The organism is Acidovorax sp. KKS102 (assembly GCF_000302535.1).
Classification (GTDB): domain Bacteria; phylum Pseudomonadota; class Gammaproteobacteria; order Burkholderiales; family Burkholderiaceae_C; genus Acidovorax.
The window spans coordinates 1,709,786-1,766,243 of record NC_018708.1 but is presented as its reverse complement, the minus strand read 5'-3'; the positions used below and the strand labels follow the sequence as shown (position 1 = coordinate 1,766,243).

Genomic DNA, 56,458 nt, shown 5'->3' with positions numbered 1-56,458 from the left:
CTACATGCACGGCCTGCACCCGCAGCAGCACACCGATGCGTGGTTTGACCGCATCGCCGTCACATCGGGCGGCGTGAACGGCCTGATGGTGGCCGTGCAGGCCCTGGTGGACGCGGGCGACGAAGTGGTGCTGGTCACGCCCGTGTGGCCCAACCTGGTGGCGCAGCCGCGCATTCTGGGCGCACAGGTGCGCACCGTGCCCCTGGTGGCCGACGCACAGGGCGCGTGGCGGCTGGACATGGATGCACTGCTCGGTGCCATCACGCCCAGCACGCGCCTGCTGGTGGTCAACGCTCCCAACAACCCCACGGGCTGGACGCTGACGCGCGAGGAACAAGCCACCATCCTGGCCCACTGCCGCCGCACGGGCACGTGGATCTTGGCGGACGAGGTGTACGAGCGCCTGTACTACGCAGGCGACACGGCCAACGGCGCCGCGCCCAGCTTTCTGGACGTGGCCGAGCCCGAGGACCGGCTGATCGTGACCCACAGCTTTTCCAAGAGTTTTTTGATGACCGGCTGGCGCCTTGGGTGGCTGGTGCTGCCGCCGTCGCTGACGCATGCCGTCGGCAAGTTGATCGAGTTCAACACTTCGTGCGCACCGGTGTTTGTGCAGCGCGGGGCGACGGTGGCGCTGCAGCGCACGGATGAGGTGACACCTGCGCTGGTGGCGCATCTGAAGACCTGCCGGGACACGCTGGTGCCGCTGCTGGCCGATGTGCCGGGGGTGTCGGTGGCCACGCCGCGTGGGGGGATGTATGCGTTTTTCCGCATCGACGGGCATGACGATTGCCTGACGCTGGCCAAGCGGCTGGTGCGGGAGGCGGGGTTGGGGTTGGCGCCGGGAAGTGCGTTTGGGGGGGAGGCGTCGGGGTGGTTGCGGTGGTGTTTTGCGAGTCGGGATGTGGGGAGGTTGGAGGAAGGGGTGGGGAGGTTGAGGGGGTGGTTGAAGGGGTGAGCGGGGGTTTTTGAGCCTTTTTGGCCGCAAGCGCTAGTGGGATATGCGCTGGTAGCTATGCTTTTTGAAGTGCCCACCATCCATGCAAAGAACTGTGTGCCCGGTTAACGGCATGCTTTGATGGAGGGCGGAGGCCGGGAGTCGCCCGGCATGCGAGTCCCTTTCTTTCGCGTCGCCGAAAGAAAGGAACCAAAGAAAGGGCGACCCCACTGGCTGCGTCCCCTGCGCTTCGCTCCGGGGCAACCTGCGGTGCTCGGGTTTGGCGGGGTCTCGCTCAACTCGCGCCGCTGCGCGTCGCTCAGACACACGCGAGCCCTGATCCGCCAAACCCTGCGCTCCTCGGCGCATCCAGAGGGGCAAAGGGGACAGAACATCCACACGGGCCTTTGCTTCGCTCGGCCCCATCTCGCCGGCGCAAGCGCCACGCGCTGCGCAACTTGAGCCGAGCGCAGCGATGGCCCGAATGGATGTCCGGCTGTTTGGATGTTCTGCTCCCACCCCTGCTGGCTGCGCCTGCGGCGGGGCGGTTGCGGGGTGAGCATGGGCGTCGAAGCGCCCATGCCTCGTGAACTGACTCGCCGTGGCTGTCCGAGCGGCGCGCCGCAGGCGCAAAGCGAGTTCCACGGCGCACCCCGCAACCGACACGACGCAGGTTTGCCCCGTAGCGAAGCGCAGGGGTCGCAGACTGGGGGTCGCCTTTTCTTTGGTGACTTTCTTTTGGCGAAGCAAGAGAAAGTTACTCGCACGCCGGGCGACTCCCGGCCTCCGCCCTCAACCGAGGCATGCGGTTCAATCAGCGCACAAAAACCAACACTACAAAATCAATAGCTACCAGCGCATATCCCACTAGCGCAAGCAGCCAAATCCGCGAAAAAAGCTACTGCGACACCGCAGCCATCTTCACCGCCGGCTGATCCCCCCACCCTCCCCCAAGCGCCCGAATCAACCCCACCGTCGCCACATACTGCGCCGTCCGCACCTGCAACTCCTGCCGCCGATTGCGCAACTCGCTGCGCCGCGCGTCCAGCAACTCCAGCTGGCTCACCAGCCCATTGCGATACCGCACATCCGACAACTGCGTCGCCCGCCGCGCAGCCGTCACCGCCCGCCCTTGCGCCTCGGCCTGGCCGGAGAGCAAACGCAGCGAGGTCAGCTGATCCTCTACATCACGGAACGCATTGAGCACCTGCCCCCGGTGGTCCGCCAGCGCAGCCTCCAGGCGCGCCTTGGCGCCTACGATCTGCGCATCGCGCTGGCCGCCGTCAAAGATCGGCAGCGACAGCAGCGCACTCACACCCCAGGCTCGGGCCGACCACTTGAACAGGTCCCCCAACTCGGGCGACGCATGACCCGCATTGCCGGTGAGCGTGACGGCCGGGAACCACGCCTTCTGCGCCACACCCACACGGGCTTGCGCGGCCAGCACAGCGGCTTGTGCGGCCGACACATCGGGGCGGCGCGCCAGCACCGTGCCGGGCACGCCGGGCGGGATCACCGGCAACGCGGCATCGCCCGTCGCGGGCGGCAGCACAAAGCCGCTGGCCACCTCGCCCGCCAGAACGGCCAGCGCGTTGGTGAGCAGGGCCTGCTGGCGCTGCAAGGCCAGGGCATCAGACTCGGTGGCCGCCACCTCGGTCTGCACACGGGCCACGTCCAGCTCGGCCACATCGCCGGCCTGCAGGCGGCGCTGCGTGAGGCGCAGGGTGTCCTGGTACGCGGCCAGGCTCTCTTGCACCAGCACCTGCTCGGCCTGCACGGCGCGCAGTTGCAGGTACGTTTGCGCCACGTCGGCCTGCACCATCAGGCGCGTGCTTTGCAACAGGGCTTCGCGCGCATGGGCGTCCAGGCGCGCGGCGTCGCTGGTCTGCGAAAGGCGGCCAAACAGGTCCAGCTCGTACGAGGCGTTGAGCCCCGCCGTACCCAGCGTGGCAGGGGCAGCGCTGCCCGTGGTGGCAGCGCCCGCCTGGCGCGTCACACCCGCCGATGCGCCCACTTGCACCGAGCGCGCGGCGTCGGCAGAGCGCAGCAGCGTACGCGCCTCGGCCAGCCGTGCTGCCGCCTGCTGGATGCTGGTGTTGGCCGTGCCCGCACGCTGCACCAGGTCGGCCAGCACCGGATCTTGAAAGCCCAGCCACCACTCGCCGCGCGGCTGCGCCTCGGCGGGGGCGGCCACGGTCCAGGGGGCGGTGGGCAGTGCATCGCCACCTGCCGTGAAATTGGTAGGCACGGGCACACCCGCATGCGGCGCGGGGGCCACGGGCTGGGTCATGCAACCGGCCAGCACCAGGGCGGCGGCCAGGGGTGCCAGCAGGCTGCGCTTGCGCACTGCGAGTGCTCCATCGGTGGAGTTTTTTGTCAAAAGCAAATCGGTCATGGTTGTTCTCCTGCCCCGGCCGCTGCGCCCGCTGCAATTGGCAGCGCGGAGCACGTGGCGAGGGCTACAAAGATGTTTGTTGTCACCGTGGTCAGAAGCATCACTCGTGCTCTTTGCGCGGTGCGGCCAGCACGGGGTGGGCCGTGCCACCGGTGCCTGGGGCGTGCGAGATGGGCGCCACATGCGCGCCATGCTCCACCAGCGGGCGGTTGCCCGCCAGCTTGCGCAGTAGCACATAGAACACGGGCGTGAGGAACAGGCCAAAGGCCGTCACCCCGATCATCCCGGCGAACACCGCCACACCCATGGCGCTGCGCATTTCGGCGCCCGCACCGGTGGACAGCACGAGGGGCAGCACACCCATCACAAACGCCAGCGAGGTCATCAGGATGGGGCGCAGCCGCAGGCGGCTGGCCTCGATGGCGGCCTGCACGGGGGTACGCCCGGCAAACTCCAGCTCACGCGCGAACTCCACGATCAGGATGGCGTTCTTGGCCGACAGCCCCACCAGCACGATGAGCCCGATCTGCGTGAACACGTTGTTGTCGCCCTTGGTGAGCCACACGCCCGTCATCGCGGCCAGGATGCCCATGGGCACGATCAGGATGATGGCGATGGGCAGCGTGAGGCTTTCGTACTGCGCGGCCAGCACCAGGAACACCAGCAGGATGGCCAGCGGGAACACCAGCACGGCAGAGTTGCCCGCCAGGATTTCCTGGTAGGTCAGCTCGGTCCATTCAAACGTGATGCCCTGGGGCAGCGTCTCTTTGGCGATGCGCTCGATGGCGGCCTGGGCCTGGCCCGATGAATAGCCGGGCGCGGGGCCGCCGTTCACGTCAGCAGCCAAGTAGCCGTTGTAGCGCATGGCGCGCTCCGGGCCAAAGCTCGGCTCCATCTTCATCAGCGCCGACAGCGGCACCATCTCGCCGGTGCTGGAGCGCACCTTGAGCAGGCCCACGTCTTCGGCCCGCGCCCGGTAGGCCGCATCGGCCTGCACGCGCACACTGTAGGTGCGGCCAAACTGGTTGAAGTCGTTGGCGTACAGGCTGCCCAGGTAGATCTGCAGCGTGTCGAAGATGTCCGTCACCGGCACGCCCAGCTGGCGCGCCTTGGTGCGGTCGATGTTGGCGTACAGCTGCGGCACGTTGACCTGCCAGCTGGTGAACAGGCCAGCGAGTTCCGGCGTCTGGTAGGCCTTGCCCATGAAGGCCTTCACGGCGTTGTCCATGGCTTCGTAACCCAGCGACGCACGGTCTTCTATCTGCAGCTTGAAGCCGCCCGTGGTGCCCAGACCCGCCACTGGGGGTGGCGGGAACATGGCAATGAACGCGTCCTGGATGCTGCCAAAGGCGTGGTTCAGCTGGCCTGCCACGGCGCCGCCGCTCTGGTCGGCGCGGGTGCGCTCGGCAAAGGGCTTGAGCGTGGCGAACACGATGCCGGAGTTGGAGCTGTTGGTGAAGCCGTTGATCGAGAGGCCCGGGAAGGCAATCGCGTCCTCGACGTTCGGGTTCTCCTTCATGATCTCGCCCATGCGGCGAATCACGTTCTCGGTGCGGTCCAGCGTGGCGCCGTCGGGCAGTTGCGCGAAGCCGATGAGGTACTGCTTGTCCTGCGCGGGCACGAAGCCGCCAGGCACGATCTTGAACAGGCCCATGGTGGCACCCACCAGCGCGAGGTAAATCACGAACATCAGCGCCTTGCGACCGATGACGCGCTTGACACCGCCGCTATACGCTTCAGAGCCGCGATGGAACATGCGGTTGAAGCCACGGAACAAGCCGCCAAACACCTTGTCCATGCCGCGCGTGAGTGCGTCCTTGGGCTCGTCGTGGCCCTTAAGCAGCAAGGCGCTCAGCGCGGGCGACAACGTCAGCGAGTTGATGGCCGAGATCACCGTGGAGATCGCAATCGTCACCGCAAACTGGCGGTAGAACTGGCCCGTCAGGCCGCTGATGAAGGCCAGCGGCACGAACACCGCCACCAGCACCAATGCGATGGCGATGATGGGGCCGGAGACTTCGCGCATGGCGCGGTAGGTGGCCTCGCGCGGGGTCAGGCCCGCCTCGATGTTGCGCTCCACGTTCTCGACCACCACGATGGCGTCGTCCACCACGATGCCGATGGCGAGCACCAGGCCGAACAGCGAAAGCGCATTGATCGAAAAGCCCAGCAGGTGCAGCACGGCAAACGTACCCACCACCGACACCGGCACGGCCAGCAGCGGGATGATGGACGCACGCCAAGTCTGCAGGAACAAAATCACCACCAGCACCACCAGCGCGATGGCTTCGAGCAGCGTGTGGATCACGGACTGGATGGAAGCGCGCACGAACTGCGTGGGGTCGTACGCAATGCGGTACTCCACGCCTTCGGGCATGTTCTTCTGGATCTCGTCCATGGTCTTGCGCACGTTGGCCGAGATGTCGAGCGCGTTGGAGCCCGGGGCCTGGAACACGCCCATGCCCACGGCCGGGTCATTGTTGAGCAGCGAGCGCAGCGAGTAGTCGGCCGCACCCAGCTCCAGTCGGGCAATGTCGCGCAGGCGCGTCACGGCGCCATCAGCACCGGTCTTCACGATGATGTCGCCGAACTCTTCTTCGGTCTGCAGGCGGCCCTGCGCGTTGATGGACAGCTGCAGGTCCACGCCGGGCAGGCCGGGCGATGCGCCCACCACACCGGCGGCAGCCTGCACGTTCTGGCCACGGATGGCCGTGACCACATCGCTGGCCGAGAGGCCGCGCTGCGCGACCTTCTGCGGGTCCAGCCACACACGCATGGAATAGTCGCCGCCGCCGAAGATCTGCACTTGGCCCACGCCCTGGATACGCGCAAGGCGGTCCTTCACATTGAGCACCGCGTAGTTGCGCAGGTAGTCGATGTCGTAGCGGTTGTTGGGCGAGACCAGGTGGACCACCATGGTCAAGTCCGGCGCGCTCTTCACGGTCGTCACGCCCAGGCGGCGCACTTCCTCGGGCAGGCGCGGCTCGGCCTGCGAGACGCGGTTCTGCACCAGCTGCTGGGCCTTGTCGGGGTCGGTGCCCAGGGCAAACGTCACCGTGAGCGTCATCACGCCGTCGGTGGTGGCCTGGCTGCCCATGTAGAGCATGCCTTCCACACCGTTGATGGACTCCTCCAGCGGCGTGGCCAAGGTCTCGGCGATCACCTTGGGGTTGGCGCCCGGATACTGTGCGCGCACCACCACGGAGGGGGGCGCGACTTCAGGGTATTCGGAGATGGGCAGACCGCGCAATGCAATCAGCCCCCCGAGGAAGATGAGCACCGACAGCACCCCGGCGAAGATGGGGCGGTCGATGAAAAAGCGGGACAGATTCATGGATGCAAATTCCTTGCGTCGCTGGTTCGCACGCTCAGGCGGCGGGCGACTTGCTGTTGTTCTTGGCTTCCTTGCGATCACCCGCAATCTCGGCCTTGGCGGTCATGGGCACAGGCTGGGGTGCGACCACGGCACCGGGGCGCACGCGTTGCAGGCCGTTGACGACGATGTTCTCGCCCGCCTTGAGGCCCGAGGTGACCACGCGCAGGCCGTCAATCGGCGCGCCCAGGGTGACCTCGCGGTACTCGGCCTTGTTGCCCTCGCCCACCACCATCACGAACTTCTTGTTCTGGTCGGTGCCCACGGCACGCTCGTTGATCAGCAGCGCCTGCGTGTTGCGGGCCTGGCCCATGCGGATGCGGGCAAACTGGCCGGGGATCAGCGAGCCATCTTCGTTGTCGAACACGGCGCGCACGCGCACGGTACCGCTCTTGGCATCGACCTGGTTGTCGATGAGCTGCAGGCGACCGGCGTAGGGCGTGCCGCCACTGGTGCCCGTGCCCATCTGCACGGGGATGCGCTCGATGAGCTGGCGGGCGCTGTGGCCCTTGGAGCCGCTTTGCAGGTCTGCCAGCGCCTTCACAACGATCTGCTCGTCGGTGTCAAAGCTCGCATAGATGGGGCTCACCGACACCAGCGTGGTCAGCACGGGCGCGCCCGCACCGGCCGCCACCAGGTTGCCCACGGTGACTTCGATGCGGCCCACACGGCCCGCCACGGGGGCGCGCACCTGGGTGTACGAGAGGTTCAGCTTGGCGGTCTGCAGCGCAGCCTGGGCCGCACGCAGGTTGGCATCGGCCTCGCGCTGGGCGTTCAGGCGCTCGTCGTGCTCGCGCTGGGCAATGGCTTTTTCGTCGAGCAGGCGCGTGGCACGCTCCAGCTCGCTGCGGGTGTACGACACGCGGGCCTGCGCGGCCACCACCTGGGCTTCAGCGCGGTCCACCTCGGCGGCGTAGGGGGCCGGGTCCACGGTCACCAGCAGGTCGCCCTGCTTGACCAGCGAGCCTTCGCGGAAGTGCACGGCCTGCACAGCACCCGAGACGCGGGGGCGTACGTCCACGCGCTGCACGGCTTCCAACCGGCCGGAGAACTCGTCCCACAGGGCGATGTCTTTTTGCAGCACGGCAGCCACCGACACCGGCATGGCAGGGGGTGCGGGGGGGGCGCTATCTGCCTGAGCCACGGGTGCCTGGAACACCAGCACGGCAGCCGCCACGGTGGCCGTCACGGCCGTGGCAACGGTGGCCAGACCCAGGGGGCGGCGCTGGGAGAACTTGGAGAAGGATGGGAAGTTCATGGTCACTTTCGATCAGTAGGTGTGCCCTTGTGAAGCACGCTGTGAAACTTGTCTGCCGTGCGCTGGCGCCTGTGGGCTGCGCTCGGCAGGGGTCAATGCAAGGGGGGCGGAATGCAGTCTCGGCAATGACACGGTGGAAAGGTCAATACCCCGGCGACAAACACCAGGGCGGCCTGCGGGGCATCGTCAAAAGACGGTGCAGCCGGGTGCGCTGTGACAGTCGCCGCCGGCCGGTGTGATCAGGAATGCATGCATGGTGTGTTCTTTCCTCCGTGTTGTTTGAATGGCTAACGTGGGCCTAGAACCTGTTGAAAGTCTTTTTGGAGTTGCACAAGTACCTTGCCGGGATGGAATGCAAGGCGCGGTGCACCGCCAATAGCCCGCGCTATTGGCAAGCGCCGCAACGCCGCAGACCGCCCGGCAAGATGCTTGCCCGCAGGGTTGGAGTGAAATCGGGCGATTGGACGCCCCGGTTGCTTGCATGGGCATGAGCCCATGCGGCGCATCCGAGGCATCCACTCATCCCGATTGCATTCCAATGCAATCTCCAAAAAGACTTTCAACAGGTTCTTAGGACATGCGGAGCGGGCAACGCCAGGCAAGCGCTTCCCCTCCGGCACGCCAGGCCGGAAATCAAGGTGCAAAAAGGGAATGGGGCTCGCGCAGAGCCCGCGTTTCTCTGCCTCCACGGGGGTGGAGGTCAGCAGCAGTCAGGGGTGTGAGAAGGTGTCAGGGCCGTCGTCAGGACGGCACCGGACTTCGCGTGGCGGCAAAGAACTGCCGGAACTGCTCTTGCGCCCCCGCCGCACACGGACATTCGTGCGGGCCAGTCTGCAGCAGGGCATCGGGCCATTGCGGGTTCTTGGAGAACACATGGCGGGTGACCGGCAGGCCGGCGGCCTCCAGCCGGGCCGCATAGGCCAGCGCCTCGTCGTGCATGGGGTCGGTGTCGCCCACCAGGATCAGCGTGGGTGGCAGCCCCGCCAGGCGCTGTGCACCGGCCGGCACGGCATAGGGGTGCTCGGCATCGCGCGGGCAGCGCAGAAAGTTGCGCCAGCCTTCGGTCCACTTGCAGCCCGTGGAATCGCCCGTGGCCTCGCGCAGCGACGCGGTGCCCACGCAGGGGTCCAGCATGGGCGACAGCAGAATCTGCCCGGCCAGCGGAGGGTGCGACTGGTCGCGTGCCATCAGCGCCACGGCCGCCGCCAGGTTGCCCCCGGCTTCTTCGCCCGCCAGGTACACGGCAGCGCCCTGCCCGCCAAGCTTGGTGCGGTGCTTGTGCACCCACTTGAGCACCCCGTAACCCGTGTCCACCGGCTGCGGACACGGCGTGAGCGGATAAGCGACCGACACCACCACCGCCCCGGCGCTCTCCAGCAGCGAGGCCACCGTGCAGCCGTTGTCCAGGTCGCCCGACATGAAGGCCCCACCATGGAAGTGCACGACCACCGGCGACGTGTGGCCGGTCTTCTTGCGGCCATACATGCGCACGGCCACGTCCTGCCCCTGGGCCACCTCAATGGTGGAATCGGTGCAGACGGACGAAGCCGCACCAGACGCCTTGGCGGGCGCCGCAGCGGGCTGCGTGGGCAAAGAGGACGAGGACGGGTGGTCGGGCTGCATGGCAGGTACCCAGTAGTTAGGTGATGAGGTGGAGGATCGGTTGACGATGGATGAAATGTAGTGGCTTGGGCTTTTCTGATAAACAGGTCAAACACCACCGCACTGTTTCCAAAAGCTCAACAATCAAACCGAGGTGCCCGTGTGAGAATTCCTCAGCACCCAATCTGGGTGCTGAAGACTCAAGGAGAAGCCATGGACCAAATTCAGGCCATGCGCATATTCGTGCGGGTGGTGGAGGCCGGCACGTTTACCCGGGCAGCAGATTCGCTGAACCTGCCCAAAGCCACGGTGACCAAGCATGTGCAGGCGCTGGAGGAGCGGCTGCGCGTGAAGCTGCTCAATCGCACCACACGCCGCGTGACGGTGACGCCCGACGGCGCGGCCTATTACGACCGCACCGTGCGGCTACTGACCGACCTGGACGACATTGAGGCCAGCATGACCAACGCGCGCGCCAACCCGCGCGGGCGGCTGCGCATCGACGTGGGCACGTCGGTGGCGCAGTTGCTCATCATTCCGCACCTGGCGGAGTTCCATGCCCGCTACCCGGACATCCAGGTGGACCTGGGCGTGAGCGACCGCACGGTGGACCTGATCGGCGACAACGTGGACTGCGTGATCCGGGGGGGCGAGCTGAGCGACCAGTCGCTGGTGGCACGCCGCATTGGCAACCTGGAGTTCATCACCGCCGCGGCACCTGCCTACCTGGAGCGCAAGGGCACCCCCACGCACCCGCTGGAGATCGAGGAGAAACACGCCAGTGTGATCTACTTCTCGCCCCAAAGCGGGCGGCACTACCCGCTGGAGTTTCGCCGGGGGGATGAGTCCATCGACATCACCGGCCCCTACCAGTTGAGCGTGAACGAGGCCAACGCCTACGTCACCTCCATCGTGGCGGGCCTGGGCATTGGCCAGATCACCAGCTGGCAAGCCCAGCGCTACCTGGACAGCGGAGCCCTGGTGCAACTGCTGCCCGAATGGACTCAGCCCCTGCTGCCCGTGTACGTGGTGTACCCCCCCAACCGCCACCTGAGCGCCAAGGTGCGCGCGTTTGTGGACTGGGCGGCCGAGCTGTTCCAGCGCGAGGCCCATCTGCAACGCAAAGCCTGATGCCTCTGAGCCGCTTCACATCGTCCCCTGAGGGTGGCGTGAACAGTGGCTTGGCACAGCCCGCTCCGCAGTGGCGCTGGTGGGGTTCACGCCTGCGGCACATGGCGGGGACGGCCTGCAGATCGTGGACACGTTCCCAGTCTGTATGCTTGGAGCCATGAGCACTCCAGAGACCCCACCACCCGCCCCACCGGCCAACAAGCCCGCGCAGCCGCGCAACCCCCTGCACGGCGTGACGCTCGAAGCCATGGTCGTGGGCCTGGCCGACTACTTCGGCTGGGATGAGCTGGGGCGGCAGATTCCCATCCGTTGCTTCCAAATCGACCCGAGCGTGGGCTCCAGCCTCAAGTTCCTGCGCAAGACCCCCTGGGCGCGCGAGAAGGTCGAAAGCCTCTACCTCTTCATGCTGCGGGACCAGCGTCGCAACGCGCAGGAGTGATCCACTCCCCGCGCCACACCTCTTTACAGGCGACTCTCAGTCGCCCGAGGTCACCAGAAAATCGCGGCTGATCCCGCCGCCCAGGTCGTTCACCCGGTCCAGGAACTGCGTGAGGAACGCGTGCAGGCCCGTCGCCAGGATCTCGTCGATGCGGCCGTACTGCAGGTCGGCCAGCAGGCGCCCTGCCCTGCGGCTGGTCTCGGCAGACTGACCGTTGGCCAGCACAGCCAGGTTGTCCACCACCTCGCGCAGGCACGCGTGCAACGATCGCGGCATGTCGCGGCTAAGGATCAACAGGTCGGCCACGCGGCCGGGCGTGATCACGTCGCGGTAGACCTTGCGGTACACCTCGAACGCCGACACGCTGCGCAGGATGGCGCTCCAGTGGTAGAAGTCGCTTTCCTGGTTGCGGTCGCTGGGGCGGCCGAAGAAGTCGTTCTTCACAGCGTGGAACTTCACATCGAGCAGGCGCGCCGTGTTGTCCGCCCGCTCCAGGAAGGTGCCCATGCGCAAAAAGTGAAACGCCTCGTCCTGCAGCATGGTGCCCAGCACCACACCGCGCGACAGGTGCGAGCGGTACTTCACCCACTCAAAGAACTGGCCCGGGTCGCGCTCGAAGGCGCCGCCTTCCAGCTGCCGGTGCAACTCCAGCCAGGTCTGGTTCTGCGTCTCCCACACCTCGGTGGTGAGCGCCCCGCGCACGGCCCGCGCGTTCTCGCGCGCAGCGCGCAGGCACGACAGGATGGACGACGGGTTGTTGCCATCGCGCACCATGAATTCGAGCACATGGGCGGGCGTGACTTCGCCGTGCTTGGCGGTGTAGGCCGGGATCAGTTCGCTGATGGACAGCAGGCCTTCCCAGCCCGCCTGCGCTGCGTCGGCGGACTGCGGCAGCAGGGACATTTCATAGCTCACGTTGAGCATGCGCGCGGTGTTCTCTGCCCGCTCTGTATATCGGGACATCCAGAACAGATGATCGGCAGTGCGACTTAGCATTTTTCCTCCCCGGGCAGAGAACCCCGCGCGTGCTGCGCACGCTGGCTGTGTTGTAGTGAAACCCCGCATTCGGCGGCGTTTTCTGCTCTCTCCGTATAGCGCGACATCCAGAACAAATGGTCGGCGGTGCGGCTCAGCATCTCAGAACCCTCCTTGCGTTTGGGTCATGCCGCCCAAAGTTTGGGACTGTGTCAGGGGCGTGGTGCTGCGGCCTTCGCCCAGTACCCAGGTGTCCTTGGTGCCCCCGCCCTGCGACGAGTTCACCACCAGCGATCCCTCCTGCAGCGCGACGCGTGTGAGCCCGCCTGCCACCATCTGCACCTCGCGGCCGCTGAGCACGAAGGGGCGCAGGTCGATGTGGCGCGGGGCAATGCCGCTTTCCACATACGTGGGGCAGCTGGAGAGGCTGAGCGTGGGCTGCGCGATGTAGCCCGAGGGGTTGGCAATCAGCGCGCGGCGGAAGTCTTCGATCTCGGCCTGCGTGGCGGCTGGGCCGATGAGCATGCCGTAGCCACCTGCGCCATGCACTTCCTTCACTACCAGGTCCTTGAGGTTGGCGAGCACATGCTGCAGGTCGTCCGGCTTGCGGCACATCCAGGTGGGCACGTTTTTCAGGATGGGCTCTTCGCCCAGGTAGAAGCGGATCATGTCCGGCACGTAGGGGTACACGGATTTATCGTCGGCCACGCCCGTGCCCACTGCGTTGCAGATGCCCACATTGCCCGCGCGGTAGGCCTCCATGAGGCCATAGCAGCCCAGGGTGGAATTGGGACGGAACACCTGCGGATCGAGGAAGTCGTCGTCCACGCGGCGGTAGATCACGTCCACCCGCTGCAGGCCGCGTGTGGTGCGCATGTACACGAACTTGTCCTTGACGACCAGGTCCTGCCCTTCGACCAGTTCCACACCCATCTGCTGGGCCAGGAAGGCGTGCTCGAAGTACGCGCTGTTGTGCATGCCGGGCGTGAGCACCACCACCGTGGGCTCGTCGGCCGTGGCCGGGGCGCTGGCGCGCAGGGTTTCGAGCAGCATGTCGGGGTAATGCGCCACGGGCGCCACCTTGTGCAGGCTGAACAGCTCAGGGAACAGCCGCATCATCATCTTGCGGTTTTCGAGCATGTAGCTCACGCCGCTGGGCACGCGCAGGTTGTCTTCGAGCACGTAGTACTCGCCGTTGCCCTGGGCATCGGGGGCGCGCACGATGTCGATGCCGGCGATGTGCGCGTAGATGTCTTGCGGCACATGCACGCCGGCCATCTCGGGGCGGTACTGCGCGTTGTTCAGGATGAGGTCGGCGGGCACGATGCCGGCGCGGATGATGTCCTGGCCGTGGTACACGTCATGGATGAAGCGGTTGAGCGCCGTGACGCGCTGCACCAGCCCCTGCTGCATGCTGGCCCACTCGTGGGCGGGGATGATGCGGGGGATCAGGTCAAACGGAATCAACCGCTCGTTGCCTGCACCGCCCTCGTCCTTGGCGCCGTACACGGCAAAGGTGATGCCCACACGCCGAAAGATCATCTCGGCCTCGGCCCTGCGGGCCTGCATCACGTCAGGGGGCTGTTTGCTCAACCATTGCGCGTAGCGCTTGTAGTGTTCCCGCACGTCGCTGCCATCAAACGGCAGCATGGCGTACATCTCGTCAAATTTCTGCATGAACGGGCCTCCTGCAGTCAGGATAGCAAGTTGTGAGCCCGCCCCCCCGCACAACACCCCTGGCGGCGCTGCGCCATGCGCCCCGATTCAGCCGTCCCGTGGCACCATGCGGTGCTGCCAGTAGCGCCCGCCGGTGTCGCGTTCGCAAGCCACCTGCCGAGGCTGTGACGAGGACCACCGAGCCGCCCCGCAGCGCGACGACTCCACCACCGCAATCTGGCGCGCGCGGTAGCGCTGCAGCACATCTGGCGCCGGATGGCCAAAGCGGTTGCGATACCCAGCCTGCACCAAAGCGGTGCGCGGCTGCACGGCCTCCAGAAAAGCCGACGACGACGAGGTCTTGCTGCCATGGTGTGGCACCAGCAGCACATCGGCCCGCACCGGTGCGCCACGCGCCAGCAGGGCCTGCTCCTGCGGTGCCTCGATGTCGCCCACCAGCAAGGCCGACGCGCCCTCGGTGCCTGCGGCGGAAATGCGCAGCACGCAGCTGAGCGCATTGGGGCGCGGTGGCTTGGCCGCCCCCGGTGCGTCGTCGCCAGGCAGGGGATGCAGTACCTCAAACACCACGCCATCCCATGCCCAGCGCTGGCCCGCCAGACAGGGGCGGCTGGGGCGCAAGCGCTGCAGGGCGTGTTCGGCCTCGATGGAGCCGGTGAGTTCGGCGCGGGGCTGCTGGGCCAGCACGGCCGCTGCGCCGCCCGTGTGGTCGGCATCGCGGTGGCTGAGCATGAGCACATCCACCCGCTCTCCCAGCGCCCGCAGCAGCGGCACCAGCACGCGGTGGCCCGCATCGCTCTCGCGGCTGAAGCGCGGCCCGGCGTCGTACAGCAGGGTGTGCGTGGCCGTGCGCACCAGCACGGCATTGCCCTGGCCAATGTCGGCGGCCAGCAGCTCAAACTGCCCCGCTGCGGGCCGCACGGGCTGCCACCACAGCACCGGCAACAGCAAAGGCAGCGCCAGCAAACGCAGGCGCCAGGGCAGGCGCATGGCCAACAGCGCCCCCCCGGCCACCGCCGCCACGCCCGCCCACAGCGGCGCTGCCGGCAAAAACACGGCAGCCCAGGGCCACTGCGCCAGCCACTGCAGCCATGCGGTGAACGGCTGCAGGCTGAGGGCTGCCGCGCTCCACAACGGCGCCCACAGCACGCCACCCAGCGCCAGCGGCGTGACCACCAGCGTGACCCAGGGGATGGCCACCAGGTTGGCCACAAAACCCACCAGCGACACCTGGCCAAACAGCAACAAGCCCAGGGGCGTCAATGCCAGTGTCACGACCCATTGTTCACGCACCAAGGCATAAAAACGGCCTGTAGCGCTAGTATCGCTTGCCTCAGCAGCTATCGGATTAGTAGCAAACAGCACGCCCACCGCGACAAAGCTCAGCCAGAAGCCTGCCTGCGCCAACGCCCATGGGTCCAGCAACACCACGGACCCGCAGGCCAGCAGCCACACCTGGGGCCAGGGCCAGCGGCGCCCGCTCAGCTGCAGCAGCCCCACGATGGCCAGCATGGTCACGGTACGCTGCGCGGGCACGCCCCAGCCGCTGAACAGCGCGTAGGCCGTGGCCAGCAGCACACCCGACACCAGCGCGGCAGACTGCGCTGGCACCGCCAGGCTCAGCCGGGGCGAGCGCCGCCACAGTGCCCTCACCACCAACGCGGCCAGCCAGGCAAACAGCGTGATGTGCAGGCCCGAAATGCTCATGAGGTGGGCCACCCCGGTGGCGCGGAACACATCCCAGTCCGCACGGTCGATGGCGCGCTGGTCGCCCGTGACCAGCGCCGCCACCACGCCTGCAGTGCGCGCGCGGCTGGTGTCAGCGGATTCACTATCCGCCCCATCACGCCCAAACACCAGGCGCTCCAGGATGGCGTCCCGCACGCGCTGGCGCAGCTGCTCCACCGGGACCTGCCAGGTGGCGGCTACACGCACCGGTGGCTCGTCCTTGGGGCCCGCGCGCACATAGCCAGTGGCCTGCACGCCCTGCTCCCACATCCACTGCTCGTAGTCAAAGCCGTGCGGGTTGCGCAGGCCGTGGGGCGCCTTCAGGCGCACGGTGATCTGCCACCGCTCGCCCGCCCGCACAGGCGCAGGCTGGCGTTGCAGGTCCAGCACCTCGCCCCCACCGCCAAAGGCGCCGCCATACCAAGCCACGTCGATCTGCGGCGGCATGGCCACGGGTATGCCCTGCAGCGTTGCGGACTCCACCGCCATGCGCCAGCGGGTTCCTGCCTCGTTGACCTGCGGCATGGCGGCCACCACGCCGGTGATGCGCAGGTCCTTGCCCTCCAGGGCCGCAGGCAACGCCTGGGCTTGGTAGGCCACAGCCCGCAGGCCGGTGCTGCCCGCCATCGCCAGCGCCCCCGCCAGCAACATCAGCCAGGGCGCCATGGCGATCACACTGCGAGCCCGGCGCAGCCCGGGGTTCCGCCGCGCGGCAGCCACCGCACCACCGCCCAGCAGCAGGCCAGCCGTCAACAACCACCCGTAGGCCGCCGCAGACCACAGCGCGGGCTGCTGCAGTTGCAGCGCCGCCCCGGCCACCATGCCCAGCAATACAGCGGGCAGCAGCCACGGACGCGGGGGCAACGGCCCCTCCACCCCCTGGCCTGTGGCGGACAGCGGCGCGGCATTAGGGGCGCTTATGGTGGACATGCACTGATGCTAATGCGCCGCCAGGGGCTGCCCCATCGGCGCGGGGGCGAGGTGCTGTGTAACACTTACCGCGCTCGGCGGCCTGCGCACCAGGCTGCCCTCGTCTATCCACCCGCACTTCCTAACGAGGACCACCATGAGCGTTTACGACAAGCTGAAAGAACTCAACATCACCCTGCCCCCGGTGTCGGTGCCCGCCGCCGCCTACGTGCCCTATGTGCAGACCGGCAACCTGGTGTTTCTGAGCGGCCACATCGCCCGCAAGGACGGCAAGCCCTGGGCCGCACAGTTCGGGCGCGACATCGGCACCGAAGAAGGCAAGCAGGCCGCACGTGCCGTCGCCATCGACCTGATGGGCACGCTGCAAGCCGCCTGCGGTGGCGACCTGAACCGGGTCAAGCGCATCGTCAAGGTGATGAGCCTGGTGAACTCCACCGGCGATTTCACCGAGCAGCACCTGGTGACCAACGGCGCCAGCGAACTGCTGGGCCAGGTGTTTGGCGAAAAGGGCGTGCATGCCCGCAGCGCCTTTGGCGTGGCCCAGATCCCCATGGGCGCGTGCGTAGAGATCGAACTGATCGCTGAACTGGCCTGACCTTCAGACCTCCAGCAAAAAGCCCTTGGCATCGCTGCCAAGGGCTTTTTTGTTGCCTGTGACCCGTCCTGCCTGGCGTTGACACGAGGACCTTTCAAAAAGGGTATGTGTCATGGAATCAAGTGTCAAACGCACGCAGCGCGACTACACACTGGCCTTTAAGTTGGCGGTGGTGGAGCAGGTGGAAAAAGGCGAGCTCACGTACAAACAGGCGCAGCAGCACTACGGCATCCAGGGTCGCTCGACGGTTCTGGTCTGGCTGCGCAAGCACGGTCGCCTGGGCTGGAGTCCTGCGGCATCATCTGCAGCCATGCCGATAGACAAGAAGAACACTGTTGCTCTCACGCCCGAGCAGCAGATCAAGGCGCTGCAGGTGCAGCTCGCACAGGCGCAGGAGAAGGCCAGGCTATTCGAAGCCGTCATCGACGTGCTGCGCAAGGACTATGGGGTGCGCATCGTAAAAAAGCCTTTGGGCAAGTCCTCGCGCAAAACCTCATCGCAGGGTTGAGCGTGAAGAGGGCTTGCCAGCATATGGGCCACAGCCGTCAGGCGTATTACCAGGGTAGGCGCCGCGAGGCCGATCGCTTGGCGAATGCGCAGACGGTGGTGGAGTTGGTGCGCGAGCAGCGCATGCGCCAACCACGCATAGGCACGCGCAAGCTGCACCACTTATTGCAGGAGCCGCTACAGCGCCGAGGCATCGACTTGGGCCGCGATGCAATGTTCGACGTCCTGCGCAATGCCAGGCTGCTGGTGGCACCCCGGCGGGCGTATCACAAGACAACAGACAGTCACCACCGCTTCAGGCACCATCCGAACCTTCTCAAGGTAGGGCCGCAACAGATCCACGCCAGCGGCAGCGAGCAGGTCTGGGTGGCTGACATCACCTACTTGCCCACACACGGCAAGTTCGTCTATCTGAGCCTGGTCACGGATGCGTATTCCAGGAAGATCGTCGGCTGGCACGTGCATGAGAGCCTGCAGACCGAAGAGGTGGCGCAGGCCATGAAGATGGCGCTCTCGGGGCGACAGAGCAGCCGACAGTTGGTGCACCACTCCGACAGGGGTATCCAGTACTGCGCGACGTACTACCAGGCCCTGCACAAGCGCCACGGCGTGATCTGCTCGATGACGGACGGCTACGACTGCTACCAGAACGCGCTGGCCGAGCGGGTCAATGGCATCTTGAAGAGTGAGTTCTTGCTGCAGCGCCCCGCCGATCTGGGGCAGGCCAGACGCATGGTCGAGCAGTCAGTCGACATCTATAACTGCGAGCGACCGCATCTGTCGCTGAAAATGCAAACGCCCGATGCAGTGCATCGGGCGTCATTGGCCGGATAGTCCGGCTGGAGTTTTTAACCGTCCTGGGTGTCAACGCTATTCAGGACGGGTCACTGCGGTCCGCCAGCTCCGCCACCGGGTTGCGAAAAAGGAGCCGTGCGCGCTGACTCGAAACCGGTGCGATCCCAACACCCGTCAGAAGGATTCCCAGTCCTCCTCGGCTCCCGCCGCAGCGCCCTGCTTCGCGTTTTTCTGGCTCCCCGTCTTGGCGGCCGATGAGTGAGCAGGTGCCTTGGCCAGCGCAGCAGAAGTGTTGGTGGTGCCGATGCGGGCCGCTGAAGCGGTAGTACCGCCAGCGGCGGGCGCTGGAGTTGCGCGGGCTGGGGACAGGCTGCCGGTGACCTTGGCTGCACCACGCGCCGCGCCGATGGCGACCTGGGCCGGGCCATAGCTGGCGGCGTTGACCTTGAACATGGATACCTCGCGCGCCAGATGGTCGGCCTGCTCGCGCAGGCTCTGCGCTGCCGCAGCGCTTTCTTCCACCAGCGCGGCGTTCTGCTGGGTCATCTGGTCCAGGTTGCTGATCGCCTTGTTGACCTGCGACACCCCCGCGCTCTGCTCGGACGATGCGGCGGTGATCTCGCCGATCATGTCGGTCACGCGCTGCACCGACTGCACGATGTCGGTCATGGTCATGCCCGCGTCAGACACCAGGCGCGAGCCGGTCTCCACCTTCTCGACCGACGCGCTGATGAGCTGCTTGATCTCCTTGGCCGCCTCGGCGCTGCGCTGCGCGAGGCTGCGCACCTCGCTGGCCACCACGGCAAAGCCACGGCCCTGCTCGCCAGCCCGCGCAGCCTCCACGGCGGCGTTCAGCGCCAGGATGTTGGTCTGGAACGCAATGCCGTCGATGACACCGATGATGTCCGCGATCTTCTTGCTGCTGTGGTTGATGTCCTCCATGGTGGCCACCACCTGGGTCACCACCTCGCCGCCCCGGCGGGCCACGCCGGTGGCACCTGCAGCCAGGCTGCTGGCTTGCTGGGCGCTGCCCGCACTTTGCTGGATGGTGCTGGTGAACTCCTCCATCGCGGCGGCAGTTTCCTGCAGGTTGCTGGAGGTCTGCTCGGTGCGGGCTGACAGATCCTGGTTGCCGGTCGCGATCTCGGCGCTGGCGATGGCGATGCTGTCCGTACTCTGGCGCACCTGGTGCACCATGCGCCCCAGGGCGTTGCTCATGGCATAGAGCGAACGCAACAGGTCGCCAAACTCGTCACCGCGCGTGACGGACTCCTGCTGGCTCAGGTCGCCACCCGCAATGCGCTCGGCCAGGCCATGGGCCTGCGCCAGCGGCCGCTGGATGCTGCCGATCAGGTAATACGCCCCCACGATGATGGCGAGCAGAAGGAGGGCCACGGCCACCGCCGCGATCTTGACGGTGAGCATGCGCTCGGCCGCCATGGCTGCCTGCGTATCTGCGGCGTTCTTCTGCTGCTGGGCCACGAACTCGCGCAGTGCCGTGAGGTAGGCCACCACCGAAGGGTTGTACTTCTGATTGATCAACGTCACGGCCTGGTCTTGCTGGCCGTCGCCCTTGAGCTTGCGGGCCTCGCCACGCAGGTCGATCATGGCCTTGCGGGCGGCCGCGATCTTGTTCATCTGGGCCTTGTCGGCGTCGGACAGAGCCATGGATTCGAGCGACTTCTGCACCTCGCTGATCTGGGCCGAGGTGGCCGCAATGACGTCCTTGAACTCGGCCTCCACCGCAGGGTCGTTGCTCACGATCAGCGCCTGCGTGCGCGCGGCATTGGTTTCGGTCAACCCCGACCACCGCAGGGCGGCCTGCACCCGCGCCTCCATCTCCTTGCTCACGGCATCGGCCTGGGCTTGCACTTTGGCCGAGCGGTAGGCCGCAAACCCCACCACGGCAACCAGCATGACCACGATCAGAATCACAGCCAGCCACAGCTTGTGGGCCATCCTCAGTTGTTTGGGCATGGAGGTCTCCTGGAGTGTGTTTGTCACGAGATGTTGCTCGCTTTCCGACAATTGCACAAACCAGGAGCGGCCGCATGAGGGTCATCCCCAAGCGCCACTGGAGGCGCAGCCATAGGCGTAGGCTGCGTTGAGCCCTTTCCGTGCACCCCACTTCACCCGCTTGGAGTGGCTAAAAAACGCAGCGACACGGCTCCGGCCGAGAGCTGCACCGCAGGCGATGCGGCAAAAAAGCCAGAAGCCTTGTGCGAGCCGCTGTTACTCGACCCGCGTCACCGCCTGGGGCTTGAAGCCCAGGTCAGCTGCCTTGCCCTTGCGGCCGCGTGCGGCGCGGGCGTTGTTCAGGCTACGGATCTCCAGCGTTTCGTCGCGCTGCTTGCCGCCCCGGCCAATGCCATCGAGGCGGATGCTGCGCGTATAGGCGGCCGCGCCTGCGAGCTGGTCCTTGTCTTCCAGGTCGATCAGCATCAGGCCACGGCCGCCGTTGGCCATGGTTTTCAGCTCGGTGATCTCGAACGTAAGGATGCGCCCGCCCGTGGAGGCGCAAGCCACATGCGTGGCGGGCACCACCGGCTTGCTGCCCGTGCTGCCTGCGGCGTGCGAGGGCACACACACCGTCTCGCCCTCGCCCAGCGTGATGAAGGCCTTGCCGCCCTTCTGGCGAGACACCATGTTCTCCACCGCTGCCAGAAAGCCGTAGCCGCCCGAGTTGGACAACAGCAGCGTGGCGTTGGCGGGCCCCGCAAAGTAGTGCAGCAACTGCGTGCCCGCTTCCAGCTCAATCAGCGTGGTCACCGGCTGGCCGTCACCCCGCGCGCCCGGCAGCAGCGACACGGCCACCGAGTACACGCGGCCGTTGCTGCCAAAGGCCAGCAGGGTATCGACCGTGCGGCATTCAAACGTGCCATACAGCCCGTCGCCCGCTTTGAAGGCAAAGCTGGCGGCCTCGTGGCCGTGCCCGGTGCGGGCGCGCACCCAGCCTTTTTGCGAGACGACCACCGTGACGGGCTCGTCCACCACCTTCACTTCGGCCACGGCCTTTTTCTCGGCCTGGATCAGCGTGCGGCGCGCGTCGGCAAAGGTCTTGGCGTCGGCCTCGATCTCCTTGACCATGGTGCGGCGCAGCGAGCCGGGGTGGTTCAGGATGTCTTCGAGCTTGCCCTGGCTTTCGCGCAGTTCTTTCAGCTCCTGCTCGATCTTGATGGCTTCCAGCCGCGCGAGCTGACGCAGGCGGATTTCGAGGATGTCCTCGGCCTGCCGGTCGCTGAGGTTAAAGCGTGCAATCAGCGCGGCCTTGGGGTCTTCGGCCTGGCGGATGATGGCAATCACCTCGTCGATGTTGAGCAGCACCAGCTGCCGCCCTTCGAGGATGTGGATGCGGTCCAGCACCTTGTTCAGCCGGTGCTGGCTGCGGCGGGTGATCGTGGTCTGGCGGAAGGCAATCCACTCTTCCAGCATCTGGCGCAGCGACTTCTGCACGGGCTTGCCGTCGAGCCCCACCATGGTGAGGTTGATGGGCGCCGAGGTCTCCAGACTGGTGTGGGCCAGCAGCGCGGTGATCAGCTCCTGCTGCGGTGTCTTGCCCGTCTTGGGCTCGAACACCAGGCGCACAGGGGCGTCCTTGCTCGACTCGTCACGCACCACGTCCAGAACGGCCAGCATGCTGGCCTTCAATTGCGTCTGCTCCTGCGTCAGCGCCTTCTTGCCGGCCTTGACCTTGGGGTTGGTGATTTCTTCAATCTCTTCCAGCACGCGCTGGGTACTCACGCCGGGCGGCAGTTCGTTGACCACCAGTTGCCACTGGCCGCGCGCCATGTCCTCGATCTTCCAGCGTGCGCGCACCTTGAGGCTGCCACGGCCCGTGCGGTAGGCGTCGGCAATGTCGCCGGGGCTGCTGATGATCTGGCCGCCACCGGGGTAGTCCGGGCCGGGCACGATGGCCAGCAGCTCGTCCTGGCTCAGCGATGGGGTCTTGATGAGCGCCACACACGCATCGGCAATCTCGCGCAGGTTGTGGCTGGGGATCTCGGTGGCCAGACCCACAGCAATGCCGCTGGCGCCATTGAGCAGCGCGAACGGCAGGCGGGCGGGCAGCTGGCGGGGTTCTTCGGTGCTGCCGTCGTAGTTGGGCATGAAATCGACCGTGCCTTCGTCGATTTCGTCGAGCAGCAGACTGGTGATGCGCGACAGGCGGGCTTCCGTGTACCGCATGGCCGCAGCGCCGTCACCGTCGCGGCTGCCGAAGTTGCCCTGGCCGTCGATGAGGGGGTAGCGCTGCGCAAAGTCCTGCGCCATGCGCACCAGCGCGTCGTAGGCCGACTGGTCACCGTGGGGGTGGAACCGGCCCAGCACATCGCCCACAACGCGGGCACTCTTGACGGGCTTGGCCGCCGTGTTGCGCGTGGGGCCACTGTAGCCCAGGCCCATGCGGTCCATCGAATACAAGATGCGCCGCTGCACGGGCTTGAGGCCGTCGCACACATCGGGCAGCGCACGGCCCTTGACGACCGACAGCGCGTATTCCAGGTAGGCGCGCTGGGCGTAGCCCGCCAGGCCCAGGGAGTCGCCCCCGTCATCGCCTGCGGTGGTGAAATCAAGAGTGGGTTGGTCGCTCATTCGTTCGGAATCGTCGGTAAGGGTTCAAACGCGGTCTGCGGCGCGCTGCGGGTCTGTGCCACCTGGGTGGGCGGCAGGTTGCCCCGGTTCTGCGCGCCGCCCGATAGCTCCATGCGCACACGGCCCGGCAGGGCGCGCTGTGTCAGCACGGGCGCTGGCGGCTTGAGCTGGGCGTACAGACCCAGCACGGTGCGCACGTAGTTTTGGGTTTCCTTGAAGGCCGGGACCTGGTTGCCCGCCTTTTGCACGGCGCCTTCGCCCGCGTTGTAGGCGGCCACGGCCAGGTCCATGCGGCCGGGGAACAGGTCCAGCAGGTAGCGCAGGTAGCGGGTGCCGGTGGGCACGTTCACAGCGGGGTCGGCCAGTTTTTGCTCCACCGTGCGCTTCTTGTCCGCACTCACGCCAAAGCGGCTGGCCGTGGCGGGCATCACCTGCATCAGGCCCACGGCGCCCTTGGGCGATACGGCGGCGGCGTCAAAGCCGGACTCGGTGGCGATCACGGCCTGCAGCAGCTCATAGTCCACGCCATGCTGGGTGGACGCAGCGCGCAGGTGGTGCTTGACGCGCTTGTAGTCCGGCGCAATGTCGAAAAACGCCAGCAGGCGCGCGCCCGCTGCGGGCAGCGCGTAGGGCATGGGCGAAGCATTGGCCGGTGTGTCCCGCGTTGAGTCAAAGTCGTTGCCGCGAAAAAACAGCTGGTAGCGCGCATCGACCTGCTCCGCCGCAAAGTGCGTCACGCCACGCTCGTCCACATGCGCCCACAGGTCTGCACGGGCCGTTTGCTGCAAAAAGCAGAGCAAACAACCCAACACATACCAGCGCAAGCGGCCGATTTGGCGAAATGAGGTCATGGCAGGCGGCTCGGGCGCGTATGACGCTGCTCTTCAGATATCGACCTCGACCGCATCGCCATGCAGCTCCATCAGTTCGCGGCGCGCGGCGGCTTCGCCCTTGCCCATGAGCTTGGTGATGAGCCCCTCGGTGGCGGCAAAGTCCATGTCGCCCAGCTGCACGGGCAGCAGGCGGCGGGTGTCGGGGTTGAGCGTGGTTTCCCACAGCTGCTCGGCGTTCATCTCGCCCAGGCCCTTGAAGCGGCTGATCTGGCACTTCTCGCGCGGCACGCCGTCCTTTTCGGCCTTGTCCAGAATGGCGGCCAACTCGCCTTCGTCCAGCGCGTACATCTTGGCCGCAGGCTTCTTGCCACGCGCGGGCACGTCCACACGGAACAGCGGCGGGCGCGCCACGTAGATGTGGCCAGCCTCGATGAGCTTGGGGAAATGGCGGAAGAACAGCGTGAGCAGCAGCACCTGGATGTGCGAGCCGTCCACGTCGGCATCGGACAGGATGCAGACCTTGCCATAGCGCAGGCCGCTCAGGTCGGGGGTGTCGTTGGGGCCGTGCGGGTCCACGCCAATGGCTACCGAGATGTCGTGGATTTCGTTGTTGGCAAACAGGCGGTCGCGCTCCACCTCCCAGGTGTTGAGCACCTTGCCGCGCAGCGGCAGGATGGCTTGGCTTTCCTTGTCGCGGCCCATCTTGGCGCTGCCACCAGCCGAGTCGCCCTCGACCAGGAACACTTCGTTGTGCGCCGTGTCGCGGCTTTCGCAGTCGGTGAGCTTGCCGGGCAGCACAGCCACGCCCGAGCCCTTGCGCTTTTCAACCTTCTGGCCCGCCTTCTGGCGCGTCTGCGCGGCCTTGATGGCCAGCTCAGCGAGCTTCTTGCCGTATTCGACGTGCTGGTTGAGCCACAGCTCCAGCGCCGGACGCACAAAACCGCTGACCAGGCGCACCGCGTCGCGCGAATTCAGGCGCTCCTTGATCTGGCCCTGGAACTGCGGGTCCAGCACTTTGGCCGAGAGCACATAGCTGGCGCGCGCAAACACGTCCTCGGGCAGCAGCTTCACGCCCTTGGGCAACAGACTGTGCAGTTCGATGAAGCTCTTGACGGCGTTGAACAGGCCGTCGCGCAGGCCGCTTTCGTGCGTGCCGCCCGCGCTGGTGGGAATCAGGTTGACGTAGCTCTCGCGCATGGGCTGACCGTCTTCGGTGAAGGCCACGGCCCAGGCGGCGCCCTCGCCTTCGGCAAAACTTTCGTTGTTGCGGTCGGCAAAACCCTCGCCCTCGAACAGCGGGATCACCGGATCGCCGTTCAGCGTCTGCATCAGGTAGTCGCGCAGGCCGCCTTTGTACTGCCACGTTTGCGTGTCGCGGGTTTTCTCGTTGACCAGCTGCACCGTCACGCCGGGCATGAGCACGGCCTTGCTGCGCAGCAGGTGGGTCAGCTCGCCCATGGGCAGGGCGCTGGATTCGAAATATTTGGCGTCGGGCCACACGCGCACCGAGGTGCCCTGCTTGCGCTCGCCCGCCTCCAGCGGCCGGGCCACCAGGGGCTCGATCACGTCGCCAGCGGCAAACACCAGACGCGCCACCTTGCCCTCGCGGTAGCTGGTGGCCTCCAGCCGGGTGGCCAGCGCGTTGGTGACCGACACGCCCACGCCATGCAGGCCGCCCGAGAAGCTGTAAGCCCCGCCCTTGCCCTTGTCGAACTTGCCGCCCGCGTGCAGGCGGGTGAAGACCAGCTCGATCACTGGAGCGTTTTCCTCGGGGTGCAGGCCGAAGGGGATGCCCCGGCCGTCGTCTTCCACACTGACAGAGCCGTCGGCGTGCAGGGTGACGCGGATCTTCTTGCCGTACCCGGCCAGCGCCTCGTCGGCGGCGTTGTCCAGCACCTCCTGGATGATGTGCAGGGGGTTGTCGGTGCGGGTGTACATGCCCGGGCGCTGCTTGACGGGCTCCAGGCCCTTGAGCACGCGGATCGAACCTTCGGAATATTCGCTGGCGGAAGCAGAAGACGGTTTGGCAGACATAGCGGCGGATTGTAGTGCGGCCACCGCCCTGGAGCTGGATAAAAAGACAGTCTTCGCGCGACCCTGGCGGCAACTGTATTGGTCGCGGGTGTATCAGCGCGTTTCACACAATCTGGCTACATTCCTGCGCATGCATATGAATCCTCCCAAACTATCCATGTTCCAGGTGCTGGCCTGCGGCGCGGCCATCGTGACCCTGTCCATGGGCACCCGCCACGGGTTCGGGCTGTGGCTGCTTCCCATCACCCAGGAGATGGGCTGGACGCGCCAGTCGTTCGCCCTGGCCATCGCCATCCAGAACCTGTCCTGGGGCCTGATCGGGATCTTTGCGGGCATGGCGGCCGACCGGTTTGGGGCCTTCCGCGTCCTGCTGGGTGGTGCGGTGTTGTATGCCTTGGGCCTGGCAGGCATGGCCCTGTCGCCCACGCCCACGTTATTTGCACTGACGGCGGGCGTGCTGATTGGCGCGGCCCAGGCGGGCACCACCTATGCGGTGATTTACGGCGTGCTGGGGCGGCAGATTGCGCCCGAAAAGCGCTCGTGGGCCATGGGCGTAGCGGCGGCAGCGGGCTCGTTCGGGCAGTTTCTGATGGTGCCGGTGGAAGGCTGGCTCATCGCGGGCCTGGGCTGGCAGCAAGCGCTGCTGGCGTTGTCGATGGCCGTGCTGCTGATCGTGCCGCTGGCCTTTGGCCTGCGGGAGCCGGGCTTCAAGGGCACGACCCCGGTCAAGCGCGACCAGACCATTGCGCAGGCGCTGGGCGAGGCCTTTCGCTACCCCAGCTTCAATCTGCTGATGGCGGGCTACTTTGTGTGCGGCTTTCAGGTGGTGTTCATTGGCGTGCACATGCCCAGCTACCTCAAGGACCACGGCCTGTCGCCCCAGGTGGCCAGCTATGCGCTGGCGCTGATCGGGCTGTTCAACGTATTTGGCACCTACATCGCGGGCACGCTGGGCCAGCGCATGCCCAAGCGCCACATCCTTGCCTTCATTTACTTTGCCCGTGCGGTGGCAATCAGCATCTTCCTGCTGGTGCCGCTGTCGCCGCTGTCGGTGTACGTGTTCTCGGCGGTGATGGGCGCGCTGTGGCTGTCCACCGTGCCGCCCACCAATGCCACCATCGCGCAGATCTTCGGCGTGCAGCATTTGTCGATGCTGGGCGGCTTTGTGTTCTTCAGCCACCAGATCGGCAGCTTCCTGGGCGTCTGGCTGGGGGGCTATCTGTATGACGCTACCGGCAGCTACGATATCGTCTGGTACATCGCGATTGGTCTGGGAATTTTTGCCGGGCTGGTGAACTTGCCGGTCAAGGAAAGCCCGATCTCGCGCAGCAGCCCACAACCCGCCTGACCTTTTGGCCCCCCTCCCTGCATGAGCCACACCACCCCGCCCCGCAAAACCACGCCGCGCGCCCTGCGCTGGCTGGGCGGCGCCGTGGCCGTGCTGCTGTGCCTGGTGGTGTTTGGCTTTTACACCGTGCCCGAATTCATGGTGATGATGGCCGACCAGATGTGGGCGTGTTTTTGACCTGCTCCGCAACATTTTCAAGCGTTTTTGGCCGCAAGCGCTAGTGGATCATGCGCAGGTAGCTATCATTTTTATAGTCTCATGCACGGTATGCACAGTACGCACGGTACAGAGGCCCCCTCGGAATGGGTGCGGCGCTGGAGCCACCTGATCGCTCCCCACAGCACTGTGCTGGACGTTGCCTGCGGCGCAGGGCGCCACCTGCGGCATCTGCGCGAACTGGGGCACACCGTGGTCGGCGTGGACCGGTCGGCCGAGGCGCTGGCCGCCAGCGAAAGGCTGGGCGAGCTGGTGCAAGCCGACATCGAAAACGGCCCCTGGCCTTTTGCAGGCCGCCAGTTTGGTGGCGTGGTCGTCACCAACTACCTGTGGCGCCCCTTGCTGCCCACCATCGTGGCCAGCGTGGCGCCGGGCGGGGTGCTGGTCTATGAAACCTTTGCCCAGGGCAACGAAACCGTGGGGCGCCCCGCCCGGCCTGAGTTTCTGCTGACGCCCGGCGAGCTGCTGCACGTGTGCAAGGAATTGCGCGTGGTAGGTTATGAAGACGGCTTCATCGACGAACCTGCGCGTTTCGTGCAACGCATCACGGCCGTACGGGAACTCCCGCAGGCGGGCGGACCCTCACGACATCTTTTGCCCATCGGGGCTAGTTAGAATGCCCTTTTACCGTTTACCACTGCGGACATGACTTCTTCTTCCGTGCCACTCACCGGCAGCATCGTCGCCCTCGTCACCCCCATGCATGAGGACGGTAGCGTGGACTACCCCACCTTGCGCAAACTGATCGACTGGCACATCGCCGAAGGCACCGATTGCATCGGCGTGGTGGGCACCACGGGCGAGTCCCCCACCGTGAACGTGGAAGAACACTGCGAAATCATCCGCGTGGCCGTGGAACAGGCCGCCAAGCGCGTGCCCATCATGGCCGGCTGCGGCGCCAACTCCACCGCCGAGGCCATCGAACTGGCCAAGTTCGCGCGCGGCGTGGGGGCCGACAGCCAGCTGCAGGTAGTGCCCTACTACAACAAGCCCACCCAAGAAGGCCAGTACCAGCACTTCAAGGCCATCGCCGAAGCCACGGGCGACCTGCCCATCGTGCTGTACAACGTGCCCGGCCGCTCGGTGGCCGATATGCAGCACGACACCGTGCTGCGCCTGGCCCAGGTGCCCGGCATCATCGGCATCAAGGAAGCCACCGGCAACATTGAGCGCGCCCAGTGGCTCATCCGCGACGTGCCCAAGGGCTTTGGCGTGTACTCGGGCGACGACCCGACCGCCGTGGCCCTGATGCTCTGCGGTGGCCACGGCAACATCAGCGTGACGGCCAACGTGGCCCCGCGCCTGATGCACGAGCTGTGTGTGGCCGCCCTGGCGGGCGACGCGCGCCGGGCCATGGAAATCCAGTTCAAGCTGATGCCCGTGCACAAGAACCTGTTCGTCGAAGCCAACCCCATCCCGGTCAAGTGGGCCATGGCCCGCATGGGCCTGTGTGGCGGCACCATGCGCCTGCCCATGACGCCCCTGGCCAGCAGCAATGAGGCTGTGGTCGAGTCGGCACTGCGCACCAGCGGCCTGATCTAATTCGGGCTTTGCGCCCGCTCTCAGAGACACTTCCCAAGGATTTCCGCGTGAAAGCTGCTACCACCCGCCTCAGCCTGCTGGCCCTCGCCATGGCCCTGTCCGCCTGCTCCACCAGCATTCTGGAAGGCGACAAGATCGACTACAAGAGCGCCGCCAAGGGCTCGTCGCTGGAAGTCCCACCGGACCTCACCCAGCTGTCGCGCGACTCGCGCTACGCCATGCCGGGTGGCTCGGTCTCTGCCGCCGCCATGCAGGCCGGCCAGGCAGCGCAGCCGTCGGGCAACGCCAACGCGGCGGCCCTGCAGCTGGGCGACGTGCGCATCGAGCGCGATGGCAACCAGCGCTGGCTGGTGGTCAACCGCCCTGCCGACAAGCTGTGGGAGCCCGTGCGCGACTTCTGGCTGGAAAGTGGCTTCACGCTGGCCCAGTCAGAGGCCAATGTCGGCATCATGGAGACCGACTGGGCTGAGAACCGCGCCAAGCTGCCGCAGGATTTCATCCGTTCCACCATCGGCAAGCTGATGGAGTCCCTGTACTCCACCGGCGAACGGGACAAGTTCCGCACCCGGCTGGAACGCAATGCCAATGGAGGCACCGAGATCTACATCACCCACCGCGGGATGGTCGAGGTCTATGGCAACGTCACCAAGGACAGCACCGTCTGGCAGCCTCGCCCCTCCGACCCGGAACTCGAAACCGAATTCCTGCGCCGCCTGATGGTCAAGCTGGGCGTGAGCCAGGAGCAGTCCAAGGCTGTCGCCGCAGCCCCCGCACCACGCACCCAGGCCGCCCGCATGGCCACGGTGAACAATGTGCCGGTGGTGCAGCTGGACGAAGGTTTTGACCGCGCATGGCGCCGTGTGGGCCTGGCGCTGGACCGCACCGGCTTCACGGTGGAAGACCGCAACCGCAATGAAGGCACGTACTTTGTGCGCTACGTGGCGCCGGACACCGAGAAGAAAGAGCCAGGCTTCTTTAGCAAGCTGTTCAGTTCCACGTCCGCAACTCCTCCGCTCAAGTACCGTATCGTGGTGCGCAGCCAGGGTGAAGCAACCACCGTGTCGGTGCTCAACGAAGCCGGCGCCCCCGAGACCTCGGCCAATGCCGAGCGCATCGTGCGCGTGATTGCTGACGACCTGAAATAAGCGGCGCAGGCCGAAAGGCCGCCACCCACACCTCTGGAGCCCCCTCCACCTTCGGGTGGACGGTGGCTCTGGTTTTTTGGGCTGCCACAAACCCATTCTTTCGCCCCGCCATGCTCCGATTCAAGAACCTGGGCAGCGGCAGCACCGGCAATGCCACGGTGGTCGAAGGCCGCAGTGGCAGCCAGGTGCGCCGCCTCTTGATCGATTGCGGGCTCGGCATCCGGCAATTGCAGGACCGCCTGGCACAAGCGCAGTTGCAGGTGGAAGACCTAGACGCCCTCTTTATCACCCACGAACACTCCGATCACATCGGCTGTGCCCAGACCCTGGCGCTGCGTTTTCGCATTCCCGTGTGGATGAGCCAAGGCACCTACGCGGCCATAGGCGCGCCAGACCTGGACGGCTTGATGCGGGTAGCGCACGACATGGAAGCAATCGACATGGGCGCCTTCGAAGCCCGCCCGTTCACCGTGCCGCACGATGCCCGCGAGCCTCTGCAGCTGCGCTGCTCCGACGGCGCCGCACACCTGGGTGTCCTGACCGATCTGGGCCATGCCAGCTCCCATGTGCTGCAGCAGCTGCAGGGATGCCACGCCCTCATGATCGAGGCCAACCACGACCCCGACATGCTGGCCGCATCCCGCTATCCACCGTTTCTGAAGCGCCGCGTAGGGGGGCTGTATGGACACCTGGCCAACACAGCAACCGCAGAGATCCTGCGCGCGGTGCAGCATGACGGCCTGCAGCGCGTGGTGGCGGCGCACCTGAGTGCGCAGAACAACCTCCCCGCCCTTGCCCGCCAGTCACTGGCCGCCGCGCTGGGGTGGGCGGATGAGGATATCCAGGTCGCCAGCCCCACCGAGGGGACGCAATGGTTCGACGTGAACCCCTGATGGCCCGAACCGTGCGCCCTTGACTGCCTCACCCTGGCGAAGGGCATAAAAAAAGCCCCGGACCTTGCGGTGCGGGGCCGTGGCACAGGCCGACCTTAGGGTCAGCCCAGAGCCTGCAGCGATTTACTTGGCTGCGGAAGCGCCGGTAGCGGCGGTGGCAGCGGCGTCAGCAGCAGCCTTGGCAGCGTCAGCGGCAGGAGCAGCAGCGTCAGCAGCAGGTGCAGCGGCGGCAGGAGCAGCAGCGTCGGAAGCGGCAGGAGCTGCTGGCTCGGCGGCGGGAGCAGGTGCTGCGGCGGGAGCTTCCACAGGAGCGGGAGCGGGTGCTGGAGCGGGTTCTTCCTTCTTGCCACAAGCGGCGAGTGCAGCAGCAGCGATCAGGGCGGCCAGAACGAGAGAGTTCTTCATTTCGATTTTCCTATTTGGACAGACAGAATCTTGAAAAGCCACGGCGTCAGGCTTCCTGAGCCCATGCACGCATTGGCACAATGCACTTGGTTGCACCTTTTTGGGCACAGCCGCAGATTATATTGGTATTTAGTCAATACTGACTAACACTGACGAAAGCTTTACGCCAGCTTGACTTTGCGCAGTATCCCGGCGGGCGCGACCGCCGCGTGGCGCCCTGCCAACGGGCGTTCCCCAAAATGGGGCAAAAGCTACAACCCCAGCGTGGTGGAGGGGAATCCAGGCGCGCTCTTGCTGCGCACCCACTCGTTGAGCGTCTCATGCAGCATCACCCTGCGATCGGCCTCGCTGCCAGTCACCCCCACGCAGCGCTCGGGATCGAGCCGATGCAGCACCCATTGCGGCGACCACAGCGCACTGGGCAAGTCCAGCGGGTCGGCAGCCGGGCTGCGGCGGCAGGTGATGATGTGGTCCCAGGTGCCACGCCAGCGCACAAAGCGGGCATGGCGGCGGATCACGTCGTCATAACTGCAAGCCAGCATGGTGAAGCGCCGGCCGCTCCGGGCCCAGTCCTGCAAGGCCTCGACCACCGCACGCTCGCCCAGGGGCCAGTCATGGAAGTTGGCATCGCTGATGAAAATTTCCTGCCAGCCATCCCGTGCCGCCGTGGCAATCGCGTCGCGCACCAGTTGCTGAAACGTCTCGCGCCCGCTGAATCGCCCGCTGGGCAAGTCGCGCAAAGGCTCGGCAGAGGGGGTGGCTGTATCGGTCATCACTGGCTCCTGGTCATTCTCCACCGGCCCAGACATGGGCCCAGCCCGCATCGCACCACGACGAAAGCAGTTCCAGCGCGTCGTCGCTGGCCCGGGCCAGATCCCGTGCCGACAGTTGGCGCTCATCGGCCAGGCGCCGCATCAGCGTGGCGTCACGCCCTGCCGCACGGTAGCTTTCACCGTTGATGAAGATGTGGTGTGCGTCGTACATCATGCGGCTCTTGCGGTCCAGCCGCACCCCTTCCAGCATCACCCGGGTGTCGCCCGGCTCAAACCATACGCTGGGCTTGGGCTCGGTGAGGTACTCGCCCAGCGCGCGCTCCAGCACCAGGGGCTGGGCCAGCGCACGCGACAGGGCCTCGCGCGCAAAGTCCTGCAACCCGGCGGGAATGTGCGCTGGCTGCGCCACCGCGTCCTGCCCTGCATCGCGGTAGAGCAAAGGGTGATCGTCATCCCCGGCATCTTCCGCCAGACGCACCAGCAGCTCCTGCGCCAGCTCGGCGCGGGCTGGCGCGCGAAAACCGATGGAATACGTCATGCACTCGCCTTCGGCGATCCCGTCGTGGGCATAGCGCGGAGGCAGATACAGCATGTCGCCCGGCTCCAGCACAAACTCTTCTTCGGGCTCAAACTCGGCCAATATCTTCAAGGGAATGCCGTCGCGCAGCGACAGATCCTTCTGGCGCCCGATGCGCCAGCGCCGCTTGCCGTGCGCCTGCAGCAAAAAGACGTCGTAACTGTCGAAATGGGGCCCTACGCCACCGCCGTTGCTGGCGTAGCTGATCATGAGATCGTCCAGCCGCGCCTCGGGCACAAAACGGAACTGCTGCATCAGCGCATGCACCGCGTCGTTGTGCAGATCGACGCCCTGCACGAGCAGCGTCCAGTCGGGCTGCTGCAACGCAGGCAGTGCTCGGCGGCTGAAGGGCCCGTGGCGCAGCTTCCAAACGCCCTTGACCAGTTGCACCAAACGCGACTCCACGCCCTCTTGGGCAGCCAGCGCAAACAGCTCGGTCCGCAGCACCGGCGGTGCAAACTGCGGGATCGCCTGGCGCACCAGCAAGGGCTTCTTCTGCCAGTGGCGGCGCATGAATTGCGCGGGAGTGAGGCCGGCGAGCAGCGCCAGGGGTTGCTGAATGTCCATGAGGAAAGTCTTGCCCCTTTGCGGGGCCGTTGGTCAAACTGCGACAATTCTCCTATGGAAATTACCCAACAATGTGTGGTCGCACTGACCTGGACCCTGAAAGACACCCTGGGCGAAGAGCTGGATGTGCTTGACGAGCCCGTGGAGTTTTTGGTGGGCGGTGATGATCTCCTGCCCCGCATCGAAGAGGCCTTGCAAGGCCATGGCCCGGGCGCCAAGCTGGCGCTGCACCTCGAACCCGAGGACGCCTTCGGTGACTTCAATGACCAATTGCTGTTCTTGGAGCCACGCGCCCTTTTCCCCGCCGAGATCGAAGAAGGCATGACCTTTGACGGCATGGCGCTGCCCGAAGGCTGCAACCCCGATGCCCCCCGCACCGCCCTGTACACCGTGGCCGAGATCTACCCCGACCACATCGTGCTCGACGGCAACCACCCGCTGGCGGGCATCGCGCTGCGCCTGCAACTGACCGTGGAGGCCGTGCGCGAGGCCACCGAAGAGGAGATTGGACGCGGCACGGCAGGAACCGGCTTCTTCCGCATTCAGCCCCAGGCGCCAGGCAGCTCGTTGCTGCACTGAGCTCCCTAAGAACCGGTTTCAAAAGCACAACGGGCGCCCCGAATCAAATCGGGGCGCCCGTTTTTTGTGGTGTCGATCAGATCACATGCGCGAGATCTGGCCGTTGTACAGACGCACGCGGTCACCGATGCGGAGGTCCCCCGGGCTGCTCACGTCGTACACGCGGTAGCCACCTTGGTCCAGCTGCACAGACAGCCGGTATCCCTGCACGTATTCCTGGTTGTTGCGGCCTTCGATGGCGTTGCCAGCCACTGCACCACCCAGCACGCCCACCGCAGTGGCTGCGGCGCGACCCGTGCCCTTGCCCACCTGGTTGCCCAGCACGCCACCCACCACGGCGCCCAGAACGGCACCCGTGCCAGTGGTCTGGCCTTGGCTGCGTCCTTGCAGGACCTCAATGTTGGAAACGCGGCCATATTCTGTGCCCGCTTGTTGCTGCGGATAGGCAGGAGCCGTCTGGTACCCACTGGAATAGCCGCCGGAATACTGCGGCGCGGGGGCGGGGCGGCTGTGGCCACAAGCGGCCAGCGAAGCAGCCAGAACCACGGTGCCCACGAGGGCGAGAGGACGGTGGAATTGCATGTTCAATCTCCTGAAGTTGTCGGGCTACGCATTGGCAAAAGAATCCAGAAGGATTCCAGCTCAATGCCCATGTGCAGATTGGAACAACGCCCGAGGATGCCGTAGCGTAGACACGGGGCCATCCATAGGTCGGTAACAGACCCATCGAAACGTAAGCGGATTCTTACAAACCAGCTACGAGCCCCCGGGCACCACGTCATCAGTCGGTCTGCGTCAGGACTTGCCCGTGGAGCCGTACCCGCCCTCACCCCGCTGTGTGGCTGCGAACTCGGTGACGACGTTGAACTGGGCCTGCACCACCGGAACAATCACCAGCTGGGCCAACCGCTCCATGGGCTCCAAAGTGAAAGCCACGTTGCTGCGGTTCCAGGCGCTTACCATGAGCTGCCCCTGATAGTCGCTGTCGATCAAACCCACCAGGTTGCCGAGCACGATGCCATGTTTATGGCCCAGGCCCGAGCGCGGCAAGATCAGCGCGGCATAGCCTGGGTCTTGCAGGTAGATCGCAATGCCCGTGGGTACCAGTTGCCAGGCGTTGGGCTGCAGGGTCAGCGGCGCATCCAGGCAGGCACGCAGGTCCAGCCCCGCGCTACCGGGCGTGGCATAGGTCGGCAATTGGTCCGCCATGCGCGGGTCGAGAATCTTCACGTCAATCTTCACGGTTTTTTCTTTCCTGTTCCTAATCCTGTACCACTGCGCTGCTGCGCCACTTGTCGCAAGCGATCCTGCAAGGCTTGCGTCGCTGTATTCATCCCCGAGGCTTGAGCCCCTCCGAGCTGCGCTGCCGATTGCATCAGCCAGCCCAGCACCCACCACACCACGCCCATGACCACCAGGCCGGGCAACGAGCCATGACCGAGCAGGAAAAGGGCAATGCCGTGCAGCACCACCATCACGAGCAACACCGCACGCACCGTGCGCAATACACCGGCCAGCGGACGCATCACCTGCAGCAGATCGGGCGGCAGAGCCTGAGCTTGTGCACCGGCGCTGGGCGCCTGGGCCGCTCTGCCGACAGCAGCAACAGCGGCAGCAGGAGCCTGCGTCACCGGGGCTTTCTGCAGAGGTTTCTGGGCAGTCAGGCGCTCCACGTAGGCCGCAAAATCGCCATCGGGTGGCGTGTCCCAATCAGGTTTGGTAGCACCAGTTGTCATCACACCTCCCCACGGTGGCGGTCGTCAAGAGCGCAGAGGTGGCAAACGCGCGGCGATCTCCGCAATGAGCTGCTGCGCCAGCACCCGTTTGGACGCGCGGGGCAGCTCGCGGTGGCCCTGCGCGTCCACCAGCAACAGCGCGTTGTCGTCCTGCCCAAAGGTGGCGGGGCCGATATTGCCAACCAACAGAGGGACGCCCTTGCGCGCCCTTTTGGCTGTGGCATGGGCCAGCAGGTCATGGCTTTCGGCGGCAAAACCCACGCAGAAAAGGTCGCCTTCCAGTGCATGGGGCGACCTGGCGATGGTGGCCAGAATGTCGGGGTTCTCGACAAACTCCAGCGATGGGGTCTGGCCGGAGCCGTCTTTTTTGATCTTCTGGTCAGACGCGTGGGCTGGGCGCCAGTCGGCCACCGCAGCCGTGGCAACAAACACCGAGGCTGTCTGCAAATGCCGCTGCACGGCTGCCAGCATCTCCTGGGCAGACTGCACATTGACGCGCCGCACACCACGTGGCGTGGGCACATGCACCGGCCCGGCAACGAGGGTGACATCGGCACCCGCCTCGCGCGCCGCGCGGGCCACGGCAAAGCCCATCTTTCCGCTCGACAGGTTGGTGATGCCACGCACCGGATCAATGGCTTCAAACGTGGGCCCCGCCGTGACGAGCACTGACCGGCCCGCAAGGATCTTGGGCGTGAAAAAGGCGATCAGCTCGTCCAGCAGCTCCAGCGGCTCCAGCATGCGACCGTCGCCTGTCTCGCCACACGCCTGGTCGCCATTGCCCACGCCCAGCACCACTGCGCCGTCCTGCGCCACCTGCGCCAGATTGCGTTGCGTGGCGGGGTGGGCCCACATTTCGCGGTTCATGGCAGGGGCCAGCAGCAAAGGCACGCGCTGCGCGGGGCGCGCAAGACACAGCAGGCTGAGCAGCTCGTCCGCCCGGCCCTGCACCAGGCGCGCAATGAAGTCCGCACTGCAAGGCGCGATCAGGACCGCGTCGGCCTCGCGGCTCAGATTGATGTGGGGCATGTTGTTGGGCTCGCGGGCATCCCATTGCGAGCCATACACCGTGCGGCCTGACAGGGCCTGCATGGTGACCGGGGTGATGAACTGCTCGGCCGCCTCGGTCATCACCACCTGCACGGTGGCGCCCTCCTTGATGAGCTGGCGGCACAGATCGGCCGCCTTGTAGCAAGCCACGCCCCCACTCAGACCCAGAACAATGTGTTTGCCAGCAAGCTCATTCATGAGGCGAATTTAGCAGACGGGGGTGACCCTGCCCCCGGGGGTGTCGCCGGGGTGCCATCTATAATCCCAATTTCCCACCACCAAAAAAGACATGACCAAATTTGTCTTCGTCACCGGCGGTGTGGTGTCTTCCCTCGGTAAGGGAATCGCCTCAGCCTCCCTTGCCGCGATCCTCGAATCGCGGGGACTCAAAGTCACCCTCATCAAGCTTGACCCCTACATCAACGTAGACCCGGGCACCATGTCGCCGTTCCAGCACGGCGAGGTGTTCGTGACCGATGACGGCGCAGAGACCGACCTGGATCTGGGCCACTACGAGCGTTTCATCGAAACGCGCATGAAGAAAACCAACAACTTCACCACGGGCAAGATCTACCAGTCCGTGCTGGAGAAGGAACGCCGCGGCGACTACCTGGGCAAGACCGTGCAGGTCATCCCCCACGTCACCAACGAGATCCAGGAATTCATCAAGCGCGGCGCCGGCATCGGCACGCCCGATGCCGTGGACGTGGCCATCGTCGAAATCGGCGGCACCGTGGGCGACATCGAATCGCTGCCTTTCCTGGAAGCCGTGCGCCAGATGAGCCTGCGCATGGGCCCCAACAACGCAGCCTTTGTGCACCTGACCTACCTGCCCTGGATTGCAGCGGCCGGCGAGCTCAAGACCAAGCCCACTCAGCACACGGTGCAGAAGCTGCGCGAGATCGGCATCCAGGCCGACGCGCTGCTGTGCCGCGCTGACCGTCGCATCCCTGAAGAAGAGCGCGCCAAGATCTCGCTGTTCACCAACGTGCCCGAATGGGGCGTGATCAGCATGTGGGACGTGGACACCATTTACAAGGTGCCCCGCATGCTGCACGAGCAGGGCCTCGACGGCCTGATCTGCGACAAGCTGCGCCTGAACACCCCGCCCACCAGCCTCAAGCGCTGGGACGATCTGGTGCACGAGACCGAGCACCCCCAAGGCGAAGTCACCATCGCCATGGTCGGTAAGTACGTGGACCTGTCGGACAGCTACAAGTCCGTGAACGAGGCCCTGCGCCATGCGGGCATGCGCAACCATGTGCGCGTGAAGATCGACCATGTCGATTCCGAAACCATCGACAGCGCCGACGCAGTCGCAAAACTGGCCAAGTACGACGCCATCCTGGTGCCCGGTGGCTTCGGCCAGCGTGGTGTGGAAGGCAAGATCGCCACGGCCCAGTTTGCGCGCGAGCGCAAGGTGCCCTACCTGGGCATCTGCCTGGGCATGCAGGTGGCCACCATCGAATACGCGCGCCATGTGGCCGGCCTGGCCAACGCCAACAGCACCGAGTTCGACCCCACCACGCCCCACCCCGTGATCGCCCTGATCACCGAGTGGAAAGACGCCGACGGCACCATCAAGACCCGCGACGAGAACTCCGACCTGGGCGGCACCATGCGCCTGGGCGCGCAAAGCTCGGACGTGGCCAAGGACACGCTGGCGCACAGCATCTACGGCGATGTGGTCACCGAGCGCCACCGCCACCGCTACGAAGCCAACGTGAACTATCTGGACCAGCTGCGCAAAGCGGGCCTCGTGATCTCGGCGCTCACGCAGCGCGAGCAGCTCACCGAAATCGTGGAGCTGCCCCAAAACGTCCACCCCTGGTTCATCGGCGTGCAGTTCCACCCCGAGTTCAAGTCCACGCCCTGGAACGGCCACCCGCTGTTCAACGCCTTCATCAAGGCGGCTGTGGAACACCAGCAAGCCGCGAAAAAAGCCTAAGGGGACCTCACCATGCAGCTGTGCGGATTCAATGTCGGCCTGGACCAGCGTTTCTTTTTGATCGCGGGCACCTGCTCCATCGAAGGCCTGGAGATGTCGCTCGACGTCGCGGGCCAGCTCAAGGAAGTCTGTGCACCGCTGGGCATTCCGCTGATCTACAAGGGCTCCTTTGACAAGGCCAACCGCTCCTCCGGCACCAGCAAGCGTGGTGTGGGGCTGGAAGCAGGCCTGAAGATACTGGACGAAGTACGCCGCCAGCTGCAGCTGCCCATCCTGACCGATGTGCACGACACCTCGCATGTGGCCGAGGTGGCCAGCGTGGTGGATGTGCTGCAAACGCCCGCCTTCCTGTGCCGCCAGACGGATTTCATCCGCGCCGTGGCGCAAAGCGGCAAGCCGGTGAACATCAAGAAGGGCCAGTTCCTCGCGCCCTGGGACATGAAGAACGTCATTGACAAGGCCCGGTCGGCAGCAGCCGAGGTCGGGCTGTCAGAAGACCGGTTCCTGGCCTGCGAGCGCGGCGTGAGCTTTGGCTACAACAACCTCGTGGCAGACATGACCAGCCTGGCCGAGATGCGCAACTCTGGCGCCCCCGTGGTGTTCGACGTGACCCACTCGGTGCAAAAGCCCGGCGGCCTGGGCGCCGTGAGTGGTGGTGCGCGCGACATGGTGCCCGTGCTGGCGCGTGCCGGTGTGGCCGTGGGCGTGGCGGGCCTGTTCATGGAAACCCACCCCCGCCCCGCCGAGGCCTGGTCGGACGGCCCCAACGCCGTGCCGCTCAAGCACATGAAGGCGCTGCTGGAGACCTTGGTGGCGCTCGACGACGTCACCAAGAAAAACGGATTCCTCGAAAACAACTTTGGAGCTTGAGACATGAGCAGTGGTTACGTCATCGCATCCGTCACCGTCACCAACCCTGAGCAGTACTAAGAGTACAAAAAGTGGAGCACGCTGGCCATGCAGGCGCATGGCGCCGAGGTGTGCATTCGCGGCGGCAAGGTGGAAGTGCTGGAAGGCGACTGGAACCCCGGTCGCACCGTGCTGCTCAAGTTCCCGAGCTTTGAGGCTGCCCGCGCCTTCTATGACACGCCCGAGTACCAGAAAGCCAAGGCCGCCCGCGAAGGCGCAGCCATCATGCGCATGGTGTGCGTCGAAGGCGTCTGAGCGCGCACCCACAAACATTGCTCCCTCATTGATAGCTGCTAGTGCTTATACATTGTGCGCTAGAGACTGATTTGATTTAAAACTTCTGCAAAAGGAAAACCATGAGTGCCATCGTTGACATCGTCGGTCGCGAGATTCTGGACAGCCGCGGCAACCCCACCGTCGAATGCGACGTGTTGCTCGAATCGGGCGTGATGGGCCGGGCCGCTGTGCCGTCGGGCGCCTCCACCGGCAGCCGCGAAGCCATTGAAATGCGCGACGGCGACAAGAGCCGCTACCTGGGCAAGGGCGTGCTCAAGGCCGTGGAATACATCAACACCGAGATCAGCGAAGCCGTGCTGGGCCTGGACGCCTCCGAGCAGGCCTTCCTGGACAAGACCCTGATCGACCTGGACGGCACCGAGAACAAGAGCCGCCTGGGCGCCAACGCCATGCTGGCCGTGTCCATGGCCGTGGCCCGCGCTGCCGCCGAAGAGTCTGGCCTGCCCCTGTACCGCTACCTGGGCGGCATGGGCAGCGTGCAACTGCCCGTGCCCATGATGAACGTGATCAACGGCGGCGCACACGCCAACAACAGCCTGGACCTGCAGGAGTTCATGATCATCCCCGTGGGCGCACCCACGTTCCGCGAAGCCGTGCGCTGGGGCGCCGAAGTGTTCCACGCACTGAAGAAGATCCTGCACGACAAGGGCATCAGCACCGCCGTGGGCGACGAGGGCGGCTTCGCTCCTAGCGTCGAGAACCACGAAGCGGCCATCCGCCTGATCCTGCAGGCCATCGAAGCCGCAGGCTACACGGCCGGCGATCAGATTGCCCTGGGCCTGGACTGCGCCGCGAGCGAGTTTTACAAGGACGGCCACTACGTGCTGGAAGGCGAAGGTGGCCTGAAGCTCACCGCCCAGCAGTGGACCGACATGCTGGCTGCCTGGGTGGACAAGTACCCGATCATCAGCATCGAAGACGGCATGCACGAAGGCGACTGGGACGGCTGGAAGCACCTGACCGAACGCCTGGGCGACAAGGTGCAGCTGGTGGGCGACGACCTGTTCGTGACCAACACCAAGATCCTGAAGGAAGGCATCGACAAGCGCATCGCCAACTCGATCCTTATCAAGATCAACCAGATCGGCACGCTGACCGAAACGTTTGCTGCCATCGAGATGGCCAAGCGCGCGGGCTACACCGCCGTGATCTCGCACCGCTCGGGCGAAACCGAAGACAGCACCATTGCCGACATCTCGGTGGGCACCAACGCCGGCCAGATCAAGACCGGTTCGCTGAGCCGCTCCGACCGCATCGCCAAGTACAACCAGCTGCTGCGCATTGAAGAAGACCTGGGGGACATCGCACAGTACCCTGGCCGCGCTGCGTTCTACAACCTGAAGTAATGGCCCCCACGGTCGTCCACTGCGTGTGGCTCCCTGCCCCCCAAGGGGGCCGCGTTTCGCCTTGGGGCGGCCCGGCGGCGAAACATAGTTGCAACAGTAAAGGTTGACCGTTGGTCTCCCGCATCGTCCCCGTCATCCTGCTGGCCTTGCTGGCAGCGCTGCACGCCCAGCTCTGGCTGGGGCGGGGCAGCGTGCCGCGCGTCAATGCGATGCAGCGGCAGATCGATGTGCAGAAGGCGGCCAACGAGCAGGCCCGCCAGGTGAATGCGCGGCTGACCTCGGAGGTGCACGACCTCAAGGAAGGCCTGGACATGGTGGAAGAAAAGGCGCGCAGCGAGCTGGGCATGGTCAAGCCCAACGAGGTGTACGTGCAGTTCACGCCCCGCTGACCTGCGTTGCGGGGCCCTATTGCTGCATGGACTACTGCCCCGCGCCGCCCCCTCTCACCACGCAGATATTGACCAAGGCCTGCGCTTCACTCATGGCCGTGCGGCAGCCCTCTCCCTCCACTCCCTTGATCGCCTTGCTGGGCGCCCCCCATACGGGTGTAGAGGCGTTGGCACAGGCGCTGCAGCAGCAGATCACTCCCGGCACGGTGCATATCGCCCTGCGCCACCCGTACCTGACCCGCACACTGACCACGCCGCAGGCGGCATCTGAGGCGGTGGCGCTGACCCTGCTGATGGGTCTCGACCAGCCATGCCCTGCCGAGGAACGTGCCGCGCAAGAGGCCCGTGATGCCCAGCTGCGCACCGCCCTGGCGGCTGCATCCATCCCCTACCGCGTGGTGTACGGCACCGGCGAGCAACGCACCCGCAACGCCCTCATTGCTATACAAAAAGTAGCACCAAAGGCATATTTCACTGGCGCAAGATCTGCATTAGACATTGAAAACGCGCCCAGAACGGCCCGGTTGCGCGCCTGGAACTGCGAGAAGTGCAGCGACCCCATTTGTGAGCATCGGCTGTTCACCGCACTGGTCGAGCAGCGGGATACGACACCGCCACCAGCCGTTACGCCAGACCGCGTTTGAGCTCCTTCAGAAGCAACACCACCTGGCTGGAGCCGTAGCGGTAACCGCCATTGAGCACCTGCACGGCCCGGTCCCATTCGCCCTGCTGGGCCAGTTCCACCAGGGTGGCAGCCTGCTCATGAAAGTATTGGTAGCGCGCCACCAGCAGCGGATAGGCAGGCTGGTCGCCCAGCAACTCGCCGCCCACGCCATGCAGCCAGCGGCCCAGCGCGCTCTGGTCGGCGCGGCGCACCTGGGCCGGGTCCAGCCCGACGGTGGTGCGGCCCTCCAAGTAGTCCATCAGCCGGTCTTTCCACCGCTCGTGGGCGTTGATGGCTGCGTCGATGTCCAGCGCGGCAAGCAGGGTGTCCGCAGGCCGCGAGTCCGGGGCCGCTGCACTGTCGTACAGCGCCAGCGGAGGCGCAGCCGAGCTGGCCCGGTGGCTCCCCAGAACACGGCGAAGAAACTGCATGACACCCCTCGTTCATTTCCTGCGCGACCGGAACTGATCGCTTGAACGCATACCGGCCCGGCGGTCGGGCCGTATGCATCGGTCCCCGCGACGGCATACACTGCTGCAGCACTGTTGAATGGGACCCAGGAATCTTAGGCGTGGATGGCGGGGGCGATTGTCAACGATGGTCAGCCAACCGCCGCGCCCGCAAGCAACAGCTGAACGTTACTGGATGCCGGTAGGCCCCGGGGGCTGCGCAGCGCCTGGCGAGACAAAAATCTGCGCCGCGTCGACCGCGTCGAAGCGGTACTGCTGGCCGCAAAACTCGCAACCCACCTCGATGTCGTCGCGCTCGGCCAGGATGCTCTCAGCCTCTTCAGCGCCCAGGTTGCGCAGCATGTTGCTCACGCGCTCGCGGCTGCAGGTGCAGGCAAAACGCGGGCCGCTGGCGCCCTGCTGGGGTTCAAAGCGCAGCAGCTTTTCTTCCCAGAACAGGCGGCGCAGGATGGTGTCCACGTCCAGCGTCAGCAGTTCCTCACGGGTCAGGCTGGAGGCCAGGTGCGCAATGCGGTTGTAGTCCTCGTTGTGACCGATCTGGTCTTCGTTCTCGCGGTGCGAGAGGCCCGCGGCCAGGTTGCCCTCGCCCTTGATGGGCATGCGCTGGATCAAGAGGCCTGCCGCCACCTGGTCGTTGGCGCCCAGCACCAGAATGGTGTCGAGCTGCTCGGACTGCAGCATGTAGTGCTGCAGCACATCCGACAGGCGCTCCAGCTTTTCGTGGTGGTCGCCATGCAACGGCACCACACCCTGGTACGGCTGCTGGCCCGGGTGGCGGTCCTTGGGGTCGAGCGTGATGGCGCAGCGGCCACCGCCGCCCACATTGACCATCTGGCTCAGCTTTGCGTCCGGCAGCACCTCGCCGTTCACGGTAGCGGTGGCGCGCAGGCTCAGGTCCGACTGCACCTCGGCCACGGCCAGCTTGACGGGGCCGTCCCCAAACACCTGCAACACCAGCGCACCGTTGAACTTGATGTTGGACTGCATCAGCACACCGGCGGCCGCCATCTCGCCCAGCAACTCGCTCACCGGCGCGGGGTAGGCGCCGGTGGCGGTGTTGCCCGCCCGGCGCTTCAGGATTTCGGTCCAGGCATCGGTCAGGCGCACGATCATGCCGCGCACCGGCAGACCATCGAAAAGAAACTTGTGGAGTTCAGACACGCAGGGTTCCAGGAAAAATGAGGTGGCGGGCGGCGGCGATGCCGCGCTCAGCCAATCTTGCGCAGGCCGCGTTGGAAGCGGCGTGCATTGTCAATGTAGTGTTGGGCGCTCTGGCGCAGGCCTTCGATCTGCTCGGGGGTGAGTTCACGCACCGCCTTGGCGGGGCTGCCGATGATCATGGAGCCATCGGGAAACTCCTTGCCCTCGGTGACCAGCGCGCCCGCGCCCACCAGGCAGTTCTTGCCGATCTTGGCGCCATTGAGCACCACGGCGCCAATGCCGATCAGCGATTCGTCGCCGATGGTGCAGCCGTGCAGCATGACCTGGTGGCCCACCGTCACCCGCTCGCCCACGACCAGGGGCTTGCCGAAGTCGGCGTGCAGCACGCTCGCGTCCTGGATGTTGGAGCCCGCGCCGATGGTGATGCTCTCGGTGTCGCCGCGCACCACGGTGCCAAACCACACGCTGGCGTCTTCGCCCAACACCACATTGCCCATCACCTGCGCGCTGTCAGCCACCCAGGCCGACGCTGCCACTTGGGGAGCCACACCGTCGAGTTCGTAAATTGCCATGCACCCACTCCGCAGAAACCAAAGAAGCGGCACGCCATGGCGCGCCCTGAGAGGTCGCCAATCGTTACAAAGCGCAAGCCTTGGTGCCGATGGCAAGGCCTAGAATTGTAAGGATGGAGCTTCGCCACCGTGCACTGCAGGTCTTGTGCCTGGCAGACCCCGAACAAAAAGCGGCTGCAGCGCTAGAACTGTTTGCCCAAGCAGCTACGCTTTCAATAGCAGACACCGCCCCTGCGGCACCCACCGATCCAGACGCCCTGCCCGGCCGCCCCGAGCGCCCCGAGCTGCTGCGCCACACCCAGGTGGCCCGCCGATCGCCCGCCACCCCCGAGGGCCGCGCCATTCTCATCCATGCCATCGCCCACATCGAGTTCAACGCCATCAACCTGGCGCTGGACGCCGTGTGGCGCTTTGATGGCATGCCGCGCGACTACTACCTGGACTGGATGCGCGTGGCGGCCGAAGAGGCCAAACACTTCCGCCTGCTGCGCGACCACCTGCGCAGCCAGGGCCACGACTATGGCGACTTCCCTGCGCACCAAGGCCTGTGGACCATGTGCGAGAAGACCCGGCACGACGTGCTGGCGCGCATGGCCCTGGTGCCCCGCACGCTCGAAGCCCGGGGGCTGGATGCCACGCCGCAGATCCAGGCCAAGCTGCGCCAGGTGGGCACACCCGATGCCCTGACCGCCGTTGCCATCCTGGATGTGATCCTGCACGACGAGGTGGGCCATGTGGCCATCGGCAACCACTGGTACCGCTGGCTGTGCGAACGCGCGGGCCAGGACCCGGAAACCCTGTACGGCGCGCTGGTACAGAAGTACGAAGCGCCCCGCCTGAAGCCTCCGTTCAATGAGTCCGCGCGACGCAGCGCCGGGTTCAGCGACGCCGAGCTGCGCTGGCTGCAGCAAGCCTGACCAGCACACCCTGCCATAGAGCCTGCGGACAACCTGAGGGGAATACGATGACTCCTACAATTCCCGGCGATGCCCTCTGCGGGCCCGCGCTTCCTATTTCAAGAACACCCAGCCCACACCCATGACCCAAGCTTTCACCCCCGGCACACCGCCCGCGCCTCCCCCCGGCAACCAGTCGTCGGTCGCCATGATTGCGCGCCAAGCCATCGTGAACGCGCAGCAGGTGGTGGTGGGCTACGAGCTGTTCAACCGCTCGCGCAGCGGCGCCGCCCACACGGCCGCGACCGACGTGATCCTGGTGTTCACCGCCTTGTCGCACGCCGGCACCGAAGAGCTGGTGGGCAAGAAGCTGATCTTCGTCAACTGCACCCACGAAAGCCTGTCGGGCGGCCACCTGGAGCTGGTGGACCCGGACAAGGTGGTGCTGGAGATTCCGCCCCTGGGCCATGCGGCCGCCGAAGAGGTCGCCACGCGCCTGCCCATCCTGACCGAGCTGCGCGACCGGGGCTTTCACCTGGCCTTCAACCACACGGTGCTGCAGTCGGCGTACGCCCCCTGGCTGCCCCTGGCGGACTACATCAAGCTGGACCTGTCGGTGCTGGCGCCCGACCAGCTGGCCGTGTTGATCAGCTACGCAGGCCGCCACAGCAAGGCCGAGCTGATCGCCGAGAAGGTCGAAACCGCCCAGCAATACGACATGGTGTCCAGCCAGGGCGTGCAACTGTTCCAGGGCTACTGGTTTGCCCGCCCGGCCCTGGTCGAGACCAAGCTGCTCACGCCTTCGCAGGCCAGCATCATTGAGCTGATCAACCAGGTGCGCAAACAGGCCAGCACGGACGAGATTGAGGAAGTGCTCAAGAAGGATGCGGGCCTGGCCTTCAACCTGATGCGCCTCATCAACTCCGCCGGCTTTGGGCTCTCGCGCGAGATCACCTCGTTCCGCCAGGCCGTGATGCTCATGGGCCTGAAAAAGCTGTTCCGCTGGGCCGCGCTGCTGCTGACCGCATCGCGCAACAACGGCACGCCCTCTTCGGTGGGCCACACCGCCGTGGTGCGCGGGCGCCTGATGGAGCTGCTGGCGCTGGAGACCCTGCCGCCCGAGGAGGCTGACCAGGCATTTGTGGTGGGCATCTTCTCGCTGCTGGACGTGATGCTGTCCATGCCCATGGAATCCGCCATCGGCCTGCTCAATGTGCCCGAGCCCGTGGCCGCTGCGCTGCTGCGGCGCGAGGGCTTCCTGGGCGATCTGCTGACGTTGGCCGAGGCCTGCGAATCCAGCGACGATGCCGTGTTCGACCGAACGGCCGGCCTGCTGCACCTGACCAGTCAGCAGATCAACTTTGCCCACCTGCAGGCACTGGCCTGGGCCGACCACATCGGCGACTGACGGGCGCTGCCGCCACGCTGGCGGCCCCTGGTCATACTTTGGTTCTCTGCCAACGCCTGGCGGTCTAGAATGATCGCCAGCCTTTCATTTCAGTGGACCCCATGTCGAGCACACCCGAACAAGACACCCCGGACGCCGCAGCGCCTGCGGTCGAACCCGTGGACGAGAACCTTGCCATCATTGCGCGCCAGGCCATCGTGGACGAAAGCCGCGCGGTCTATGGCTACGAGCTGTTCGACCGATCCACCGCGTCTGACTCGCACACCGCCGCCAGCGATGCGGCCCTGCTCTTCAACGCCCTGTCCTATGCGGGCACCGAGGCCCTGGTCGGCAAAAAGACGGTGTTCATCAACTGCACGCACGACAGCCTCTCAGGCGGCCACCTGGAGCTGATCCACCCCGAAAAGGTGGTGCTGGAAGTTCCGCCCCTGCCCGACGGTGCCACCCAGGAAGAAATCGAAGGCCGCCTGCCCACGCTGGAAGCACTGCGCACACGCGGCTTTCGCCTGGCGTTTGACCAGCAGGCCCTAAAGCGCGCCTACACCAGCTGGCTGCCCCTGGCGGCCTTCATCAAGCTGGACATGCAGGCCTTCAAGCCCGAGCTGGCCGCCCCCTTGGTCAAATTTGCCACCACCCACAGCAAGGCCACGCTGGTGGCCGAGAAGGTTGAAACGGCAGCGCAATACGAGTTGATGCGTGACCTGGGCGTCAAGCTGTTCCAGGGCTACTGGTTCGCCCACCCCTCGCTGGTCAAGGCCACCACCATCCGCCCCTCGCAGGCCACGATCATCCAGCTCATCAACCTGGTGCGCAAACAGGCCAGCACGGCCGAGATCGAAGACCTGCTCAAGAAAGACCCCACCCTGTCTTTCAACCTGCTGCGCTTCATCAACTCGTCGGGTTTTGGCCTGTCGTGCGAGATCACCTCGTTCCGCCATGCGGTGATGATCCTGGGGCTGAAAAAGCTGTTCCGCTGGGCAGCCCTCTTGATGACCACCTCGCGGGCGGGAGGTGCGCCACCGGCCGTGGGCCAGACTGCCGTGGTGCGCGGCCGCCTGATGGAGCTGCTGGCCGCCGAGCTGCTGCCGCCCGAAGAATGCGACAACGCCTTCGTGGTCGGCGTGTTCTCGCTGCTGGACACCATGCTGGGCGTGCCGCTCGAAAAGGCGCTGGAGTCCGTGGCCCTGCCCGAACCGGTGATGGACGCCCTGCTGCGCGGCACCGGTGTATTTGCCCCGTTCCTCGAACTGACCAAGGCCTGCGAAAGTGGCGACGAGGTGGCTTTTGCCAAGAACGCTGATGCGCTGCACCTGTCCAACCGCCAGGTGAACTGGGCCCACCTGCAGGCGCTGACCTGGGCCGAGAGCCTGAACGAAGAATAGTCCCGTTCTTCCCCTCTCCAAAAGCCACAGGCCCTGCTTCGACAGGGCCTGTGGCGTTTCTGGGGCTTCAACCCCTGCACACGGTCAGTTGCCCTGGATTCCCGCCGCGCGGATGATGCGCGCATTGTTCTCGGACTCCAGCGCAATCTGGCGCGCGAACTCGGCCGTGGTGCCGCCGGTGGGCACGTTGTCGGTGGCATCGAGCTTGGCGCGGATGTCCGGCAAGGCCAACGCCTTGTTCACCTCGGTGTTGATGCGCGTGATGACCGTCTTGGGCGTCTGCGCCGGGGCATAGAGGCCGAACAGCGACGAGAGATTGGCGGCAGGCTGACCCAGCTCGGCCAGCGTGGGCACCTGGGGCAGCGAATCCAGCCGCGCCGGAGCCCCCACCGCCAGCGGCTTGAGCTTGCCCGCCTGAATGTGCTGCAGCACCGCAGGGCCGGCGTTGGTCGATAGCACCTCGAACTGCCCGCCCAGCGCGTCATTCATCTGCTGGCCGCCGCCCTTGTAGGGGATGTGCGTGATCTGCACCTGCGCCACCGACTGGATCTGCTCCAGCATGATGTGCCCCAGCGACGCCTGCCCCGACGTGGCCCAGCGCACCGTGCCGGGCTGGGCCCGCGCACGCGCGATCAGGTCCTTGAAGTCGGTCGCGCGGCTCGCGGGCGTGCCCAGCAGCAGCACGGGCGAATACATCACGCTGACCACGGGCGCGATGTCCTTTTGCGGATCGAAGGGGGACTTGCCTAGGTGTGGGTTGAGCGCCAGAGGGCTGACCGCCGCAAAACCCAGCGTGTAGCCATCGGGCGCCGCCTTGGCCACCGCGTCCACGCCCAGGCTGCCGCTGGCGCCCGCCTTGTTCTCAATGACCACGGGTGTGCCCAGCTGCGCAGCCAGCTTGTCGGCCAGCGCGCGGGAGATGTTGTCGCTCACGCCCCCCGCCGGGTAGGCCACGATGATGCGGATGGGTTTGGCGGGCCAGGCCTGGGCCGAAGCCACTACGGGCGAGACCGCCAACGCGACCGCAGCGGCGGCCACCAACTGGCGGCGAGAAAAATGCAGATTCATGGTGAGAGCCAATGGAGAAGAGTTCGATGGGCAGCCGTCAGGTCAGCCCGTCAATCCAGTTCGAGCTTGCGCTCGCGGATCAGCTTGGCCCACTTGTCGTTCTCGCCCTTCACAAAGCTGAAGAATTCCGCGGGTCCGAGAGAATGTACCTCCGAACCTGTGGACGCAAACTTGGCCTTTACCTCCGCTTGCGCCAGCACCTTGGCCAGTTCGGCAGCCAGCTTGTCCACCACCTCTTTGGGCAGCCCTGCGGGGCCCACCAGCCCCTGGAAGCCGACAGACTCCATGCCACCAAGGCCCAGTTCGCTCACTGTGGGGACGTCGGGCAACTGCGGGTCGCGGCGTGGGCCCGTCACTGCCAGCGCCTTCAGCTTGCCGCCCTTGACCTGCGGCAGCAGCACCGGCCCTGCATCGATCAGCAACTGCGTCTGTCCTCCGATCAAGTCCTGCACAGCCGGGGCGCTGCCTTTGTAGGGCACATGCGTCACATCCAGCCCGGTCGCCTGGTTCATCAGCTCGCCATTCAGGTGGGTGGAGGTGCCCGCACCGCCCGATGCGAAGTTCACCTTGCCAGCGTTGGCCTTGGCCCATGCCACCCATTCCTTGAGGTCCTTGGCAGGGTGGTCCGGCCGGGTGACCGCGATGTAGCTGCCCTGGCTGATCTGGCCGATGTAGCTGAACTGCTTGAGCGGGTCGTACGGCATCTTGCGCTGCAAGTAAGGTGCGATAGCGAACGGGCCGGTATTGGCCAGCAGCAGCGTGTAGCCATCGGGCGCGGCCCGGGTCAGCTCGGTGGCCGCCAGCATGCCACCAGCACCGGGCTTGTAGTCCACCACGATCTGCTGCTTGAGAAGCTCCTGCAGCGGCACCTGCACGGTGCGCGCTGCAAAGTCGATGCCGCCGCCCGGCGGGTACCCCACGATGAGGCGGATGGGCTTGGCTGTGGGCCAGGCCTGCGCCATGGCCAGAGTGGCCGCCCCCAGCAGCAGCGCGCCGGCGATGAGTTTTTTCATGCAATGTCTCCTTGTTGTGGTGTGTAAAACCGGTCTGGCGCGCCGTTCAGCCCGCTAGCCTCTCGGGTGGTGCTGCGCGTGCAAGGACTTGAGCCGCTCGCGCGCCACGTGGGTGTAGATGGTGGTGGTGGAGATATCCGCATGGCCCAGCAGCAGCTGCACCACGCGCAGGTCGGCACCGTGGTTGAGCAGGTGCGTGGCAAACGCATGACGCAGCGTGTGGGGCGACAGCGGCACCGTGATGCCCGCCACCTGCGCCCACTTTTTGACGATGACCCAGAACATCACCCGCGTCATGCCACTGCCGCGCTGGGTGACGAACAGGTCGTCCGTCTGCTGCCCGCCCAGGATGGCGCCGCGGGCCTCGTTCAGATAGCGCAGCAGCCACGCCCGCGCCTCTTCGCCAAACGGCACCAGGCGCTCCTTGCTGCCCTTGCCCATCACCCGCAGCACGCCCTCGTTCAGGCCGACCTGAAAGGTCTTGAGCGTGACCAGCTCGGTCACGCGCAGGCCGCTGGCGTACATCAGCTCCAGCATGGTGCGGTCGCGCAGGCCCAGGGGGGTGCCCAGGTCGGGCGCGTTCAGCAGCGCCTCCACCTGCGCCTGCGACAAGGTCTTGGGCACGCGCAGCGGCTGGCGTGCGGCCTGCAGCCGCACGGTGGGATCGGTGGTGATGCGCCGCTCGCGCAGCGCCCAGTGAAAGTAGCGGCGCAACACCGTGAGGCGCCGGTTGGCCGAGGTGGCGCGCGTCTGCGCGTGGCGGGCGGCAAAGTAGGCCTGCAGGTGGTGTTCGGCCGTGTCGTCCAGCGCCAGCGCGGGCTGCTGGTCGGCCAGCCACTGCGCGTACAGCGTCAGGTCACGCCGGTAGGCGGCCAGCGTGTTGCGCGACAGGCCGTCTTCCAGCCACAGGGCGTCCACAAAGGTGTCGATGGCATTCAGACTGGGAGCAAGCATCCAAAAACCATAGCATGCATCGCGTGCATTCAGCTCCACAGGCACAAAAAAGCCGCCCGAAGGCGGCTGGGGACGGAAGCGGTGGCGTTTATTCCAGCGTCAGCTTCTGCTTGACGACCACATCCTTGTAGACAGCGAACTCGGCCTTGATCTGCTCGGCAAACTGCTCGGGCGTGTTGCCGATCACGAGCGAGCCCGTGTCTTCGATGCGCTTCTTCACGGCCGGGTCTTCCAGGGCCTTGCGCACACCGGCGTTGATCTTGTCCACCACATCCTTGGGCAGACCCTTGGGGCCCACGATGCCGTAGTAAGCCATGCGGTTCACCGGCTCCAGGCCCAGTTCCTTGAAAGTGGGCACATTGGGTAGGGCCGCCACGCGCTGGGGCGCTGCGACGACGATGGGCACCAGACGGTTTTCCTTGATGAAGGGCAGCGCCGAGGGCAGGTTGTCAAAAATCATGGGCACCTGGCCCGCCACGGTGTCGTTCAGGGCCGGGCCCGCACCGCGGTAGGGGATGTGCGTCACAAAGGTGCCCGAGAGGTTCTTGTACAGCTCCATCTGCAGGTGGCCGATGCCGCCTGTGCCGGACGAGGAGTACGAATACTTGCCGGGCGACTTCTTCAGTTCGGCCACGAACGACTTGTAGTCCTTGGCCGGGAAGCTGGGGTTCACCGCAATGATGTTGGGCGTGGCCGCAATGTTGATGATGGGCGAGAAGTCCGTCAACGGGTTGTACGGCGTTTTGGGGTTGATGGCAGGGTTGGCGGCGGTGGTGGACACTGTGGCCACGCCCAGCGTGTAGCCGTCGGCCGTGGCGCGGGCAAGTTCGGCCGCACCCACAATGCCGCCGCCACCGGCCTTGTTGTCCACGATCACGCTCTGGCCGAGTACGCGGCCCAGGGGCTCGGCGATCACGCGCGCAATGATGTCGGTGGTGCCACCGGGTGCAAAGGGCACAACCAGTCGGATCACCTTGTTGGGGTAGCCTTGTGCGGCAGCCGATCCAGCTGCGGCAGCCAGTACGGTCAGCGCAAGCCATTGACGACGATACATGGAAATCTCCTTCGTGCGGGGTAACAACAAACAGCGCCGATGGTATGCGCAACACCCGCCAAACCGCCCTGCGGATTCCACATAAGGGCTAACCCTAAAAATAGGTGCAGGTGGGCAGTTTCAGGCCACCCCTTCAACCTGTCGGGAGCCCCGCCAGGCTTGCCATGCATCAAGTATTCTCGGCGCGTGAACTACGCCCAACTCCTGCTCCCCGACTTTTCACTCATCTTCCTGGGGTACCTGATCTGCCGGTACACAGCCCTGAACCGCTCGGTCTGGCAGCCGGTCGAGAGCCTGGTGTATTACCTGCTGTTCCCAGTGCTGCTTTTCCAGTCCATCGTCAAAAGCCCGATGGATATTGGTGCGGCGTCTGGCTTGATCGGCGCAGGCATGTTGTCGGGCGTGATCGGCATCGCGCTGGCCTACAGCCTGCCGCACTGGCCCTGGGTGGGCAAATACATCGACGTGCGCGACCACGCGGCCAGCGCGCAGGTGGCGTTCCGCTTCAACTCCTTCATTGGCCTGGCCATTGCCGAGCGGCTGGCGGGCACGCAGGGCCTGTTGATGATTGCCGTGCTGATCGGTGTGTGTGTGCCGCTGTTCAACGTGGCGGCCGTGTGGCCCATGGCCCGCCATGGGCAGCACAGCTTTGCCCGCGAGCTGTTGCGCAACCCGCTGATCATTGCCACCGCCTCAGGCCTGGCAGCCAACCTGCTGGGCTTTCAGATCCCCGAATGGGCGGTGCCCACGGTCAGCCGCATCAGCTCCGCATCACTGGCACTGGGCCTGATGGCGGCCGGGGCGGGGCTTCAGTTTGGCCTGCTCACGCGGGGCAAGACACTGAGCGTATCGGTGCTGGCCATCCGCCACCTGGTGCAGCCGCTGGTGGCGTTTGGCATGGCCCGCATATTTGGTCTCGACGCCGTGCAGACCACCGTGCTCCTGGCCTTTGCCGCCTTGCCCACGGCATCGACCTGCTATGTGCTGGCAGCGCGCATGGGCTACAACGGGCCGTATGTGGCGGGGCTGGTCACGCTGTCCACCTTGCTGGGCATCGTGAGCCTGCCGTTTGCGCTGGGGGTGCTGCGATGAGCCGGGGTCTGAACCGCAGGCGGCTGCTGGGCGCCAGTCTGGTCGCCACCTTGAGCATGGTCGCGTGTGGCCGCAAACCGCCGCGTGCCCAAGCGGTGCCGCCGGGCGCCACGGTGCTGGCGCTGGGCGACTCGCTCACATCGGGCGTGGGGGCCTCTGTCGACACGGCCTACCCGGCCGAGCTGGCACGCCTGACGGGCTGGAAGGTGGTCAACGGCGGCGTGTCGGGAGACACCTCGGCCCAGGCGCTTGCACGCCTGCCGGGCCTGCTGCAGCAGCACCAGCCCGCGCTGGTCATCGTAAGCATTGGTGGCAACGACTTTTTGCGGCGCCAGAGCGCGGCCACCACGCGCGCCAACATCCTGCGCATTTGCAGCGAGGCCAAGGGCAGCGGCGCCCAGGTGCTGCTGGTGGCTGTGCCCGAGCTGTCGCTGATGGCCGCTGCCGGCCGCCTGAGCGACCACCCGCTGTACGAAGAGATTGCCGAAGAGCTGAAGATCCCGCTGCACGCCAAAGGCTGGTCGAGCGTGCTCGCGCAAGAGCGGTTGCGGTCGGACCAGATCCACGCCAACGCCGCAGGGTATGCGGAGTTTGTCCAGGGACTGGTGGGCACTTTGCGGCAGACAGGGCTGCTGGCGCAGTAAGGACCCGTCGCAACGGCTATCACTCCCATTTTGATAGCTACTCAGGCATATTGCACTAGCGCTACCAGGCGATTTCTTTCAAAAACGCCTTCAACCCGCCTCCAGCGCCCAGGCCACATGCTCCCGCACCAGCGCACTGGCGTCCTCTGCGCGTGACTGCAGCGCAGTGCGCAAGGCGTCGTCGCCGGTGGCGCGCAGCGCATTGCCCAGTGCCACCGCCACATTGCGCAGCCAGCGCTCATGGCCTATGCGGCGAATGGGGCCGCCCTCGGTCATGCGCAAGAAGGTGGCTTCGTCCCACGCAAACAGGTGCACCAGTTGCTGGCCTGAGAGGCCTTTGCGCTCATCAAAGTCGGGCAGGCGGCTGACCTGGGCAAACTTGTTCCAGGGGCAAATGAGCTGGCAGTCATCGCAGCCATAGATGCGGTTGCCCAGCAGAGGGCGCAGTTCCACGGGGATGGGCCCGGCGTGTTCGATGGTGAGGTACGAGATGCAGCGCCTCGCGTCGATGCGGTGCGGCGCGATGATCGCCTGCGTCGGGCAGATGTCGATGCACGCATTGCAGCTGCCGCAGTGCGCGGTGACGGGCTCGCTCGGTGGCAGCGCCATGTCCACATAAATCTCGCCCAAAAAGAACATGGACCCGGCCTCGCGGTTGAGCACCAGCGTGTGCTTGCCGCGCCAGCCCTGGCCGCTGCGCGCAGCCAGCTCGGCCTCCAGCACCGGGGCGGAGTCGGTGAACACGCGGTGACCAAACGGGCCGATGGCCTCGGCAATGCGGTCGCTGAGCTTTTGCAGCCGCGCACGCAGCACCTTGTGGTAGTCGCGCCCCCGGGCATAGACGGAGACGATGCCCTCGTGCGGGCGCTGCAGGCGGGAGAGTTCGGCCGCCTGCCAGCCCCCGGGCACATCCCTGGCCGTATCGCGCGGCAAATAATCCATGCGCGCCGTGATCACACTCACAGTGCCGGGCACCAGCTCGGCCGGGCGCGCGCGCTTCATGCCGTGGGATGCCATGTAATGCATGTCACCATGGAAGCCCTGCGCCAGCCAGGCCGCTAGACCCGGCTCGGCCGCAGACAAGTCCACCCCCGCCACGCCGATTTGGGAAAATCCCAGCTCGCGGGCCCACTCCTGCATTTGAGGAACGAGTTGACTGTTGCACCACATACCGGCCAGATTGTAGAAAGCGGCAGCGATGCCCCTGGCGCCCCCCCCGGCGACACTTCTGCCGAACCCACGCGCCAATTCACCTGGCATGGCGAGGAAGACACCGCCGCCTTTGCCCAGCGCCTGGCCGCACAACCCCTGCTGGCCAACGCCTTCGTGACCCTGCACGGCGACCTGGGTGCGGGCAAGACCACCCTGGTGCGCCACCTGCTGCGCGCCCTGGGTGTGCAAGGCCGTATCAAGAGCCCCACCTATGCCGTGGTGGAGCCCCACGAGGCCCCGGGTCTGTCAATCTGGCACTTCGACTTCTACCGTTTTGACGATCCGCGCGAGTGGGAAGACGCCGGTTTCAGGGACATTTTTGCCAACCCCGGTCTCAAGGTGGCAGAATGGCCGGAAAAGGCTGCAGCGCTTACTCCGCTTGCAGACCTTGCTATTCACATTGAAGCAACGGATGACACCGAAAGGAAGGTCACGCTGCATGCCCCCACCGCCACCGGGCGCAGCCTGCTGCAAGCTCTCTGAGACGCCGTGAACGAACCCACCTTGCCTGCCCGCCAAGCCCCCCAGCCATCGCGCCGCGCCGTGCTGCGCGCCAGCAGCCTGGTACTGCTGCTGGGTACACAGCAGATTGCACGCGGCGCCACCATCGTGGCCGTGCGCGTGTGGCCTGCCCCTGAGTATTCACGCGTCACCATCGAGTCCGATGGCGCGCTGGTGGCCAAGCAGTTTTTCGTGACCTCGCCGCCGCGCTTGGCGGTGGACATTGAGGGCATCGACCTGAGCCCCGAGCTGCGCGAACTGGTGGCCAAGGTCAAGCCCGACGACCCCAACATCGCGGGCATCCGCGTGGGCCAGAACGCGCCCGGCGTGGTGCGCCTGGTGGTGGACCTCAAGCAGCCCGCCATGCCGCAGGTGTTCACCCTGCCGCCTGTGGCCGCCTACCGCCACCGGCTGGTGTTTGACCTGTACCCTGCAGCGCCTGTGGACCCGCTGGAGGCCCTGATTGCCGAGCGCCTGCGCGATGCCAACGGCCCCGCTGCTGCGTCTGCCCCCTCGCCTGCCAGCGCCCCTGCCACCGCCCGCGCGCCCGCACCGGCTGCCGAGCACGACCCGCTGGGCGACCTGATCGCGCAGCGCGCAAATGGCCCCACCACCGGCAGCACAGGTGCACAGCCGCCCGCCCCGCCACCAGCAGTGGCGGCGGCGCCTGCACCCGGGGCAGCCCCCGCAGCGCCATCGCGCCCCGGCAACCGCGCCACAGCCACCGAGACCGACCGCATCATCATCGTGGCACTCGACCCCGGCCACGGGGGCGAAGACCCCGGCGCCATTGGCCCCTCCGGCACCCGCGAAAAAGACGTGGTGCTGCGCGTGGCCCACCTGCTGCGCGA

The 56,458-nt window shown here is 65.9% G+C and carries 51 protein-coding genes and 1 pseudogene (2 of these 52 cut by a window edge); 25 read left to right on the top strand and 27 right to left on the bottom strand.

Annotated features, from left to right (window positions below; genetic code table 11):
* On the top strand, window positions 1–958 hold the 3' portion of the coding sequence (locus C380_RS08030) for a pyridoxal phosphate-dependent aminotransferase (protein WP_015013359.1). 215 nt of this gene lie to the left of the window's left edge; the window shows 958 of its 1,173 coding nt (coding positions 216–1,173); the start codon falls outside the window, past its left edge; its stop codon occupies window positions 956–958.
* Window positions 959–1,835: 877 nt separating this feature from the next.
* Here C380_RS08030 and C380_RS08025 read toward each other — a convergent pair.
* The 4 genes from C380_RS08025 to C380_RS08010 all read right to left on the bottom strand — a co-directional run bounded on the left by C380_RS08025 (window position 1,836) and on the right by C380_RS08010 (window position 9,586).
* Window positions 1,836–3,332 carry an efflux transporter outer membrane subunit gene (locus tag C380_RS08025; RefSeq protein WP_015013358.1) on the bottom strand — a complete coding sequence of 499 codons (1,497 nt, stop codon included), beginning with the start codon at window positions 3,330–3,332 and terminating at the stop codon, window positions 1,836–1,838.
* Between the two features lie 100 nt (window positions 3,333–3,432).
* Window positions 3,433–6,666, bottom strand: coding sequence for an efflux RND transporter permease subunit (locus C380_RS08020; protein WP_015013357.1), 3,234 nt, complete (start codon window positions 6,664–6,666; stop codon window positions 3,433–3,435).
* Between the two features lie 34 nt (window positions 6,667–6,700).
* Window positions 6,701–7,963 carry an efflux RND transporter periplasmic adaptor subunit gene (locus C380_RS08015; RefSeq protein WP_015013356.1) on the bottom strand — a complete coding sequence of 421 codons (1,263 nt, stop codon included), beginning with the start codon at window positions 7,961–7,963 and terminating at the stop codon, window positions 6,701–6,703.
* 741 nt (window positions 7,964–8,704) lie between these two features.
* Window positions 8,705–9,586 (bottom strand): alpha/beta hydrolase, encoded by an 882-nt coding sequence (locus C380_RS08010; RefSeq protein ID WP_015013355.1) that lies wholly within the window; start codon window positions 9,584–9,586, stop codon window positions 8,705–8,707.
* A gap of 192 nt (window positions 9,587–9,778) precedes the next feature.
* Between C380_RS08010 and C380_RS08005 the strand changes: the two genes are divergently transcribed.
* Both C380_RS08005 and C380_RS08000 read left to right on the top strand, forming a co-directional pair.
* Entirely contained in the window at window positions 9,779–10,696 is a 918-nt protein-coding gene (locus C380_RS08005; protein ID WP_015013354.1) for a LysR family transcriptional regulator, read from the top strand.
* 157 nt (window positions 10,697–10,853) lie between these two features.
* Window positions 10,854–11,135: a VF530 family DNA-binding protein gene (locus tag C380_RS08000; RefSeq protein WP_015013353.1), complete on the top strand. Its 282-nt coding sequence runs from the start codon at window positions 10,854–10,856 to the stop codon at window positions 11,133–11,135.
* A gap of 36 nt (window positions 11,136–11,171) precedes the next feature.
* Here the strand turns inward: C380_RS08000 and C380_RS07995 are convergent, their stop codons facing one another.
* The 4 genes from C380_RS07995 to C380_RS07985 all read right to left on the bottom strand — a co-directional run bounded on the left by C380_RS07995 (window position 11,172) and on the right by C380_RS07985 (window position 16,442).
* Window positions 11,172–12,131, bottom strand: coding sequence for an alpha-E domain-containing protein (locus C380_RS07995; protein ID WP_015013352.1), 960 nt, complete (start codon window positions 12,129–12,131; stop codon window positions 11,172–11,174).
* Window positions 12,125–12,271, bottom strand: a complete 147-nt coding sequence (locus C380_RS25825; protein WP_015013351.1) for an alpha-E domain-containing protein — start codon at window positions 12,269–12,271, stop codon at window positions 12,125–12,127. Before C380_RS25825 ends, C380_RS07995 begins: the two co-directional genes overlap by 7 nt.
* A gap of 1 nt (window position 12,272) precedes the next feature.
* The gene (locus C380_RS07990; protein WP_015013350.1) at window positions 12,273–13,787 is read right to left on the bottom strand and encodes a circularly permuted type 2 ATP-grasp protein; all 1,515 of its coding nucleotides are present in this window, start codon (window positions 13,785–13,787) and stop codon (window positions 12,273–12,275) included.
* Window positions 13,788–13,874: 87 nt separating this feature from the next.
* Window positions 13,875–16,442 carry a DNA internalization-related competence protein ComEC/Rec2 gene (locus tag C380_RS07985; RefSeq protein WP_015013349.1) on the bottom strand — a complete coding sequence of 856 codons (2,568 nt, stop codon included), beginning with the start codon at window positions 16,440–16,442 and terminating at the stop codon, window positions 13,875–13,877.
* Between the two features lie 136 nt (window positions 16,443–16,578).
* Here C380_RS07985 and C380_RS07980 point away from each other — a divergent pair, with 136 nt between their 5' ends.
* Window positions 16,579–17,037 (top strand): RidA family protein, encoded by a 459-nt coding sequence (locus C380_RS07980; RefSeq protein WP_008906002.1) that lies wholly within the window; start codon window positions 16,579–16,581, stop codon window positions 17,035–17,037.
* Window positions 17,038–17,149: 112 nt separating this feature from the next.
* Window positions 17,150–18,378 (top strand): IS3 family transposase gene (locus tag C380_RS07970; protein WP_369750442.1). Its coding sequence is split into 2 segments (ribosomal slippage): window positions 17,150–17,495 and window positions 17,495–18,378, totalling 1,230 coding nucleotides; the frame shifts between segments, so codons are not numbered across the junction.
* 135 nt (window positions 18,379–18,513) lie between these two features.
* On the opposite strand, the gene C380_RS07965 is transcribed toward C380_RS07970, so the two are convergent.
* From C380_RS07965 to C380_RS07950, 4 genes are all read right to left on the bottom strand, one after another.
* Window positions 18,514–20,316 (bottom strand): methyl-accepting chemotaxis protein, encoded by a 1,803-nt coding sequence (locus tag C380_RS07965; protein WP_015013348.1) that lies wholly within the window; start codon window positions 20,314–20,316, stop codon window positions 18,514–18,516.
* A gap of 255 nt (window positions 20,317–20,571) precedes the next feature.
* Entirely contained in the window at window positions 20,572–22,929 is a 2,358-nt protein-coding gene (parC, locus tag C380_RS07960; RefSeq protein WP_015013347.1) for a DNA topoisomerase IV subunit A, read from the bottom strand.
* Entirely contained in the window at window positions 22,926–23,780 is an 855-nt protein-coding gene (locus tag C380_RS07955) for a lytic transglycosylase domain-containing protein (RefSeq protein ID WP_015013346.1), read from the bottom strand. The genes parC and C380_RS07955 overlap by 4 nt, the downstream gene beginning before the upstream one ends.
* A gap of 33 nt (window positions 23,781–23,813) precedes the next feature.
* Window positions 23,814–25,796: a DNA topoisomerase IV subunit B gene (locus C380_RS07950; RefSeq protein WP_015013345.1), complete on the bottom strand. Its 1,983-nt coding sequence runs from the start codon at window positions 25,794–25,796 to the stop codon at window positions 23,814–23,816.
* Window positions 25,797–25,926: 130 nt separating this feature from the next.
* Between C380_RS07950 and C380_RS07945 the strand changes: the two genes are divergently transcribed.
* From C380_RS07945 to C380_RS07925, 6 genes are all read left to right on the top strand, one after another.
* Window positions 25,927–27,144, top strand: a complete 1,218-nt coding sequence (locus tag C380_RS07945) for an MFS transporter (protein ID WP_015013344.1) — start codon at window positions 25,927–25,929, stop codon at window positions 27,142–27,144.
* A 21-nt stretch (window positions 27,145–27,165) separates the two neighbouring features.
* Window positions 27,166–27,321, top strand: coding sequence for a hypothetical protein (locus tag C380_RS25260; RefSeq protein ID WP_168162351.1), 156 nt, complete (start codon window positions 27,166–27,168; stop codon window positions 27,319–27,321).
* A 90-nt stretch (window positions 27,322–27,411) separates the two neighbouring features.
* A complete protein-coding gene (locus C380_RS07940) occupies window positions 27,412–27,975 on the top strand; it encodes a bifunctional 2-polyprenyl-6-hydroxyphenol methylase/3-demethylubiquinol 3-O-methyltransferase UbiG (protein WP_015013343.1) in 564 nt (187 codons plus the stop codon).
* A gap of 30 nt (window positions 27,976–28,005) precedes the next feature.
* Entirely contained in the window at window positions 28,006–28,902 is an 897-nt protein-coding gene (gene dapA / locus C380_RS07935) for a 4-hydroxy-tetrahydrodipicolinate synthase (RefSeq protein ID WP_015013342.1), read from the top strand.
* A 47-nt stretch (window positions 28,903–28,949) separates the two neighbouring features.
* Window positions 28,950–30,047, top strand: a complete 1,098-nt coding sequence (bamC, locus tag C380_RS07930; RefSeq protein ID WP_015013341.1) for an outer membrane protein assembly factor BamC — start codon at window positions 28,950–28,952, stop codon at window positions 30,045–30,047.
* 110 nt (window positions 30,048–30,157) lie between these two features.
* Entirely contained in the window at window positions 30,158–30,940 is a 783-nt protein-coding gene (locus tag C380_RS07925) for an MBL fold metallo-hydrolase (RefSeq protein WP_015013340.1), read from the top strand.
* A 123-nt stretch (window positions 30,941–31,063) separates the two neighbouring features.
* Here C380_RS07925 and C380_RS07920 read toward each other — a convergent pair whose 3' ends face one another.
* From C380_RS07920 to C380_RS07910, 3 genes are all read right to left on the bottom strand, one after another.
* Window positions 31,064–31,345, bottom strand: coding sequence for a hypothetical protein (locus tag C380_RS07920; protein WP_043565263.1), 282 nt, complete (start codon window positions 31,343–31,345; stop codon window positions 31,064–31,066).
* Between the two features lie 251 nt (window positions 31,346–31,596).
* Window positions 31,597–32,118 carry a hypothetical protein gene (locus tag C380_RS07915; RefSeq protein ID WP_015013338.1) on the bottom strand — a complete coding sequence of 174 codons (522 nt, stop codon included), beginning with the start codon at window positions 32,116–32,118 and terminating at the stop codon, window positions 31,597–31,599.
* A gap of 13 nt (window positions 32,119–32,131) precedes the next feature.
* On the bottom strand, window positions 32,132–33,262 hold the full coding sequence (locus tag C380_RS07910) for a cupin domain-containing protein (protein WP_015013337.1): 1,131 nt from the start codon (window positions 33,260–33,262) through the stop codon (window positions 32,132–32,134).
* Between the two features lie 54 nt (window positions 33,263–33,316).
* On the opposite strand from C380_RS07910, the gene C380_RS07905 reads away from it, so the two are divergent.
* The gene (locus tag C380_RS07905) at window positions 33,317–33,841 is read left to right on the top strand and encodes a peptidylprolyl isomerase (protein ID WP_015013336.1); all 525 of its coding nucleotides are present in this window, start codon (window positions 33,317–33,319) and stop codon (window positions 33,839–33,841) included.
* A gap of 81 nt (window positions 33,842–33,922) precedes the next feature.
* On the opposite strand, the gene C380_RS07900 is transcribed toward C380_RS07905, so the two are convergent.
* The 4 genes from C380_RS07900 to coaBC all read right to left on the bottom strand — a co-directional run bounded on the left by C380_RS07900 (window position 33,923) and on the right by coaBC (window position 36,825).
* Complete coding sequence (locus C380_RS07900) at window positions 33,923–34,423, bottom strand: glycine zipper 2TM domain-containing protein (RefSeq protein WP_015013335.1); 501 nt, start codon at window positions 34,421–34,423, stop codon at window positions 33,923–33,925.
* 213 nt (window positions 34,424–34,636) lie between these two features.
* The gene (gene dut / locus C380_RS07895; RefSeq protein WP_015013334.1) at window positions 34,637–35,083 is read right to left on the bottom strand and encodes a dUTP diphosphatase; all 447 of its coding nucleotides are present in this window, start codon (window positions 35,081–35,083) and stop codon (window positions 34,637–34,639) included.
* The gene (locus tag C380_RS25520) at window positions 35,080–35,577 is read right to left on the bottom strand and encodes a hypothetical protein (protein ID WP_015013333.1); all 498 of its coding nucleotides are present in this window, start codon (window positions 35,575–35,577) and stop codon (window positions 35,080–35,082) included. Before C380_RS25520 ends, dut begins: the two co-directional genes overlap by 4 nt.
* 24 nt (window positions 35,578–35,601) lie before the next feature.
* Window positions 35,602–36,825 (bottom strand): bifunctional phosphopantothenoylcysteine decarboxylase/phosphopantothenate--cysteine ligase CoaBC, encoded by a 1,224-nt coding sequence (gene coaBC, locus C380_RS07885; protein WP_015013332.1) that lies wholly within the window; start codon window positions 36,823–36,825, stop codon window positions 35,602–35,604.
* A gap of 91 nt (window positions 36,826–36,916) precedes the next feature.
* Between coaBC and C380_RS07880 the strand changes: the two genes are divergently transcribed.
* The 6 genes and pseudogenes from C380_RS07880 (at window position 36,917) to C380_RS07855 (ending at window position 42,160) form a co-directional block, all read left to right on the top strand.
* Window positions 36,917–38,575: a CTP synthase gene (locus C380_RS07880; RefSeq protein ID WP_015013331.1), complete on the top strand. Its 1,659-nt coding sequence runs from the start codon at window positions 36,917–36,919 to the stop codon at window positions 38,573–38,575.
* 12 nt (window positions 38,576–38,587) lie between these two features.
* Entirely contained in the window at window positions 38,588–39,445 is an 858-nt protein-coding gene (gene kdsA / locus C380_RS07875) for a 3-deoxy-8-phosphooctulonate synthase (protein ID WP_015013330.1), read from the top strand.
* A gap of 3 nt (window positions 39,446–39,448) precedes the next feature.
* Window positions 39,449–39,739: pseudogene (locus tag C380_RS07870) on the top strand (DUF1330 domain-containing protein).
* A 101-nt stretch (window positions 39,740–39,840) separates the two neighbouring features.
* On the top strand, window positions 39,841–41,127 hold the full coding sequence (gene eno / locus C380_RS07865) for a phosphopyruvate hydratase (RefSeq protein ID WP_015013328.1): 1,287 nt from the start codon (window positions 39,841–39,843) through the stop codon (window positions 41,125–41,127).
* A 110-nt stretch (window positions 41,128–41,237) separates the two neighbouring features.
* Window positions 41,238–41,516, top strand: coding sequence for a septum formation initiator family protein (locus C380_RS07860; RefSeq protein ID WP_015013327.1), 279 nt, complete (start codon window positions 41,238–41,240; stop codon window positions 41,514–41,516).
* 26 nt (window positions 41,517–41,542) lie between these two features.
* Window positions 41,543–42,160 (top strand): hypothetical protein, encoded by a 618-nt coding sequence (locus C380_RS07855; RefSeq protein WP_148279928.1) that lies wholly within the window; start codon window positions 41,543–41,545, stop codon window positions 42,158–42,160.
* Here C380_RS07855 and C380_RS07850 read toward each other — a convergent pair.
* The 3 genes from C380_RS07850 to C380_RS07840 all read right to left on the bottom strand — a co-directional run bounded on the left by C380_RS07850 (window position 42,141) and on the right by C380_RS07840 (window position 44,383).
* Window positions 42,141–42,611, bottom strand: coding sequence for a CZB domain-containing protein (locus C380_RS07850; RefSeq protein ID WP_015013325.1), 471 nt, complete (start codon window positions 42,609–42,611; stop codon window positions 42,141–42,143). The two genes, C380_RS07855 and C380_RS07850, sit on opposite strands and share 20 nt — an antisense overlap.
* Window positions 42,612–42,818: 207 nt before the next feature.
* On the bottom strand, window positions 42,819–43,811 hold the full coding sequence (locus C380_RS07845) for an Hsp33 family molecular chaperone HslO (RefSeq protein ID WP_015013324.1): 993 nt from the start codon (window positions 43,809–43,811) through the stop codon (window positions 42,819–42,821).
* Window positions 43,812–43,858: 47 nt separating this feature from the next.
* A complete protein-coding gene (locus C380_RS07840) occupies window positions 43,859–44,383 on the bottom strand; it encodes a gamma carbonic anhydrase family protein (protein WP_015013323.1) in 525 nt (174 codons plus the stop codon).
* A 113-nt stretch (window positions 44,384–44,496) separates the two neighbouring features.
* Here C380_RS07840 and C380_RS07835 point away from each other — a divergent pair, with 113 nt between their 5' ends.
* The 3 genes from C380_RS07835 (at window position 44,497) to C380_RS07825 (ending at window position 48,069) form a co-directional block, all read left to right on the top strand.
* On the top strand, window positions 44,497–45,300 hold the full coding sequence (locus C380_RS07835; protein ID WP_015013322.1) for a ferritin-like domain-containing protein: 804 nt from the start codon (window positions 44,497–44,499) through the stop codon (window positions 45,298–45,300).
* Between the two features lie 121 nt (window positions 45,301–45,421).
* Window positions 45,422–46,687 (top strand): EAL and HDOD domain-containing protein, encoded by a 1,266-nt coding sequence (locus C380_RS07830; RefSeq protein ID WP_015013321.1) that lies wholly within the window; start codon window positions 45,422–45,424, stop codon window positions 46,685–46,687.
* 101 nt (window positions 46,688–46,788) lie between these two features.
* Window positions 46,789–48,069, top strand: coding sequence for an EAL and HDOD domain-containing protein (locus C380_RS07825; protein WP_015013320.1), 1,281 nt, complete (start codon window positions 46,789–46,791; stop codon window positions 48,067–48,069).
* Window positions 48,070–48,153: 84 nt separating this feature from the next.
* Here C380_RS07825 and C380_RS07820 read toward each other — a convergent pair whose 3' ends face one another.
* The 4 genes from C380_RS07820 to C380_RS07805 form a co-directional block, all read right to left on the bottom strand.
* Complete coding sequence (locus C380_RS07820) at window positions 48,154–49,137, bottom strand: tripartite tricarboxylate transporter substrate binding protein (RefSeq protein WP_015013319.1); 984 nt, start codon at window positions 49,135–49,137, stop codon at window positions 48,154–48,156.
* 50 nt (window positions 49,138–49,187) lie between these two features.
* Complete coding sequence (locus C380_RS07815; protein ID WP_015013318.1) at window positions 49,188–50,150, bottom strand: tripartite tricarboxylate transporter substrate binding protein; 963 nt, start codon at window positions 50,148–50,150, stop codon at window positions 49,188–49,190.
* Between the two features lie 54 nt (window positions 50,151–50,204).
* Entirely contained in the window at window positions 50,205–51,104 is a 900-nt protein-coding gene (gene xerD / locus C380_RS07810; protein WP_015013317.1) for a site-specific tyrosine recombinase XerD, read from the bottom strand.
* An 88-nt stretch (window positions 51,105–51,192) separates the two neighbouring features.
* Window positions 51,193–52,158 carry a tripartite tricarboxylate transporter substrate binding protein BugE gene (locus tag C380_RS07805; protein WP_015013316.1) on the bottom strand — a complete coding sequence of 322 codons (966 nt, stop codon included), beginning with the start codon at window positions 52,156–52,158 and terminating at the stop codon, window positions 51,193–51,195.
* Window positions 52,159–52,344: 186 nt separating this feature from the next.
* Here C380_RS07805 and C380_RS07800 point away from each other — a divergent pair, with 186 nt between their 5' ends.
* On the top strand, window positions 52,345–53,250 hold the full coding sequence (locus C380_RS07800) for an AEC family transporter (RefSeq protein WP_015013315.1): 906 nt from the start codon (window positions 52,345–52,347) through the stop codon (window positions 53,248–53,250).
* Complete coding sequence (locus C380_RS07795) at window positions 53,247–53,894, top strand: GDSL-type esterase/lipase family protein (protein ID WP_015013314.1); 648 nt, start codon at window positions 53,247–53,249, stop codon at window positions 53,892–53,894. Before C380_RS07800 ends, C380_RS07795 begins: the two co-directional genes overlap by 4 nt.
* Window positions 53,895–53,984: 90 nt before the next feature.
* Here C380_RS07795 and queG read toward each other — a convergent pair whose 3' ends face one another.
* Window positions 53,985–55,034 (bottom strand): tRNA epoxyqueuosine(34) reductase QueG, encoded by a 1,050-nt coding sequence (gene queG, locus C380_RS07790; protein WP_015013313.1) that lies wholly within the window; start codon window positions 55,032–55,034, stop codon window positions 53,985–53,987.
* A 12-nt stretch (window positions 55,035–55,046) separates the two neighbouring features.
* On the opposite strand from queG, the gene tsaE reads away from it, so the two are divergent.
* Both tsaE and C380_RS07780 read left to right on the top strand, forming a co-directional pair.
* Window positions 55,047–55,589, top strand: coding sequence for a tRNA (adenosine(37)-N6)-threonylcarbamoyltransferase complex ATPase subunit type 1 TsaE (tsaE, locus tag C380_RS07785; protein ID WP_015013312.1), 543 nt, complete (start codon window positions 55,047–55,049; stop codon window positions 55,587–55,589).
* A 6-nt stretch (window positions 55,590–55,595) separates the two neighbouring features.
* On the top strand, window positions 55,596–56,458 hold the 5' portion of the coding sequence (locus C380_RS07780; RefSeq protein ID WP_015013311.1) for an N-acetylmuramoyl-L-alanine amidase. The gene runs 604 nt beyond the window's last position; 863 of the gene's 1,467 nt are visible here — the first part of the coding sequence; it begins with the start codon at window positions 55,596–55,598; its stop codon lies beyond the right edge, outside the window.

What these genes read in the sequence shown, in the direction of transcription:
- C380_RS08025 (WP_015013358.1), bottom strand. Translation starts at nt 3,332, where the DNA reads ATGACCGATTTGCTTTTGACAAAAAACTCCACCGATGGAGCACTCGCA.
- C380_RS08020 (WP_015013357.1), bottom strand. Translation starts at nt 6,666, where the DNA reads ATGAATCTGTCCCGCTTTTTCATCGACCGCCCCATCTTCGCCGGGGTG.
- C380_RS08015 (WP_015013356.1), bottom strand. Translation starts at nt 7,963, where the DNA reads ATGAACTTCCCATCCTTCTCCAAGTTCTCCCAGCGCCGCCCCCTGGGT.
- C380_RS08010 (WP_015013355.1), bottom strand. Translation starts at nt 9,586, where the DNA reads ATGCAGCCCGACCACCCGTCCTCGTCCTCTTTGCCCACGCAGCCCGCT.
- C380_RS08005 (WP_015013354.1), top strand. Translation starts at nt 9,779, where the DNA reads ATGGACCAAATTCAGGCCATGCGCATATTCGTGCGGGTGGTGGAGGCC.
- C380_RS08000 (WP_015013353.1), top strand. Translation starts at nt 10,854, where the DNA reads ATGAGCACTCCAGAGACCCCACCACCCGCCCCACCGGCCAACAAGCCC.
- C380_RS07995 (WP_015013352.1), bottom strand. Translation starts at nt 12,131, where the DNA reads ATGCTAAGTCGCACTGCCGATCATCTGTTCTGGATGTCCCGATATACA.
- C380_RS25825 (WP_015013351.1), bottom strand. Translation starts at nt 12,271, where the DNA reads ATGCTGAGCCGCACCGCCGACCATTTGTTCTGGATGTCGCGCTATACG.
- C380_RS07990 (WP_015013350.1), bottom strand. Translation starts at nt 13,787, where the DNA reads ATGCAGAAATTTGACGAGATGTACGCCATGCTGCCGTTTGATGGCAGC.
- C380_RS07985 (WP_015013349.1), bottom strand. Translation starts at nt 16,442, where the DNA reads ATGTCCACCATAAGCGCCCCTAATGCCGCGCCGCTGTCCGCCACAGGC.
- C380_RS07980 (WP_008906002.1), top strand. Translation starts at nt 16,579, where the DNA reads ATGAGCGTTTACGACAAGCTGAAAGAACTCAACATCACCCTGCCCCCG.
- C380_RS07965 (WP_015013348.1), bottom strand. Translation starts at nt 20,316, where the DNA reads ATGCCCAAACAACTGAGGATGGCCCACAAGCTGTGGCTGGCTGTGATT.
- parC (WP_015013347.1), bottom strand. Translation starts at nt 22,929, where the DNA reads ATGAGCGACCAACCCACTCTTGATTTCACCACCGCAGGCGATGACGGG.
- C380_RS07955 (WP_015013346.1), bottom strand. Translation starts at nt 23,780, where the DNA reads ATGACCTCATTTCGCCAAATCGGCCGCTTGCGCTGGTATGTGTTGGGT.
- C380_RS07950 (WP_015013345.1), bottom strand. Translation starts at nt 25,796, where the DNA reads ATGTCTGCCAAACCGTCTTCTGCTTCCGCCAGCGAATATTCCGAAGGT.
- C380_RS07945 (WP_015013344.1), top strand. Translation starts at nt 25,927, where the DNA reads ATGCATATGAATCCTCCCAAACTATCCATGTTCCAGGTGCTGGCCTGC.
- C380_RS25260 (WP_168162351.1), top strand. Translation starts at nt 27,166, where the DNA reads ATGAGCCACACCACCCCGCCCCGCAAAACCACGCCGCGCGCCCTGCGC.
- C380_RS07940 (WP_015013343.1), top strand. Translation starts at nt 27,412, where the DNA reads ATGCACAGTACGCACGGTACAGAGGCCCCCTCGGAATGGGTGCGGCGC.
- dapA (WP_015013342.1), top strand. Translation starts at nt 28,006, where the DNA reads ATGACTTCTTCTTCCGTGCCACTCACCGGCAGCATCGTCGCCCTCGTC.
- C380_RS07925 (WP_015013340.1), top strand. Translation starts at nt 30,158, where the DNA reads ATGCTCCGATTCAAGAACCTGGGCAGCGGCAGCACCGGCAATGCCACG.
- C380_RS07920 (WP_043565263.1), bottom strand. Translation starts at nt 31,345, where the DNA reads ATGAAGAACTCTCTCGTTCTGGCCGCCCTGATCGCTGCTGCTGCACTC.
- C380_RS07915 (WP_015013338.1), bottom strand. Translation starts at nt 32,118, where the DNA reads ATGACCGATACAGCCACCCCCTCTGCCGAGCCTTTGCGCGACTTGCCC.
- C380_RS07910 (WP_015013337.1), bottom strand. Translation starts at nt 33,262, where the DNA reads ATGGACATTCAGCAACCCCTGGCGCTGCTCGCCGGCCTCACTCCCGCG.
- C380_RS07905 (WP_015013336.1), top strand. Translation starts at nt 33,317, where the DNA reads ATGGAAATTACCCAACAATGTGTGGTCGCACTGACCTGGACCCTGAAA.
- C380_RS07900 (WP_015013335.1), bottom strand. Translation starts at nt 34,423, where the DNA reads ATGCAATTCCACCGTCCTCTCGCCCTCGTGGGCACCGTGGTTCTGGCT.
- C380_RS25520 (WP_015013333.1), bottom strand. Translation starts at nt 35,577, where the DNA reads ATGACAACTGGTGCTACCAAACCTGATTGGGACACGCCACCCGATGGC.
- coaBC (WP_015013332.1), bottom strand. Translation starts at nt 36,825, where the DNA reads ATGAATGAGCTTGCTGGCAAACACATTGTTCTGGGTCTGAGTGGGGGC.
- C380_RS07880 (WP_015013331.1), top strand. Translation starts at nt 36,917, where the DNA reads ATGACCAAATTTGTCTTCGTCACCGGCGGTGTGGTGTCTTCCCTCGGT.
- kdsA (WP_015013330.1), top strand. Translation starts at nt 38,588, where the DNA reads ATGCAGCTGTGCGGATTCAATGTCGGCCTGGACCAGCGTTTCTTTTTG.
- eno (WP_015013328.1), top strand. Translation starts at nt 39,841, where the DNA reads ATGAGTGCCATCGTTGACATCGTCGGTCGCGAGATTCTGGACAGCCGC.
- C380_RS07855 (WP_148279928.1), top strand. Translation starts at nt 41,543, where the DNA reads ATGGACTACTGCCCCGCGCCGCCCCCTCTCACCACGCAGATATTGACC.
- C380_RS07850 (WP_015013325.1), bottom strand. Translation starts at nt 42,611, where the DNA reads ATGCAGTTTCTTCGCCGTGTTCTGGGGAGCCACCGGGCCAGCTCGGCT.
- C380_RS07840 (WP_015013323.1), bottom strand. Translation starts at nt 44,383, where the DNA reads ATGGCAATTTACGAACTCGACGGTGTGGCTCCCCAAGTGGCAGCGTCG.
- C380_RS07835 (WP_015013322.1), top strand. Translation starts at nt 44,497, where the DNA reads ATGGAGCTTCGCCACCGTGCACTGCAGGTCTTGTGCCTGGCAGACCCC.
- C380_RS07830 (WP_015013321.1), top strand. Translation starts at nt 45,422, where the DNA reads ATGACCCAAGCTTTCACCCCCGGCACACCGCCCGCGCCTCCCCCCGGC.
- C380_RS07825 (WP_015013320.1), top strand. Translation starts at nt 46,789, where the DNA reads ATGTCGAGCACACCCGAACAAGACACCCCGGACGCCGCAGCGCCTGCG.
- C380_RS07820 (WP_015013319.1), bottom strand. Translation starts at nt 49,137, where the DNA reads ATGAATCTGCATTTTTCTCGCCGCCAGTTGGTGGCCGCCGCTGCGGTC.
- C380_RS07815 (WP_015013318.1), bottom strand. Translation starts at nt 50,150, where the DNA reads ATGAAAAAACTCATCGCCGGCGCGCTGCTGCTGGGGGCGGCCACTCTG.
- xerD (WP_015013317.1), bottom strand. Translation starts at nt 51,104, where the DNA reads ATGCTTGCTCCCAGTCTGAATGCCATCGACACCTTTGTGGACGCCCTG.
- C380_RS07805 (WP_015013316.1), bottom strand. Translation starts at nt 52,158, where the DNA reads ATGTATCGTCGTCAATGGCTTGCGCTGACCGTACTGGCTGCCGCAGCT.
- C380_RS07795 (WP_015013314.1), top strand. Translation starts at nt 53,247, where the DNA reads ATGAGCCGGGGTCTGAACCGCAGGCGGCTGCTGGGCGCCAGTCTGGTC.
- queG (WP_015013313.1), bottom strand. Translation starts at nt 55,034, where the DNA reads ATGCAGGAGTGGGCCCGCGAGCTGGGATTTTCCCAAATCGGCGTGGCG.